Annotated in this window: 53 protein-coding genes and 4 tRNA genes (2 of these 57 only partly in view); 9 read left to right on the forward strand and 48 right to left on the reverse strand. The window is 71.1% G+C overall.

Annotated features, from left to right (window positions below):
• The 29 genes from fmt to K8F61_RS04465 form a co-directional block, all read right to left on the reverse strand.
• Positions 1-134, reverse strand: the 5' portion of a protein-coding gene (gene fmt / locus K8F61_RS04325; protein WP_231820798.1) for a methionyl-tRNA formyltransferase. 781 nt of this gene lie to the left of the window's left edge; 134 of the gene's 915 nt are visible here — the first part of the coding sequence; the start codon lies at positions 132-134; its stop codon lies beyond the left edge, outside the window.
• Between the two features lie 61 nt (positions 135-195).
• A complete protein-coding gene (locus K8F61_RS04330; protein WP_231820799.1) occupies positions 196-2,163 on the reverse strand; it encodes a primosomal protein N' family DNA-binding protein in 1,968 nt (655 codons plus the stop codon).
• An 81-nt stretch (positions 2,164-2,244) separates the two neighbouring features.
• Positions 2,245-3,438 (reverse strand): methionine adenosyltransferase, encoded by a 1,194-nt coding sequence (gene metK, locus K8F61_RS04335; RefSeq protein WP_219084715.1) that lies wholly within the window; start codon positions 3,436-3,438, stop codon positions 2,245-2,247.
• A 131-nt stretch (positions 3,439-3,569) separates the two neighbouring features.
• Positions 3,570-3,824 (reverse strand): DNA-directed RNA polymerase subunit omega, encoded by a 255-nt coding sequence (gene rpoZ, locus K8F61_RS04340; protein ID WP_067246927.1) that lies wholly within the window; start codon positions 3,822-3,824, stop codon positions 3,570-3,572.
• Positions 3,825-3,905: 81 nt separating this feature from the next.
• The gene (gene gmk / locus K8F61_RS04345; protein ID WP_231820800.1) at positions 3,906-4,820 is read right to left on the reverse strand and encodes a guanylate kinase; all 915 of its coding nucleotides are present in this window, start codon (positions 4,818-4,820) and stop codon (positions 3,906-3,908) included.
• Positions 4,813-5,664, reverse strand: a complete 852-nt coding sequence (pyrF, locus tag K8F61_RS04350; protein ID WP_231820801.1) for an orotidine-5'-phosphate decarboxylase — start codon at positions 5,662-5,664, stop codon at positions 4,813-4,815. Before pyrF ends, gmk begins: the two co-directional genes overlap by 8 nt.
• Positions 5,661-8,960: a carbamoyl-phosphate synthase large subunit gene (carB, locus tag K8F61_RS04355; RefSeq protein WP_231820802.1), complete on the reverse strand. Its 3,300-nt coding sequence runs from the start codon at positions 8,958-8,960 to the stop codon at positions 5,661-5,663. Before carB ends, pyrF begins: the two co-directional genes overlap by 4 nt.
• Positions 8,960-10,138, reverse strand: coding sequence for a glutamine-hydrolyzing carbamoyl-phosphate synthase small subunit (carA, locus tag K8F61_RS04360; RefSeq protein ID WP_231820803.1), 1,179 nt, complete (start codon positions 10,136-10,138; stop codon positions 8,960-8,962). The genes carB and carA overlap by 1 nt, the downstream gene beginning before the upstream one ends.
• On the reverse strand, positions 10,135-10,638 hold the full coding sequence (locus K8F61_RS04365) for a PH-like domain-containing protein (RefSeq protein WP_067246942.1): 504 nt from the start codon (positions 10,636-10,638) through the stop codon (positions 10,135-10,137). Before K8F61_RS04365 ends, carA begins: the two co-directional genes overlap by 4 nt.
• Positions 10,635-11,939 carry a dihydroorotase gene (locus K8F61_RS04370; protein WP_231820804.1) on the reverse strand — a complete coding sequence of 435 codons (1,305 nt, stop codon included), beginning with the start codon at positions 11,937-11,939 and terminating at the stop codon, positions 10,635-10,637. The genes K8F61_RS04365 and K8F61_RS04370 overlap by 4 nt, the downstream gene beginning before the upstream one ends.
• Positions 11,936-12,919, reverse strand: coding sequence for an aspartate carbamoyltransferase catalytic subunit (locus tag K8F61_RS04375; protein ID WP_231820805.1), 984 nt, complete (start codon positions 12,917-12,919; stop codon positions 11,936-11,938). The genes K8F61_RS04370 and K8F61_RS04375 overlap by 4 nt, the downstream gene beginning before the upstream one ends.
• On the reverse strand, positions 12,916-13,461 hold the full coding sequence (pyrR, locus tag K8F61_RS04380; RefSeq protein WP_219084719.1) for a bifunctional pyr operon transcriptional regulator/uracil phosphoribosyltransferase PyrR: 546 nt from the start codon (positions 13,459-13,461) through the stop codon (positions 12,916-12,918). Before pyrR ends, K8F61_RS04375 begins: the two co-directional genes overlap by 4 nt.
• Positions 13,462-13,651: 190 nt before the next feature.
• On the reverse strand, positions 13,652-15,229 hold the full coding sequence (locus tag K8F61_RS04385) for a Rieske 2Fe-2S domain-containing protein (RefSeq protein ID WP_067246957.1): 1,578 nt from the start codon (positions 15,227-15,229) through the stop codon (positions 13,652-13,654).
• A 120-nt stretch (positions 15,230-15,349) separates the two neighbouring features.
• The gene (locus K8F61_RS04390; protein ID WP_231820806.1) at positions 15,350-18,334 is read right to left on the reverse strand and encodes a DEAD/DEAH box helicase; all 2,985 of its coding nucleotides are present in this window, start codon (positions 18,332-18,334) and stop codon (positions 15,350-15,352) included.
• Between the two features lie 62 nt (positions 18,335-18,396).
• Positions 18,397-18,807, reverse strand: coding sequence for a transcription antitermination factor NusB (nusB, locus tag K8F61_RS04395; RefSeq protein ID WP_067246965.1), 411 nt, complete (start codon positions 18,805-18,807; stop codon positions 18,397-18,399).
• A gap of 13 nt (positions 18,808-18,820) precedes the next feature.
• The gene (efp, locus tag K8F61_RS04400) at positions 18,821-19,384 is read right to left on the reverse strand and encodes an elongation factor P (protein ID WP_067246968.1); all 564 of its coding nucleotides are present in this window, start codon (positions 19,382-19,384) and stop codon (positions 18,821-18,823) included.
• A 169-nt stretch (positions 19,385-19,553) separates the two neighbouring features.
• Positions 19,554-19,994 carry a type II 3-dehydroquinate dehydratase gene (locus K8F61_RS04405; protein ID WP_067246973.1) on the reverse strand — a complete coding sequence of 147 codons (441 nt, stop codon included), beginning with the start codon at positions 19,992-19,994 and terminating at the stop codon, positions 19,554-19,556.
• A gap of 12 nt (positions 19,995-20,006) precedes the next feature.
• Positions 20,007-20,519, reverse strand: coding sequence for a GNAT family N-acetyltransferase (locus K8F61_RS04410; protein WP_231820807.1), 513 nt, complete (start codon positions 20,517-20,519; stop codon positions 20,007-20,009).
• The gene (gene aroB / locus K8F61_RS04415) at positions 20,516-21,607 is read right to left on the reverse strand and encodes a 3-dehydroquinate synthase (RefSeq protein ID WP_231820808.1); all 1,092 of its coding nucleotides are present in this window, start codon (positions 21,605-21,607) and stop codon (positions 20,516-20,518) included. Before aroB ends, K8F61_RS04410 begins: the two co-directional genes overlap by 4 nt.
• Entirely contained in the window at positions 21,604-22,173 is a 570-nt protein-coding gene (locus K8F61_RS04420; protein ID WP_231820809.1) for a shikimate kinase, read from the reverse strand. Before K8F61_RS04420 ends, aroB begins: the two co-directional genes overlap by 4 nt.
• Positions 22,166-23,389: a chorismate synthase gene (aroC, locus tag K8F61_RS04425; protein WP_219084724.1), complete on the reverse strand. Its 1,224-nt coding sequence runs from the start codon at positions 23,387-23,389 to the stop codon at positions 22,166-22,168. The genes K8F61_RS04420 and aroC overlap by 8 nt, the downstream gene beginning before the upstream one ends.
• Positions 23,390-23,393: 4 nt before the next feature.
• A complete protein-coding gene (locus K8F61_RS04430) occupies positions 23,394-24,248 on the reverse strand; it encodes a shikimate dehydrogenase family protein (protein ID WP_231820810.1) in 855 nt (284 codons plus the stop codon).
• On the reverse strand, positions 24,242-25,696 hold the full coding sequence (gene mltG / locus K8F61_RS04435) for an endolytic transglycosylase MltG (RefSeq protein ID WP_231820811.1): 1,455 nt from the start codon (positions 25,694-25,696) through the stop codon (positions 24,242-24,244). The genes K8F61_RS04430 and mltG overlap by 7 nt, the downstream gene beginning before the upstream one ends.
• Before the next feature lie 2 nt (positions 25,697-25,698).
• Entirely contained in the window at positions 25,699-26,172 is a 474-nt protein-coding gene (gene ruvX / locus K8F61_RS04440) for a Holliday junction resolvase RuvX (protein ID WP_231820812.1), read from the reverse strand.
• Positions 26,169-28,829: an alanine--tRNA ligase gene (gene alaS, locus K8F61_RS04445; RefSeq protein ID WP_231820813.1), complete on the reverse strand. Its 2,661-nt coding sequence runs from the start codon at positions 28,827-28,829 to the stop codon at positions 26,169-26,171. Before alaS ends, ruvX begins: the two co-directional genes overlap by 4 nt.
• Positions 28,830-28,896: 67 nt before the next feature.
• A complete protein-coding gene (locus K8F61_RS04450; RefSeq protein WP_067246992.1) occupies positions 28,897-29,094 on the reverse strand; it encodes a hypothetical protein in 198 nt (65 codons plus the stop codon).
• Between the two features lie 133 nt (positions 29,095-29,227).
• A complete protein-coding gene (gene rpsD / locus K8F61_RS04455; protein ID WP_219084729.1) occupies positions 29,228-29,857 on the reverse strand; it encodes a 30S ribosomal protein S4 in 630 nt (209 codons plus the stop codon).
• A 179-nt stretch (positions 29,858-30,036) separates the two neighbouring features.
• Entirely contained in the window at positions 30,037-31,335 is a 1,299-nt protein-coding gene (locus tag K8F61_RS04460; RefSeq protein WP_231820814.1) for an acyltransferase family protein, read from the reverse strand.
• Between the two features lie 21 nt (positions 31,336-31,356).
• Complete coding sequence (locus tag K8F61_RS04465) at positions 31,357-32,712, reverse strand: replication-associated recombination protein A (protein ID WP_231820815.1); 1,356 nt, start codon at positions 32,710-32,712, stop codon at positions 31,357-31,359.
• A gap of 111 nt (positions 32,713-32,823) precedes the next feature.
• On the opposite strand from K8F61_RS04465, the gene K8F61_RS04470 reads away from it, so the two are divergent.
• From K8F61_RS04470 to K8F61_RS04480, 3 genes are all read left to right on the forward strand, one after another.
• Positions 32,824-33,225: a hypothetical protein gene (locus tag K8F61_RS04470; protein WP_231820816.1), complete on the forward strand. Its 402-nt coding sequence runs from the start codon at positions 32,824-32,826 to the stop codon at positions 33,223-33,225.
• A gap of 99 nt (positions 33,226-33,324) precedes the next feature.
• Positions 33,325-34,683 carry a DUF349 domain-containing protein gene (locus tag K8F61_RS04475; protein WP_418888072.1) on the forward strand — a complete coding sequence of 453 codons (1,359 nt, stop codon included), beginning with the start codon at positions 33,325-33,327 and terminating at the stop codon, positions 34,681-34,683.
• 77 nt (positions 34,684-34,760) lie between these two features.
• On the forward strand, positions 34,761-35,351 hold the full coding sequence (locus tag K8F61_RS04480; protein ID WP_231820817.1) for a hypothetical protein: 591 nt from the start codon (positions 34,761-34,763) through the stop codon (positions 35,349-35,351).
• Here the strand turns inward: K8F61_RS04480 and K8F61_RS04485 are convergent.
• The 8 genes from K8F61_RS04485 to K8F61_RS04520 form a co-directional block, all read right to left on the reverse strand.
• On the reverse strand, positions 35,330-37,579 hold the full coding sequence (locus tag K8F61_RS04485) for a RelA/SpoT family protein (protein ID WP_067242974.1): 2,250 nt from the start codon (positions 37,577-37,579) through the stop codon (positions 35,330-35,332). The genes K8F61_RS04480 and K8F61_RS04485 overlap by 22 nt on opposite strands.
• A 65-nt stretch (positions 37,580-37,644) precedes the next feature.
• A complete protein-coding gene (secF, locus tag K8F61_RS04490; protein WP_231820818.1) occupies positions 37,645-38,640 on the reverse strand; it encodes a protein translocase subunit SecF in 996 nt (331 codons plus the stop codon).
• Positions 38,640-40,370 (reverse strand): protein translocase subunit SecD, encoded by a 1,731-nt coding sequence (gene secD, locus K8F61_RS04495; protein ID WP_231820819.1) that lies wholly within the window; start codon positions 40,368-40,370, stop codon positions 38,640-38,642. The genes secF and secD overlap by 1 nt, the downstream gene beginning before the upstream one ends.
• A 38-nt stretch (positions 40,371-40,408) precedes the next feature.
• Positions 40,409-40,822, reverse strand: a complete 414-nt coding sequence (locus K8F61_RS04500; protein ID WP_067243043.1) for a preprotein translocase subunit YajC — start codon at positions 40,820-40,822, stop codon at positions 40,409-40,411.
• A 91-nt stretch (positions 40,823-40,913) separates the two neighbouring features.
• Positions 40,914-41,942 (reverse strand): Holliday junction branch migration DNA helicase RuvB, encoded by a 1,029-nt coding sequence (gene ruvB, locus K8F61_RS04505; RefSeq protein ID WP_231820820.1) that lies wholly within the window; start codon positions 41,940-41,942, stop codon positions 40,914-40,916.
• Positions 41,935-42,561 (reverse strand): Holliday junction branch migration protein RuvA, encoded by a 627-nt coding sequence (ruvA, locus tag K8F61_RS04510; RefSeq protein ID WP_231820821.1) that lies wholly within the window; start codon positions 42,559-42,561, stop codon positions 41,935-41,937. The genes ruvB and ruvA overlap by 8 nt, the downstream gene beginning before the upstream one ends.
• A gap of 9 nt (positions 42,562-42,570) precedes the next feature.
• On the reverse strand, positions 42,571-43,143 hold the full coding sequence (ruvC, locus tag K8F61_RS04515) for a crossover junction endodeoxyribonuclease RuvC (RefSeq protein WP_067242983.1): 573 nt from the start codon (positions 43,141-43,143) through the stop codon (positions 42,571-42,573).
• Between the two features lie 115 nt (positions 43,144-43,258).
• Positions 43,259-44,017, reverse strand: a complete 759-nt coding sequence (locus K8F61_RS04520; RefSeq protein ID WP_231821514.1) for a YebC/PmpR family DNA-binding transcriptional regulator — start codon at positions 44,015-44,017, stop codon at positions 43,259-43,261.
• Between the two features lie 136 nt (positions 44,018-44,153).
• On the opposite strand from K8F61_RS04520, the gene K8F61_RS04525 reads away from it, so the two are divergent.
• Positions 44,154-45,077, forward strand: coding sequence for a phosphotransferase (locus K8F61_RS04525; protein ID WP_231820822.1), 924 nt, complete (start codon positions 44,154-44,156; stop codon positions 45,075-45,077).
• Positions 45,078-45,096: 19 nt separating this feature from the next.
• Here K8F61_RS04525 and pdxT read toward each other — a convergent pair whose 3' ends face one another.
• Both pdxT and pdxS read right to left on the reverse strand, forming a co-directional pair.
• The gene (gene pdxT / locus K8F61_RS04530) at positions 45,097-45,687 is read right to left on the reverse strand and encodes a pyridoxal 5'-phosphate synthase glutaminase subunit PdxT (RefSeq protein WP_231820823.1); all 591 of its coding nucleotides are present in this window, start codon (positions 45,685-45,687) and stop codon (positions 45,097-45,099) included.
• 4 nt (positions 45,688-45,691) lie between these two features.
• Entirely contained in the window at positions 45,692-46,597 is a 906-nt protein-coding gene (pdxS, locus tag K8F61_RS04535) for a pyridoxal 5'-phosphate synthase lyase subunit PdxS (protein ID WP_231820824.1), read from the reverse strand.
• Positions 46,598-46,694: 97 nt separating this feature from the next.
• Between pdxS and pdxY the strand changes: the two genes are divergently transcribed.
• Entirely contained in the window at positions 46,695-47,546 is an 852-nt protein-coding gene (pdxY, locus tag K8F61_RS04540) for a pyridoxal kinase PdxY (RefSeq protein ID WP_231820825.1), read from the forward strand.
• Between the two features lie 25 nt (positions 47,547-47,571).
• On the opposite strand, the gene K8F61_RS04545 is transcribed toward pdxY, so the two are convergent.
• The gene (locus K8F61_RS04545) at positions 47,572-48,147 is read right to left on the reverse strand and encodes an HIT family protein (protein ID WP_231820826.1); all 576 of its coding nucleotides are present in this window, start codon (positions 48,145-48,147) and stop codon (positions 47,572-47,574) included.
• Complete coding sequence (gene thrS / locus K8F61_RS04550; RefSeq protein WP_231820827.1) at positions 48,144-50,153, reverse strand: threonine--tRNA ligase; 2,010 nt, start codon at positions 50,151-50,153, stop codon at positions 48,144-48,146. Before thrS ends, K8F61_RS04545 begins: the two co-directional genes overlap by 4 nt.
• A 38-nt stretch (positions 50,154-50,191) precedes the next feature.
• Here thrS and K8F61_RS04555 point away from each other — a divergent pair, with 38 nt between their 5' ends.
• Together K8F61_RS04555 and K8F61_RS04560 are read left to right on the forward strand one after the other, a co-directional pair.
• Positions 50,192-51,457, forward strand: coding sequence for a low temperature requirement protein A (locus K8F61_RS04555; RefSeq protein ID WP_231820828.1), 1,266 nt, complete (start codon positions 50,192-50,194; stop codon positions 51,455-51,457).
• Between the two features lie 93 nt (positions 51,458-51,550).
• The gene (locus tag K8F61_RS04560; RefSeq protein ID WP_067242998.1) at positions 51,551-51,724 is read left to right on the forward strand and encodes a CsbD family protein; all 174 of its coding nucleotides are present in this window, start codon (positions 51,551-51,553) and stop codon (positions 51,722-51,724) included.
• A gap of 97 nt (positions 51,725-51,821) precedes the next feature.
• Here the strand turns inward: K8F61_RS04560 and K8F61_RS04565 are convergent, their stop codons facing one another.
• The 5 genes from K8F61_RS04565 to K8F61_RS04585 all read right to left on the reverse strand — a co-directional run bounded on the left by K8F61_RS04565 (position 51,822) and on the right by K8F61_RS04585 (position 53,664).
• A complete protein-coding gene (locus tag K8F61_RS04565; protein ID WP_169797637.1) occupies positions 51,822-51,986 on the reverse strand; it encodes a hypothetical protein in 165 nt (54 codons plus the stop codon).
• Between the two features lie 123 nt (positions 51,987-52,109).
• Complete coding sequence (locus K8F61_RS04570; RefSeq protein ID WP_231820829.1) at positions 52,110-53,255, reverse strand: calcium:cation antiporter; 1,146 nt, start codon at positions 53,253-53,255, stop codon at positions 52,110-52,112.
• Between the two features lie 114 nt (positions 53,256-53,369).
• A tRNA-Val gene (locus tag K8F61_RS04575) sits at positions 53,370-53,441 on the reverse strand.
• Positions 53,442-53,466: 25 nt separating this feature from the next.
• A tRNA-Cys gene (locus tag K8F61_RS04580) sits at positions 53,467-53,537 on the reverse strand.
• A 54-nt stretch (positions 53,538-53,591) separates the two neighbouring features.
• Positions 53,592-53,664: transfer RNA gene (locus K8F61_RS04585), tRNA-Gly, on the reverse strand.
• Positions 53,665-53,899: 235 nt separating this feature from the next.
• Here K8F61_RS04585 and K8F61_RS04590 point away from each other — a divergent pair.
• Positions 53,900-53,975 (forward strand) — tRNA-Val (locus K8F61_RS04590).
• A 44-nt stretch (positions 53,976-54,019) separates the two neighbouring features.
• Here the strand turns inward: K8F61_RS04590 and K8F61_RS04595 are convergent.
• Positions 54,020-54,322 carry a hypothetical protein gene (locus tag K8F61_RS04595; RefSeq protein WP_231820830.1) on the reverse strand — a complete coding sequence of 101 codons (303 nt, stop codon included), beginning with the start codon at positions 54,320-54,322 and terminating at the stop codon, positions 54,020-54,022.
• Positions 54,323-54,474: 152 nt separating this feature from the next.
• Here K8F61_RS04595 and K8F61_RS04600 point away from each other — a divergent pair, with 152 nt between their 5' ends.
• Complete coding sequence (locus K8F61_RS04600; protein WP_231820831.1) at positions 54,475-55,590, forward strand: FUSC family protein; 1,116 nt, start codon at positions 54,475-54,477, stop codon at positions 55,588-55,590.
• Positions 55,591-55,596: 6 nt separating this feature from the next.
• Here the strand turns inward: K8F61_RS04600 and K8F61_RS04605 are convergent, their stop codons facing one another.
• A protein-coding gene (locus tag K8F61_RS04605) for an SDR family oxidoreductase (RefSeq protein WP_231820832.1) crosses the window boundary here: on the reverse strand, positions 55,597-56,319 show its 3' portion. Its footprint extends 93 nt past the window's final position; only the last 723 of its 816 coding nucleotides appear in the window; its start codon lies beyond the right edge, outside the window — the gene reads right to left on this strand; its stop codon occupies positions 55,597-55,599.

A 56,319-nucleotide genomic window follows, 5' to 3' on the forward strand; every position in this document is an offset into this window, starting at 1 on the left:
GACGGCGTGAGGACGCGCTTGCGCCCGAGCGGGGCGTCCGGCCGCGTGACGACCGCGACCACCTCGTGCTCGCCCGCCAGGCGTCGCAGGGTCGGCACGGCCGCTTCGGGTGTTCCGGCGAAGACGAGACGCATCAGAGGTTCCTTCCGGAAGGGACGAGGGGATCCGGCGAGCGGACGACGGCGGAGGCGGCGCTCACAGGTCGGGCTCCGTGACGTCGAGCCTGATCGAGAGCGTAGTCCGCGGCGTCCGCCCTCGCCCGCGGCGTCGCCCGGTCGCCTCGGCGACCACCGCGGCCCGCAGGGTCGTCGCGACCCGACTGCCGTCGGCGTACGGGAAACGCACGAGGGCGCGCTCGCGGTCCGTCTCGCCGTCCTCCTCGACGGGAACGGGGCCGAGGACCGCGTCGGGCGGGAGCCCGAGCGTCGCGATCTCCTCGAGCGCCCGGCGCATGCCCGCCGGCGACCCCTCGACCTGGGCGACGCGCACCGTCGGCGGCATCCGCAGCGGCGCCCGCTCGCGCAGCTCGGCGCGTGCGTACCCGGCGTGGCTCCAGGTCGCCAGCGCCCGCGCGACCGGCCCGTCGACGCCCACGAGGTGCACCGGCGCCCCGGGGGCCGCCAGCGCCGCGGCGTTCGACCACCACCGCAGACACGACTCGCCGATGCGCAGCTCCGGGGCCTGGAGCATCCGGCTTCCGTCGAGGAGCACGACCGCTCGGTACCCGCCCTCCGCGATCGGCTCGGCGCCCCGGGTGGCGACGACGAGGGCAGGGCGGTCGTCCACACGGGCCACCGGATGCGCGCCGTCCGCGACGATCACCCGGACCCCGGGGAAGGCACGCCCCAGCTCCTCGGCGGTCCTCTCGCTCCCCGAGGCCGCGAGGCGGACCGACTCGTTGCCGCACGAGCCGCACGACCAGGACCGCGCCCCGCGCCCGCACCACCCGCAGACCGGCAGCGCGCCGCGGTGCGCGGCGCCGAGGGGACCGCCGCAGTGCGTGCATCGCGCCGGCGCCCGGCACCCGGCGCACACGAGACTGGGCGAGAATCCGGGACGCGCCACCTGGATCAGCACGGGTCCCGACGCCGTCGCCTCCCGGGCGGTCAGGAAGGCCCGGGACGGCAGCCGGTGCCCCCGCCGATCCAGGTCCTCGACCGAGTCCAGCACCACGCGCGGGGTGATCCGCCGGGTGGCCGTGATCGCCCGAACCCATCCGGACTCCACCAGGCGCTCGACGTCCGTCGTCCGGGTGTGCCCCACGAACAGCAGCGCGCTCTCCTCGCGCTCCTGCCGCTGCAGCGCCGCGTCCCGCGCGTGCACGTAGGGCGCCAGCGGCTCGGCGAGGAGCGGGTCGCCATCGTCCCAGAGCGCGACGAGCCCCGCCCGTACCGGCGCGTAGACGGCCGAGCGGTTGCCGAGCACGATGCACGGCGCCTCCTGCAGGGTGCGCAGATACGCCCGGTAGCGCTCCGGTCCGCTCTGCCGCGCGTCGAGCCGCGCGACCGCATCTCCCGGGACGCGATCCCGGAGGGCCAGCGCGACCAGATCCAGGTCCCGATGGTCGGGGACCACGAGGACCGCCGACGAGCCGCGGACGACCGTGCGGACCGCCGCGGCCGCGAGGAGCCGGGCCCATTCGGGCACGCCGTCCTCATGCACCCGCGGAATCGCCTCGACGGCGGCCCGCCCGCCGTCCTCCAGCAGGGCGGTGAGGCCGTCGTAGTCCGCGAGGACCTCCGTCGCAGCATCGGCGGACCCGGGCGCGAACTCCTCCCCGCCTGGCGCCGCCTCGGCCCCCGCGGCCAGCCACGCCTTTTCGACGCGGACCTGGCGCTTGGGCACGACCAGGCGCAGGACGTCCGAGGCGCTCCCCGCGGCGCGGTCGGCGACCCGGCGGGCGAGGGCGTAGAGCCGCTCGGGAAGCACCGCGGCCGCCGACACGACGGCGTCCACCTCGGCGAGGGTCCGCGCATCGTCCTCTTCGACGTCGACCTCCACGACATAAGCGTCGAGGAGCCGCCCTGCGGACCGCAGAGGCACGCGCACGCGGACCCCGGGAGCGACCTCGTCGCGCAGCTCCGGCGGGACCGCATAGTCGAACAGGCGATCCAGCTGCGGCAGGGGCGAGTCCAGCACGACCCGGACGATCGGGCGCGTCAACGCCGTCTCCCCCGGTCACCCGCCGAGCGGCGGCGGCCGACCGGGCCCCTGGCGTGCGTCAGCCGGTGCACCACCCCGCGCTCACAGCCCGGCCGCGCGGCGGAGCTCCTCGGCCCGCGTCGTCTGCTCCCAGGTGAAGTCCGGGAGCTCTCGGCCGAAGTGCCCGTACGCCGCGGTCTGGGCGTAGATCGGGCGGAGCAGGTCGAGGTCCTCGATGATCGCCTGCGGCCGCAGATCGAACACGGACTCGATCGCCCGGGTGATGACGTCGTCCGCCACCCGGCCCGTGCCGAACGTCTCCACGTACAGCCCGACCGGCTGGGCGACGCCGATGGCGTAGGCCACCTGGACCTCGAGACGGTCCGCGAGTCCCGCCGCGACCGCGTTCTTGGCCACCCAGCGCATCGCGTAGGCCCCGGAGCGGTCGACCTTCGACGGATCCTTGCCGCTGAACGCCCCGCCGCCGTGACGGGCGGCGCCGCCGTACGTGTCGATGATGATCTTGCGGCCGGTGAGGCCGGCGTCGCCCTTCGGGCCGCCCGTGACGAACGGGCCCGCCGGGTTGATGTAGTAGGTGACGTCGTCGAGGTCCAGCCCGGTCGTGGCGAGCACCGGGTCGATGACGTGCTCGCGCACCTGCGCCTTGAGCTCGTCCTGGGAGACGTCCGGGTTGTGCTGCGTCGAGAGCACGACCGCGTCCACCGTCTTCGGCGCGAAGCCGTCGTAGCCGAGCGTCACCTGGGTCTTCCCGTCCGGACGGAGGAACGGGAGCACGCCCGAGCGGCGCACCTCTGTGAGCCGTTCGGCGATGCGGTGGGCGGTCCAGGCGGCCATGGGCATGAGCTGCGGGGTCTCGGTGGTCGCGAACCCGAACATGATGCCCTGGTCGCCGGCGCCGAGCAGGTCCCGCGGGTCCGCCGAACCGCCTTCGCGATGCTCGTGCGCCTTGTCCACGCCGTGCGCGATGTCTCCGGACTGCTCCCCCACCGACACGCTCACCCCGCACGACGAGCCGTCGAAGCCCGTGTCGCTCGACGTGTAGCCGATGCCGTTCACGACGTCGCGCACGATCGTCGGGATGTCCGCGTACGCCTCGGTCCGGATCTCGCCGGCGACGTGCACGAGACCGGTCGTGACCAGGGTCTCCACCGCGACGCGCGATCCGGTGTCCTGGGCGATGAGACCGTCCAGGATGCTGTCCGAGATCTGGTCGCAGATCTTGTCGGGGTGGCCCTCGGTGACGGACTCGGACGTGAAAAGGCGCAGTGCGCTCATCGATGCTCCATCGGTAGCGGGCGAGAGGGCTCAGACCGGGCGCCGGTGGGCGCGATCCGGACGGGCTCCTCCCAGTATGACCGGAGCCGTCGACATCCGCTGCGGGATGACGACGGCTCCGGGACGGACGATCACTCCGCGTGACGGATGCGGAGCTTGTCCTCGTTGATCTCGTGCAGCGCGATCGTCAGGGGCTTGTCCTCGACCGACGAGTCGACCAGCGGCCCGACGTTGTCGAAGAGGTTCCCCTCGTGCAGGTCGGAGTAGTAGTCGTTGATCTGACGCGCGCGCTTGGCCGCGTAGATCACCAGCTCGTACTTCGACTCGACGCGCTCGAGCAGGTTGTCGATGGGCGGATCGATGATGCCCTGGTTGTGGCCGGCCATGGAGGACCTCCTGGTTCAGGCGGCGGGTCGCCGCGGAGAAGACGGTGGGGCGCGCACCCCCTCACAAGCTCGGGGGACGGTTCAGCGCGCAGAGTCCGAGGTCAATTCTACGACCTCTCGGGCGGCGGAGGCGACGTCCTCGTTCACGACACGGTGATCGAACTCGCCCTGTGCCGCCAGCTCGACCTTCGCGGTGCGCAGTCGCCGGGTCCGCTCCGCCTCGTCCTCGGTTCCGCGTCCGATGAGGCGGTGGACCAGCTCGTCCCACGACGGCGGCAGCAGGAACACGAGGGTGGCGGAGGGGTCGGCGGCGCGCACCTGGCGCGCGCCCTGCAGATCGATCTCGAGGAGCACGGTCTTCCCCTCGGCCAGGGCGCGCTCGATCGGCGCCCGCGGCGTGCCGTAGCGGAACCGGTTGTGCACGGTCGCGTGCTCGAGCAGTTCCCCCTCCGCGATCATCCGGTCGAACTCGGCGTCGTCCACGAAGTAGTAGTGCACGCCGTCCTGCTCACCGGGGCGCGGTGCCCGCGTCGTGGCGGAGACGGACAGGTGGATCTCCGGGTGGTGGTCACGGATGTGGGCCGCGACCGTGCCCTTGCCGACCGCCGTCGGGCCCGCGAGCACGAGCAGGCGGCTGCGGTTCGCACGGGGACGGGGCACGGGGAAGCGGGCGTCGAGCCAGTCCTGCAGCGCTCGACGCTGGCGGACGCCGAGGCCGCCCAGGCGCTTGACCGGGGAGATCTGGAGCTCCGTCATCACGCGGTCGCGCTTGCCGGCCCCGATCGCCGGGAGCGCGGTCAAGAAGTCCGGCACCCGGAGCGTTCCCGCGGTCGAGTCCGGATCCTCGAACGCGCGGGCGACGACGTCCTGCGGGGACACCACGCGCATGGCCAGATCGCGCTTCAGAGACGCCCGCGCCCGACGGCGCTCCACCGCACGCCGCGCGGCGGCCGCGCGGTCGACCTCCGGCACCTCTCGTCTGACGACCTCACTCACCCTGTGCCTCCCGGTACTGTGCGACGCGTTCCTCGATCCTCTTCGCGATCCCCGTGGGCCCTGCCGACAGGATGCTGCGGCTCTCGCTGGCGAGCACGTTCCGCGCCAGCGCTCCGAAGCGGCGTCGGAGATCGGCGGGCTCCGCCCCCTGCGCCCCGAACCCCGGCGCCAGCAGCGGTGCACCGGACAGCAGCGCGTCGTCGAGCCCGAAGCGCGCTCGGTCGACCGTGGCGCCGACGACCAGACCGATGGCGCCGAGACCGCCCGAGCGGTCATCGATCGCCGCGGTCTCCTGCGCCACCCGCGCGGCCACGGAGACGTCCGAACCTGCGGCGGACGCCGTGCGGGCCCGCTGCACCACCTCGCCGTCCGGATTGCTGGTGGCGGCGAGCACGAAGACGCCCTTGCCGGCGACCACCGCGTGCGTCATCAGATCCCGCAGGGAGTCCGGGCCGAGATAGGGGCTCACGGTCACCGCGTCCGCCTCCAGGGGCGACCCCGCACCGAGCCAGGCATCCGCATAGCCGTCCATCGTCGATCCGATGTCTCCGCGTTTGGCGTCGGCCACCACGAGGAGCCCGGCCGCACGCGCCTGGGACATGACGTCCTCCAGCGCCGCGAAGCCCCGCGCGCCGAAGCGCTCGAAGAACGAGACCTGCGGTTTCACCGCCCCGACCCGTCCGGCCGCGGCCTCCACGACGGCGCGCCCGAAGGCGCGCACGCCGTCCGCGTCCTGCGGGAGGCCCCACGCGTCCAGGAGCGCCGCATGCGGGTCGATGCCCACGCACAGCGGTCCCTTCGCGTCGAGGGCCGCGCGCAGCCGCGTGCCGAAGGCCTCCGTCATCGGGCCGCCGCCATCCGCGCCGCACGGTCGTCGGCGTACTCCTGGAGGCTCCGGACCCGGAACCCGTCGTCGATCGCGTCCATCCCGCTCACCGCGGCGCCGAGCGTCGCGATGGTGGTGAACAGCGCCTTGTCGGCGGCGACCGCAGCGGCACGGATCTCGTACCCGTCCGCACGCGCGGCTCCCCCGCTCGGCGTGTTCACGACGATGTCGATCGATCCGGCGTTGATGAGGTCGACGATGTTCTCGGCCCCGGACTCCTGGGTCTCGCTGTACTTGTCGACGACCGTGACGGCGATGCCGTTGCGAGAGAGGATCTCCGCGGTCCCCTCGGTCGCCACGATCGTGAAGCCGAGCTGCTGGAGCCGATGGGCGGGCAGGATCACCGCACGCTTGTCCGCGTCCGCGACCGAGATGAACACCGTGCCGGAGGTCGGCATCCCGCCGTACGCGGCGGCCTGGCTCTTGGCGAAGGCCGTCGGGAAGTCGCGGTCGATTCCCATGACCTCGCCCGTCGATCGCATCTCGGGGCCCAGCACGGAGTCGACGATCTTGCCGGAGTGGGTCCGGAACCGCTTGAACGGCAGGACCGCCTCCTTCACCGAGACCGGGGAGTCCAGCGGCACACGCGAGCCGTCCTGGGCGGGCAGCAGCCCCTCCGCACGGAGCTCGGCGACGGTGGAGCCGGTCATGATGCGGCTGGCGGCCTTGGCCATCGGGATCCCCAGCGCCTTCGAGACGAACGGCACGGTCCGGCTGGCACGCGGGTTGGCCTCGATCACATAGAGGACGCCGGCGCTGATGGCGAACTGCACGTTGAGCAGCCCGCGCACGCCCACGCCCTCGGCGATCGCCAGGGTCGCCTCACGGACGCGGTCCACGTCGGTGCGTCCGAGCGAGACCGGCGGAAGGGTGCAGCTGGAGTCGCCGGAGTGGATGCCCGCTTCCTCCAGGTGCTCCATCACGCCCCCGATGTACAGCTCGGTGCCGTCGAACAGCGCGTCCACGTCGAGCTCGATGGCGTCGTCCAGGAACCGGTCCACCAGGAGCGGCTTGCCCTCCTCGATGACGACCTCGTCGGCGGTGCGCACGAAGTAGTCGCGCAGCGCCGCGGTGTCGTAGACGATCTCCATCCCGCGCCCGCCGAGGACGAAGCTCGGCCGCACCAGGACCGGGTAGCCGATCTCCTCGGCGATGCGCACGGCGCCCTCGACGTCGATCGCGGTGCCGTTGCGCGGCGCGACGAGTCCGGCGTCGTCGAGCAGCCGGGAGAAGAGCTCCCGCTCCTCGGCGAGGTCGATCGCGGCGGGGCTGGTGCCGAGCACGCGGTAGCCCGCCGCCTCGATGCCCTTGGCGAGGCCGAGCGGCGTCTGGCCGCCGAGCTGGCACACCACTCCGAGGATCTCGCCGCTGGCCGATTCGGCGTGCAGCACCTCGAGGACGTCCTCGAGCGTCAGCGGCTCGAAGTACAGACGGTCCGAGGTGTCGTAGTCGGTCGACACGGTCTCCGGGTTGCAGTTCACCATGACGGTCTCGAACCCTGCGTCCGACAGCGCGAAGGAGGCGTGAACGCAGGAGTAGTCGAACTCCACGCCCTGTCCGATGCGGTTCGGGCCGGATCCGATGATCACGACCTTGGTGCGGTCCGAGGGCGCGACCTCGGTCTCCAGGTCGTAGCTGGAGTAGTGGTACGGGGTGAGCGCCGGGAACTCCCCCGCGCAGGTGTCGACGGTCTTGTAGACCGGGCGGATGTCCATGCTGTGACGGACGCCGCGAACCTCCTCCTCGGTGAGCCCGCGCAGCTGGGCGATCTGCGCGTCCGAGAAGCCGTGCTCCTTCGCCTCCCGCAGCACATCGGCGTCGAGCTCGCCCGCGGTCCGCACGAGCTCGGCGACCTCGTTGATGAGCACGATCTGGTCCAGGAACCACGGGTCGATCGCCGTGGCGTCGAAGGCCTGCGCGATCGTCGCGCCCTTGCGCAGCGCCTGCTGCAGCGTCACGATCCGGCCGTCGGTCGGCGTCTTCGCGATCTCGAGGAGCTCCTCGACGGAACGCGGCTCGTCGCCCCAGTGGAAGCTCGATCCCCGCTTCTCGAGGGAGCGCAGCGCCTTCTGCAGCGCCGTCGCGTAGTTGCGTCCGATGGCCATGGCCTCGCCGACGGACTTCATGGTCGTCGTGAGCGTGGCGTCGGCGGCGGGGAACTTCTCGAACGCGAACCGCGGCACCTTCACCACCACGTAGTCGAGGGTGGGCTCGAAGCTCGCCGGGGTGACGCCGGTGATGTCGTTCGGGATCTCGTCCAGCCGGTAGCCGAGGGCCAGCTTCGCGGCGAGCTTCGCGATCGGGAACCCGGTGGCCTTCGAGGCCAGGGCCGATGAGCGCGATACCCGCGGGTTCATCTCGATGACGATGATGCGCCCGTTCTCCGGATTGACGGCGAACTGGATGTTGCAGCCGCCCGTGTCGACCCCCACCGCACGGATGATGTCGATGCCGATGTCGCGGAGCCGCTGGTACTCGCGGTCCGTCAGGGTCAGGGCCGGCGCGACCGTGATCGAGTCGCCGGTGTGCACGCCGACCGGGTCCACGTTCTCGATCGAGCAGACCACGACCGTGTTGTCGGCGGTGTCGCGCATGAGCTCCAGCTCGTACTCCTTCCAGCCGAGGATCGACTCCTCCAGGAGCACCTCGTTGGTGGGCGAGTCGTGCAGGCCCGCCCCGGCGATCCTGCGCAGGTCCTCCTCGTCGTACGCGAAGCCGGAGCCGAGGCCGCCCATCGTGAACGAGGGCCGCACCACGAGCGGGTAGCCGAGCTCCTCCGCCGCCGCGAGCACCTCGTCCATCGAGTGCGCGATGCGGCTGGCGGCCACGTCGGCGCCGGCCTCGATGACGAGCTCCTTGAAGATCTGGCGGTCCTCACCCTTCTGGATCGCCTCGACCTTGGCGCCGATCAGCTCCACGCCGTACTTGTCGAGAATCCCCTGCTCGTGCAGCGCCATGGCGGCGTTGAGCGCCGTCTGGCCGCCCAGGGTCGGGAGGATCGCGTCGGGCTTCTCCTTGGCGATGATCGTCTCGATCACGGCCGGTGTGATCGGCTCGATGTAGGTGGCGTCCGCGAAGTCCGGGTCGGTCATGATCGTCGCCGGGTTCGAGTTGACGAGGATGACGCGCACGCCCTCCTCGCGCAGCACCCGGCAGGCCTGCGTGCCCGAGTAGTCGAACTCGCACGCCTGCCCGATGACGATCGGGCCGGAGCCGATGACGAGGACCGAGGTGATGTCGTCGCGCTTGGGCATTACTGGGCGTCCTTCTCAGAGATGGTCGCGACGACGAGATCGCGGAAGCGGTCGAAGAGGTAGTTGGCGTCGTGCGGTCCCGCGGCGGCCTCCGGGTGGTACTGCACCGAGAACGCGGGGATGTCGAGGGCGCGCAGCCCCTCCACCACGCGGTCGTTGAGACCGACGTGGCTCACCTCCACACGGCCGTAGCCGTTCGGGCTGTCGAACGCGCCGTCCAGCGGCGCCTCCACGGCGAACCCGTGGTTGTGCGCGGTGATCTCGACGCGGCCGGTGGCCTTGTCCAGGACGGGCTGATTGATCCCGCGGTGCCCGAAGGGGAGCTTGTACGTCCCCAGGCCCAGAGCGCGCCCCAGAAGCTGGTTGCCGAAGCAGATCCCGAAGAAGGGCAGCCCCTCGTCGAGCACCTCGCGCAGCACGGCCACGTGGCCGTCCGACGCGGCGGGGTCCCCGGGGCCGTTCGAGTAGAACACCGCGACCGGGTCGACCGCGCGGATGTCGTCGATCGTCGCCGTCTGCGGCAGGACGTGGACGTCGAACCCGCGTGCGGCGAGGTTGTCCAGCGTCGCCTGCTTCACCCCGAGGTCGAGGACCGCGAGGTTCCCGATCCGTGCCACGCCCTCCGCGGCCGGGGTGACCTGGGTCTCGGCGACCGAGACCTCGGCAGACAGGTTGCGTCCGGACATCTCCGGGGCCTCGGTGACGAGGCGCAGCTGCTCCTCGGGGTCGCGCTCGGCGTCCGCGCCGGAGAAGATCCCGCCGCGCATCGAGCCGGCGGCACGGATGTGCCGGGTGACGGCACGCGTGTCGATGCCGCGGATGCCGACGATCCCGTCACGCACCAGCAGGTCGTCGAGCGAGCTGTTCGCCCGCCAGTTCGAGACGACGCGCGAGGGGTCGCGCACGATGTACCCGGACACCCAGATGCGCCGGGACTCCGGGTCCTCCTCGTTCATGCCCGTGTTGCCGATGTGCGGGGCGGTCTGCAGGACGATCTGCCCGGCGTAGGACGGGTCGGTGAGGGTCTCCTGGTAGCCGGACATCCCGGTGGAGAACACCACCTCGCCGAGGGTGATGCCTTCGGCGCCGTAGGGGCGGCCGACGTGACGGGTGCCGTCCTCCAGGACGAGCACGGCGCGGGCCGGGCCGGGGGTGGTCGGTGCGGGTGTGAGGGTCATTCGTTCGCTCCCTGGTCGGGTGCAGCGCTCAGGCGCTGAAGTTCGGTGATCACGGCGGCCGGGTCGCCGATGAATCGGAGATAGCTGTCCACGATCGTCTCGTCGTCGATACGCCAGGCGACGCGGACGAGGCCTCCCGGTTCGACGACGCGGTCGATCGTGACGGTCGCGCGGTCGACCGCGACGAGGCGGCGAGACGCGAGGAACACGGTCGGGGCGCCGTCGAGGCTGAGCGCGAGACCGCGGTCTGTGACGACCGCCTCGCCGCGCGCCCGATAGACGAGGGGCTTCACCGCCAGACGCTCGAGCGGCTCGTCGTGCCGTGTCGTGGCCACGTAGAGGACCTCGTGGCGACTCGTCACCTCGGCGTGCTCGGGGACGCCGAGCGGCGCCGTCAGCCCGGCGTCACGTCGGAGCCGTGCCCGCCATGCGACCACCATGCTCACGAGGATCAGGGCGGTGACGGCGAGGGTGATGATGAGCGCGAGCTCCCGCGTCATGCGTCCAGCTCCTCGACCACCGCGCCGTCCGACAGGGTCTCGTAGCCGCGGTGCACCGTCCAGCGCACCGACCCGGGAAGGTCGCGGCCGAGGTACGGCGAGTTGACACTCTGCCCGCGCAGGTCCGCGGTCGTGAACTCTCCCCCGGCGTCGGCGTCGTACAGGGTGAACTCCGCGGGTTCCCCGGCCGCGATCGGGGTGCCGTGCCCGGCGAGGGACCCGATCCGCGCGGGGGCCGCGCTCAGCACGCGCGCGACGTCGGCCCAGTCCAGCAGGCCCGTGGCGACCATCGACTGGTGCACGACGCGCAGGGCGCTCTCCAGGCCCACCATCCCGTTCGCGGCCGCCTGCCACTCGCAGGCCTTGCTCTCGTCCGGGTGCGGCGCGTGATCGGTGGCGACGATGTCGATCGTCCCGTCGGCGAGCCCCTCGCGGACGGCGCGCACGTCCTCTTCGCGGCGAAGCGGCGGGTTCACCTTGAAACGCGCGTCGTAGCCGCGCACGAGCTCGTCGGTCAGCAGCAGGTGGTGCGGCGTGACCTCCGCCGTGACGGCGATGCCGCGCTTCTTGGCCCACCGGATGATGTCGACCGACCCCGCGGTGGAGAGGTGGCAGACATGCAGCCGGGAGCCGACGTGCTCGGCGAGGAGCACGTCGCGGGCGATGATGGACTCCTCGGCCACCGCCGGCCAGCCGGCGAGCCCCAGCTCCGCGGAGACCACGCCCTCGTTCATCTGCGCGCCCTCGGTGAGCCGCGGATCCTGCGCGTGCTGGGCGATCACCCCGCCGAACGCCTTCACGTACTCGAGCGCGCGGCGCATGATGAGCGGGTCCCAGACGCAGAAGCCGTCGTCGCTGAACACACGGACGTTCGCGCGCGAGGAGGCCATCGCCCCGAGCTCCGCGAGGCGCTCGCCCTTCTGGCCGACCGTGACGGCGCCGATGGGCTGGACCGTGGCGTAGCCGGCGGCTTCGCCGAGCGCGAGCTCCTGCTCGACGACGCCCGCGGAATCGGCCACCGGCGAGGTGTTGGGCATGGCGAAGACCGCGGTGAACCCGCCCGCCGCCGCGGCGCGCGTGCCGGACAGGACCGTCTCCGACGCCTCGTACCCGGGCTCGCGCAGATGCGTGTGCAGATCGACGAGGCCGGGAAGGGCGATGAGGCCCGCCGCGTCCACGATGCGCGCGCCCGCACTGCTCACCCCGGCGCCCACCTCGGCGATGAGACCGTCCCGGACGAGGATGTCCGCGCTCTCGCCTCCGGTGATGCGTGCGCCGCGGTAGATGACATCCGCGCTCATCGGGTCCGCTCCGTCCCGGCCTCGACCATCGCGTCTTCCATCCGTTCTCCCGCCAGCAGCAGGTACAGCACCGCCATTCGCACCGACACTCCGTTCGCGACCTGCTCGAGCACGGTGGATCGCGGGGAATCCGCCGCGGCGGAGGAGATCTCCAGGCCTCGGTTCATCGGGCCCGGGTGCAGCACAATGCTATCGCCCGCGAGTCGCTCCAGCCGCGCCGGGTCCAGTCCCCACCGTCGCGAATACTCCCGCTCACTCGGGAAAAAGGCGGCACTCATCCGTTCCAGCTGGATGCGCAGCATCATCACGGCGTCCGGCTCGTCCGCCAGCGCGACGTCCAGGTCGTAGACGACGCGCACGGGCCACGCGGAGACGTCCTGCGGGATGAGCGTCGGCGGGGTCACCAGGGTCACGTCCGCGCCGAGGGCGGCGAGGAGCCAGACGTTCGACCGGGCGACGCGCGAGTGCAGCACGTCGCCCACGATCACGACGCGGACTCCGGAGAGGTCGCGCCCCCGACTGTCCGCACCGAAGCGGCGCTTGCGGATCGTGAAGGCGTCCAGCAGTGCCTGGGTGGGGTGCTCGTGCGTGCCGTCTCCGGCGTTGACGACGCCGGCCGAGATCCAACCGCTCGTCGCGAGCGTCTGCGGCGCTCCGGAGGCGGAGTGCCGGACGACGACGGCGTCGGCGCCCATCGCCTGGAGGGTCTGGGCGGTGTCCTTCAGGCTCTCGCCCTTGGACACGCTCGAGCCCTTCGCCGCGAAGTTGATGACGTCGGCGGACAGGCGCTTCGCCGCCGCCTCGAAGGAGATGCGCGTGCGGGTGGAGTCTTCGAAGAAGAGGTTGACGACCGTCTTGCCGCGCAGCGTCGGGAGCTTCTTGACCTCGCGGGACTGGGTGTCGGCCATGTCCTCCGCGACGTCGAGGATCCGCAGGGCGTCCGTGCGCGCGAGCGAGCGCGTGTCCAGGAGGTGCCTCATGCGCGTGCCGCCGGGTCGTCGATGCTCACGTACTCCTCGCCGTCGTCCTCGCGCAGCCGCACGTTCACCCGTTCGGTGCGCGCGGACGGGATGTTCTTCCCGATGAAGTCGGGGCGGATCGGGAGTTCCCGGTGCCCGCGGTCCACGAGGATCGCCAGCCGGACGATCGCCGGGCGACCGATCGACTGCAGCGCGTCGAGAGCGGCGCGGATACTGCGGCCCGAGAACAGGACGTCGTCGACGAGGACGACGGTGCGTCCGTCGATCCCTCCGGCGGGGATCTCCGTCCGCTGCGGGGACCGCGTCGGGTGCTTCGCCAGATCGTCGCGGTAGAGCGTCACGTCGAGGGATCCCACCGGCACGTCCGTCTGGGCGATGCTGCTGATGAGCTGGCCCAGACGCTCGGCGAGGGCGACACCGCGGGTCGGGATCCCCAGGAGGACGAGGTTCTCGGCACCCCGGTTCGACTCGAGGATCTCGTGGGCGATACGGGTCAGAGCCCGGCGTATGTCGGCTTCCTGCAGCACGATGCGTGCGCTCATCCGCCACTCCCTTCTCCGCCTCACAGGACGGTGTTAAAGGTTGCTGATGCCTCCAGTCTAGCGTCCCGCCCCGGCGCGACCCGCCGCGCCGGCTCAGGCAATCGCGCGAGTTCAGGCCGCCGCGGCGGCGGGGTGCCTGAACTCGCGTGTTCGCCTGTTCTCGCGCGCGGGCTCGCGGACGCTTCGGCGATCAGGCGCCGATGCGGAGCGCTTCCTCGGTGACCTCGTCCACCTTCGCGGCGCGGATCGGGTGGCCGCTCGTGGAGAGGCAGCGGCCGGTCTTCAGGTCCCACTTCCAGTCGTGCATGGAGCAGGTGAGCACGCCGTCCTCGTCGATCTTCCCGGTGCGGGTCAGGTCGGCGCGCAGGTGCGGGCAGCGCCGCTGCACGACCCAGTCGCCGATCTCGGCGTCCTCGGTCTGGTCCGTCTGCTCCTGGTACCAGTTCTCCACGTACTCGATCCGGTCGGTGGAGAGGCACTTGAGGAACGTGGTCAGGAACTCGTTGAACTTGCCGCTGCGCCCGACGGAGAACTGCATCGACAGGAAGATGGAGTTCGACCAGTCGATCTCGTGATCGCGGATGTTCGTGGAGACGAGGTCTGCGGGGATCGTGTACCAGTAGATGCACTCCTCCCCCGCGTATTCCCGGACCTTCGCCCGCGGGAAGTCCACCACCATGTCCAGTTCGCCGATGCGGAATCGGACGTTGCCCCCGACCCCGAGCCGGATCGTCCGGGACTTCTTCAGCAGCGGCTCCCACCACTCCTTGATGGCTTGGAGCATCTCGGCCGGCGGGATCACGTCGGCGCGCGTCGCCTCCTCGTCGCGCAGCTCCTGCTGACGCGACGCCCGCTGCTCCTCCAGGTAATCCCACTTCTCGTCGAAGATGTGCCGGATCTCCTCCTCGGAATACAGCGTCTGCGTCACCGTGAGTTCGCCGCGGTCCATCTCGACGAGCGTGCCGGGGAGGAAGAGGTGCCCGTCGTACTGCGGCGCGAGCTCCTTCATGTGGGCGAGGAACTCCTTCTGATCGGTGAAGATCGCCTCGCCGTTGCGACCGGTGCCGTTGAACTCGAAGAGGTCGTCACGCAGGAACATGGGCGGGCCGGCCATCGGGAACACATGCGGCGCGTCCACCTTCTCGATGTAGTACATCGCGCGCTTGTTCTGCGCCTCCCGCTTCAGCCGGGCGAAGTTCTGCTTCGCGTCCATGGGGAGGTCGTAGACCATCGGCCACCAGATCGCGCCGGACACCTGGGTGAAGTAGGCCTCGGGCTTGCCGAACGCCATGAGCTTCTCGAGGTCGAGCGGGTGGGAGTCGTTCTGGTTCAGGATCGAGGCCGTGCCGTCGTCGACGCTCAGCGACGAGTCCCCGATGGGGCCGTCGCTGGGCGCCCGCAGCGGCGTGATCATGATCTTGAGGTCCCCGCGCTCGATGATCTCGCCGGCCGGTGCGTAGGTGATGTTCTCGTAGCCGAGGGCGCGGATGTCGCGCTCGAGGTCGTCGGTCGGGTACTCCGGCAGGAGCACCTCGATGTCCTTGCGGATGTACCGCTCGAGCAGGCGCGGGTCGAAGTGGTCGCGGTGCCGGTGCGAGATGTACAGGAAGTCCGCCTCGCGCCCGAGCCGCTCCCAGTCCAGGCCGCGGTTGTCCGGGAACGGGAACCAGGATCCGTAGAACGAGGGGCCGAGAACGGGGTCGCAGATGATGTTCCCGCCCACCGTCTCGATGAACATCCCGGCGTGGCCGAGTCCCGTGATCCGCATGCGTGTCCTCCTGAGCGCCCCGGTGAGGAAGGCGCCGGGGACGCGGACGATTCTACCGGCGCCCTCCTCGGAACCCGCCGAGGCGAGCCGTGACAAACCGGCCCGGCGGGGTCTGCGCGGTCAGTCCTCGAGCAGGCCGCGGATGTCCTCGGCCGTCAGCGCCCCCGCGAAGAGGTCCTCGTCGTCCATGACCGCCGCGAACAGGCGCGACTTGCGCTGCTGGAGCGCCAGGACCTTCTCCTCGATGGTGTCGGCGGCGATCATCCGGTACGCGAAGACCGGCCTGTCCTGGCCGATGCGGTGCGCGCGGTCGATCGCCTGCGACTCCGCCGCGGGGTTCCACCACGGGTCCAGCAGGAACACGTAGTCCGCCTCGACCAGGGTCAGGCCCACCCCGCCCGCCTTCAGGCTGAGCAGGAAGACGTCGTGATCGCCCTCGCGGAAGCCTTGCACGACACGATCGCGGTCCCGGGTCGCCCCGTCGAGATAGGCGACGCGCAGACCGGCGCGGCTCAGGCGCGTCTGCGCCAGCCCGAGGAACGACGTGAACTGGCTGAACACGAGGGCCCGGTGGCCTTCCGCGCGCAGCTCCAGGAGCCGTTCCACCAGCGTCTCGAGCTTGCGCGACGCGATCGGGGCGTCCTCAGGGTCGATGAGCCCGGGCGCCAGGCTCAGCATGCGCAGCAGCGTCAGCGATCGGAAGACGATGAAGCGGTTCCGGTCGAGATCCGGCAGGAGACCGAGGACCTTCTGGCGCTCGCGCTGCAGCACGGCGTCATAGCGGGCGCGATGCGCGGGAGCGAGCTCGACGCGCAGGACCTGCTCCTGCCGCTCCGGGAGGTCCGCGGCCACGAGTTCCTTGGTCCGGCGGATGACGAAGGGGCGGACGCGATGGCGAAGACGTTCGATCCGCGCCTGCCGGTACGGCGCGCCCTCCGCGTTCTCCGGGACCTTCCCCTGCTCGATCGGCTGGATGTACTCCTCGCGGAACCGCCGGGCGGACGGGAACAGGCCGGGACTCGTCAGGCTGAGGATCGCCCACAGCTCGGCGAGACCGTTCTCGATGGGAGTCCCCGTGACGGCGTACACCGCCCGTGCGGACAGCGCCGCCGCAGCCTGGTGGACGCGGGTGCCCGGGTTCTTCACGTGCTGGGCCTCATCGAGCACCACGCCGGACCACGGCAGCGGCGCACGGCCTTCGGTCGTGAACTCGTCCGCGTCGATGCGGAGGACGGCGTAGGAGGTCAGCACGACGTCGGCGCCGCGGCGGAGCTCGCTCAGAGGCACGCCGCGACGCGCGCGGGTCCGGTCCGCCACCGCGACGCGAAGACCCGGGGCGTACCGCTCCGCCTCCCGCGCCCAGACGGCGACGACCGAGGTGGGCGCCACGACGAGGAACGGCGGGTCGCTCTCGTGGCCGGGCCCGGCGGGAGCCTCCCGCGCGTGCGCGATGAGGGCGAGGATCTGCAGGGTCTTGCCGAGTCCCATGTCGTCGGCGAGCACCCCGCCGAGCCGATGCCGCCAGAGGAGGGCGAGCCGGCCGAACCCGTCTCGTTGATACGGGCGCAGCTCTGCACGGATGACGCTCGGGACCGGTGGCGGGTCGACGGAGTCGGTCGCCCGCAGCTCCGCGACCGCCGCGCGCCAGGTCCGTGCGGGCAGCGCCTCGTGCGCGAGGTCCTCGAAGTCCTCCCACAGCGCGAGGTGCGTCCGGGCGATCCGCGGACCGGTCTCCCACTCGGCGAGCTCCGCGGCCTCGTCCAGGAGCTCCTTCAGTCGGTCGAAGGCGGGGTGGCGCAACGAGAACCACGACCCGTCGACGAGCTTCAGCTTGCCGTGCCGCAGGCTCAGCGCCCGGAACAGGGGCTGGAACGGAATGCTGCGCCCGTCGATCCGGACCAGCACGCCGAGGTCGAACCAGTCCGGGTCCGTGGACTCGACCGTCGACACGGTGATCTCCGGCTCGCCCGTGAGCCGCGCGTAGGGGCGCCGGGGCCCGACGTGCTCGATCGCCACTCCGCGCGTCTCCAGTGCGGGCACCACGTCGGTGACGAACTCCGCCGCGTCTGCACCGCGTCTCACCCCCTCCGCGGCGAACGGGGGCGGCGTCACCGCCGTCCAGGCCTCGACCAGCTCGGCGAGCTCCAGCGCCTCGCGCTCCGGATCCCGCATGTCGCGTCCGCTGACCGGTTCGTCCAGCCCGACGCGTCCGTATCCGGCGTAGTCCCACCAGAACCGGAAGGCCACCGCGTCGTCGTCCCGGCGATGGTCGAGGACCAGCAGCGGCCGAGGGACGGGCGGCGCCGGAAGGGTCACGCCCCGCCCGGCGCGCAGATCGGTGCCGCGGCGCAGCAGCGGATAGGCCTCGCGGAAGAACGCCTCCTGCTCATCCGGTGGGACCACGAGCGGCTCCGCGGCGTTCAGCAGCGCGCCCAGGACGGGCGGCACGGCCACGGGGCCCAGCACCAGTTCGATCCGCGCGCCGACGACCCGGTGCGCGTATGCCCCCTCCTCCCCGACCGGATGGACCGTGCCGGCCGGGAAGGTCTCGCCGTCCGCCTCGCCCTCCGCCGCGAGCAGGAGGGCTCCCCCCTCGTCGCGCTCGACCGATGCGCGCACGACCAGGTCGTCGCGCCAGCGCAGGCTCGTCGAGCGCTCGGTCGCGACCAGCGGGATCCGCTCCGCGCGGGCGCGTGCGAGGTGGGACCACAGCACGCCCGAGGAGACCGGATCCAGCAGCAGCCAGTCGCCCGCCGTCCCGGACAGGAGCGAGTCGCGGCAGATGCTCAGGAGATCGGCGAACCACCGCGACTGAGCGGCGTCGAACCGGCTGCCCCGACGGCGGACCGCGTCCCAGCTCGCATCGCCCTGGATCCACGCGTCGTCGGCGGCGTTGCGGATCAGCGGACGCACGCCGAGGAACAGCTCCCCCGGGTCTTTGACGAGGTCCCGGGCCGTGGCCGTCCGCAGCGGCCGGGGCGCCCACTGCTGAGCGTCCGCACGAGCGCGCCGGCGCAGCTCCACCCCGAGGGCGAGCGGTGTCCGCGCCTCTCCGGGCGGCGGGATCAAGGATCGCCAGCCGTCGGTCGGTTCAGGAGGGGTCATCGCCGATCATCCTGCCGTTCGCCACCGACATCCCGGCCGCGCGACCGCCGGGTCGGAGCCGGTCAGACCGCGCGGGCCACCCGCGCCAGCACGCCATGGACGAATGCGCCGGACTCGTCCGTGGAGAACTCCTTGGCCAGCTCCACGGCCTCGTCGATCGCCACGGCGGTGGGGACCTCGTCGTTGTGCACGATCTCCCAGACGCCGATCCGCAGCAGCGCGCGGTCGACGGCGGGCATCCTGTCGAGCTTCCAGTCCCGGCTGTGCGTCGTGATCAGCTCGTCGATCTCCTCACGGTGATCGACGATGCCGTCGACGATCTCGCGCGCGTACAGCCACGACGCCTCACGGGCGGGCTCCGCCGCCGCGCGCTTCGCCTCGGCCGCCAGGGTGACGGCGAGCTCGTCGCCGCGGACGTCCGACGAGAAGAGGATGTCGAGGGCGCGCTTGCGCGCCTTGGTGCGTGCGCTCACTCAGATCCGCCGGTCAGTCGTTGACGCGGCCGAGGTAGTCGCCCGAGCGGGTGTCGACCTTGACCTTCGTGCCGGTCTCGAGGAACAGCGGGACCTGGATCTCGTACCCGGTCTCGAGCGTGGCGGGCTTGGTGCCGGCGGACGAGCGGTCACCCTGCAGACCCGGCTCGGTGTAGGTGACCTCGAGGACCACGGAGGCGGGCAGCTCGATGTACAGCGGGTTGCCGTTGTTCATCGCGATCTGGACCTGCTGGTTCTCCAGCATGAAGTTCTTCGCGTCGCCGACGGTGGCTGCCGGGACGTTGATCTGGTCGTAGTCCTCCTGGTCCATGAAGACGAAGCTGTCGCCGTCCGTGTACAGGTAGGTGAAGTCTCGCCGGTCGACGTTCTCGATGTCGACCTTCGCGCCCGCGTTGTAGGTGCGGTCGACGACCTTGCCGGTGACGACGTTCTTCAGCTTGGTCCGCACGAACGCGCCGCCCTTGCCAGGCTTGACGTGCTGGAACTCGATGACGGTCCAGAGCTGGCCGTCGATGGAGAGGACGACGCCGTTCTTGATGTCTGCGGTCGATGCCATGCGCTGAAGGTTCCGTTCGTGTCGAAGATCAGGGGCCGTCCCGGCGGTTCCGCGCGGTGCCGACAGTCGATTCTACGGGATGCCCGCGCCCCGCCTCGCCGGGGCGGTCCGCCGGGGTCCGGACGCGCTGCCCTGGCTCCTCGGCGCTGCCCGCAGAGCGCCCCGCTGCTCAGAGCAGAGGCACCAGGGCGCGGACCGCCTCGGCGTAGCCGTCCACGCCGCGCCCGATGATCCGGACCGCCGCGACGTCATGGAGGAAGGAGAAGCGACGGAACTCCTCCCGCTGTGAGACGTCCGTGATGTGCACCTCGGCGAACGGTAGTGCGACGCCGGTCAGCGCGTCCCGGAGCGACACGGACGTGTGGGTCAGGCCGCCAGGGTTGATCACGATGCCCGCGCAGTCGTCGCGGGCCGCCTGGATCGCGTCGATCAGGACGCCCTCGTGGTTGCTCTGCACCGTCCGGAGCGCGTATCCGCTCTCCGCCGCCGCCTCCATGGTCAGACGCTCGACGTCGGCGAGGGTGGCCGAGCCGTACAGATCCGGCTCGCGGGTCCCGAGGAGGTTCAGGTTCGGTCCGTTGACGAGCAGGAGACGTCGATGCGGGGTCACGCGTTCACGGTATCAGCGGCTCGGCTCCAGCTCGCGACGCATCACGTACTCCCGGCCGATCGACGCTTCGGCGATCTCCCCGGTGCGGACGAAGCCGTTGCGCGCGTAGGCCGCCTGCGCCCGCGCGTTGTCCACGTGGACGTCGAGAGTGAGCGCGATCGCTCCCGCGTCGGCCGCCCACCGGGCGGCCTCGTCGAAGAGCGCGTCGATCGTCCCGGTGCCGCGGCGCCCTTCGGCGACGTACACCCCGACGACGAGGCCGGTGCGCTCAGGCCCGTCGGCGTGGAGGACCGTCAGCGTCGCGCACCACTGCCCCGTGTTTTCCACGGCGATGAACTGCGCGGCCCCCGTCCCGACCGCCGCGTTGGCCGCGCGCAGTCGCCAGAAGTCGTCCGGCTGTGCGGATGCCCCGGCCACGGTGTCCAGGAAGGCGATGCCGGCGGCCGGGTCCGCGAGGGCCCGCAGGCGGAGGTCGCGCACCCGCTCCCACTCGTCCATGCGGATCCTGCGGACCTGGACCGTCATGCACCGACCTCCTGGTAGGCCGCGAACAGCAGCGTCTCGTCGGGCGCCTGCAGCACCGTGGCCTTGGCGAGGTCGTCCAGCACGATGAATCGGAGCATGCCTCCGCGGGTCTTCTTGTCGCGCTGCATGGTCGCCAGAAGCTGGGACCATGCTCCGGCGCGGTAGGTGCGCGGAAGGCCGAGGAGGTCGAGGACCGTGCGGTGCCGATCGGCCACGGCGTCCGAGAGGCGACCGGCCAGGCGTGACAGCTCGGCCGCGTACATCATCCCGACGGACACCGCCGCGCCGTGGCGCCACTGGTAGCGCTCGGAGTGCTCGATGGCGTGTCCGAGCGTGTGCCCGTAGTTGAGGATCTCGCGCTGGCCCGCCTCCCGGAAGTCCTCGGACACGACACGGGCCTTCATGTCGATGGCCAGCTCCACGGCGCGCCGGAACTCGTCCGTGGCGGGATCCACCGCACGCTGCGGATCCGCCTCGACGATGTCGAGGATCTCCGGTGCCCAGATGAAGCCGGCCTTGACCACCTCGGCGAATCCGGCGGTGGCCTCGTTGGGGCTGAGACTGGTGAGCTCGTCGAGGTCGCCGACCACGGCGCGCGGCGCCCAGAAGGCGCCGACGAGGTTCTTCCCCTCCGCGGTGTTCACACCGGTCTTCCCGCCCACTGCGGCGTCGACGAGTCCCAGCACCGTCGTCGGCACCTGGACGACCTGCACGCCCCGCAGCCACGTCGCGGCGACGAACCCGGCCAGGTCCGTGACGGCGCCGCCGCCGTATCCGACGACGGCGTCCGTCCGGGTGAAGTCCGCCTGCCCCATCACCTGCCAGCAGAAGGCCGCGACCTCGATGCGCTTGCCCTGCTCGGCGTCGGGGATCTCCGCCAGGAGCACCTCGCGCGGGCCGTCGGCGGTCTCGGCGAGCAGGCGGTCCCGCAGCTGCGCGGCCCGGCCGGAGAGGGTCGGCGGGTGGACCACCAGGACTTTTCGGACGCCGGGATCGAGGGCCCGCGAGACTTCGTCGAGGATGCCGCGCCCCACCGTGATGTCGTACGCGTCGCGTCCCGTGACCGGGATCACCGTGCTGTCGCTCATGCTCGTCCTCTCATCCATTCGACGATCTGATCCGCCACCCGCGTCATCGGGACACGGGACGTGTCGAAGACCGCATCCGCCACCTCGGCGTACCACGGGGCCCGCTCGTCGGCGATGCGCCGCCAGCGTTCCAGCGCCGACTCGGGCGACGCCTCCGTCTCACCGGCCGCTCCCGAGAGCAGCGGGCGGGATGACCCGGCGATCCGGTCCGCCACCGCTTCCGGCGACACGGTGAGCAGCACCACCGGCACGGGACGCAGGAGCTCGCGGACCGACGCCGTCACGACCGCGCCGCCGCCCAGCGAGACGACGCCGCCGCTCTTGAGCGCCTCCGCGACGGCGTCGCGCTCCCAGAGCCGGAACTGCTCCTCGCCATGCTCGGCGAAGATCGTCGGAATCGGGCCGTGTTGCCGGGCGATCGCCTTGTCGGTGTCCGTGAACCGGGTGCCGAGCCCGCGCGCGACGCGACGGCCGACGCTCGTCTTGCCCGCTCCCATCGGGCCCACCAGCACGACGACGTCGTCGGCCGTGCCGGCGCGGGCGTGCTCTCCAGGATCGTCAGTCATCGTGCAGCAGAAGCGCCGCCTCGGACGCCGGTGCGGTGCGCAACTCCTCGGGGATGGCGGCGAGGTACGACTCCAGGTTGCGGCGGGTCTCCCCGACGCTGTCGCCGCCGAACTTCTCGAGGACCGAGCGGGCCAGCTCGATGGCGACCATCGCCTCGGCCACCACGCCCGCCGCGGGGACGGCGCACACGTCCGAGCGCTGGTGGTGCGCCGTGGCCGGCTCGCCCTCCGCGACGTCGACCGTCCGCAGCGCGTGCGGGACCGTCGCGATCGGCTTCATCCCGGCGCGGACGCGCAGGACCGTCCCCGTGGACATGCCGCCCTCGGTGCCTCCCGCCCGATCCGACCCGCGCGTGATGCCGTCCTCGGCGAGGAAGAGCTCGTCGTGGGCGGCCGATCCGCGCCGCCGCGTGGTCTCGAACCCGTCACCGACCTCGACGCCCTTGATCGCCTGGATGCTCATCAGCGCCTGCGCGAGGCGGCCGTCCAGCCGTCGGTCCCAGTGCACGTGGGAGCCGAGCCCGGGCGGGAGCCCGTACGCCAGCACCTCCACGATCCCGCCGAGCGTGTCCCCGTCCTTGCGTGCCGCGTCGACCTCGGCGACCATGCGCGCGGACGTCTCCGCGTCGAAGCAGCGCAGCGGATCCGCATCGAGCGCCGCGACGTCCGTCGGCGACGGGAGCGGTGCGCCCTCGGGAACCTGCACCGGGCCGATCGAGAGGGTGTGGCTGACCAGCTCGATGCCCAGCTCGGACAGGAAGGATCGGGCGACCGCTCCGAGGGCGACGCGCGCGGCGGTCTCCCGGGCGCTCGCGCGTTCGAGGATCGGGCGGGCCTCGTCGAAGCCGTACTTCTGCATGCCGACGAGGTCCGCGTGGCCCGGACGCGGACGCGTCAACGGGGCGCTGCGGCCCCGGGACCGGTCGGTGATCTCGACCGGCTCGGGGTTCATGACCTCAACCCACTTGGGCCACTCGGTGTTGCCGATCCGCAGGGCGATGGGGCTGCCGAGCGTCTTCCCGTGGCGGACGCCGCCGGAGATCGTGAGCTCGTCCTGCTCGAACTTCATCCGCGACCCGCGCCCGTACCCGAGCTTGCGCCGTGCCAGATCCGCCTGGATGGCCTCGGAGGACAGCGGGACGCCGGCGGGAAGACCCTCCATGACGGCGATGAGTTCGGGGCCGTGCGATTCGCCGGCGGTCAGGACGCGGAGCATTGCTCTAGTCTCCCATGACGGCGCGGCGCATCTCCGCCACGATGACGTCCTCATTCGGCAGCGGCTCGTCGAGCTCGCCGGAGACGAACACGCGGACCTGGAGCACGGCCTGATGCAGGAGCATCCCGAGTCCCGGAAGCGCTGGCGCGTCGTCCCACGCGGAGGCCAGGGCGGACGGCCACGGCGCATAGGCGACGTCGAACAGCGCTCCCCCGGTCGCCGCGAGCCGGGCGGTGGTGCGCGGGTCCGGTGCCGCCCCTCCCGGCAGCGTGGCGATCGTGAGATCGACCGCGTGTTCCGCGGCGTCGAACGGGATGACCTCGGCCGGGAGATCCAGCTGCGCCGCGATGCGCCGAAGCGGACCGGCGGCCTCCGGGCGGCGTGCGGCGACCTCCACGCGCTCGACGCCGAGCTCGGACGCGGCGACGAGTGCCGACGCGGCTGTCGCTCCCGCACCGAGGATCCGCACCGAGCCCGCGCCGGAGACTCCCGCCTCGGTCAGCGCGCGGACCAGCCCGCCGACGTCGGTGTTCCAGACGTGTCCCCGCCGCGGTCCGTCGAGGACCACGGTGTTGGCGGCGCCGGTGAGGACGGCGTGCCGATCGCGGTGCCGAGCCCAGGCGAACGCCTCCTCCTTGAGCGGCATCGTCAGAGAGAGCCCGTGCCAGCGGCCGTCCAGACCGTCCACGGCCGCCCGGAAGCCCGCGGCGTCGACCCGACGGCGGCCGTAGTGCCAGTCGAGGCCCAGGGCCCGGTAGGCGGCGCCGTGCAGGGCCGGGGACCGGCTGTGGTCGATCGGATCCCCCCAGACCGCCAGCAGACGGGAGGCACGGGACGCGGCCTCCTCGTCGCTCAGCATCCGGAGTCGGGGTTCTCGGTGCACCACTGCCGCCACTTGTCGATGGCCGCCTGGTGCTCCTCGTAGGTCTGCGTGAACACGGTCTCGCCGGTGTCCAGGTTGACGGTCACGAAGTACAGCCACGGCCCCGCCACCGGGTGCATCGCCGCGTCGATCGCGAGATCTCCGGGGTTCGCGATCGGCGTGGCCGGCAGCCCCTGGACGACGTAGGTGTTCCACGGGTTGTCGTCGTGCTGGGCCTCCTCCGAGGTGCTCGCGGATCCCTTGTGCAGCTCGCCGTAGCCGTACTGCGCGGTCGAGTCCATCTGCAGCATCATGTCCTGATCCAGACGGTTCTGGATCACACGGGACACCTTGTAGAAGTCGTCCTGCGCGCGGGCCTCGCGCTCGATGATCGACGCGATCGTCAGCACCCGCTGTTCGTCGCCCGCCGGCACTCCGGCGGCCGCCAGCGACTCCCGGGTCCGCTCGACGAGCTTCGCAAGGATGTCGTGCGCGCTCGACTCCGGCGCGAACTCGTACAGGGCAGGGAACAGCCACCCCTCCAGCGACGGCGCGTTGACGCCGAACGACGCCGGATCGGCCGCCGCGGCCTGGAGCTGGTCGAGCGGGACCGCGAGGCTCTCCGCGATGGTCTGCAGCGTCGCCTCGACCGTGAGCCCCTCGCGGATCAGCGCCGAGTTCTCCATCTTGTTCTCGCCGGACTGCATGGCCTCGATGACGGCCTCGGCGGTCATCTTCTGCTGGAACTTGTAGACGCCGGGGAAGAACGTGAGGGAGGTGCCCTGGTCGACGAGGGTGTCGTAGAACACGTCCTCGGTCTTGGTCACCCCGGCGCGGTAGAGCGCGACGGAGACGTCGGCTCCCGAGTCGCCCTCGCTGATGGTGACGAGGGCCTCGCCCGTCGCCTCGCCGGGCTCGTAGTCCTTCGGCGGCCCCCAGCCCATGACCTCGTTGATCTTGTCGCCGTAGGTGTTCATCACCCAGACGCCGCCGGCGACGGCGCCTCCCACCAGGGCGAGGACGATGATGAGGGCGATCAGGCAGCCGGCACGTCGCTGTGGCTTGGCGGGCTTCGTCGTCTCCTCCTCCTGAGCGAACAGGTCGTCCAGGGTCGCACGCGGCTCGGCGGTCACGACGACCGGTGCAGCCTGCGTGGCGGTGTCCGCCGTCTCCGCTGCGCTCGTCGCCCTCGTCTCCGTGGCGCGCAATCCGCCGTCCCCCGCCGCGGCGGGCGCCGTCTCCGGAGGCAGCCCCTGCGCGACACGGGCCGCCTGGTCCTTCGCCTCGCGGGCTGCGGCAGCGCGCGCGGCCCGCCGCGATCCCGGGGTGGGACCCTCGTTCGCCGACGCCGGCTTCTCCGGCTGCTTCGGATCGGGCAGCGACCGGAACAGGTCATTCAGCGAATCCCCTCCGGACTCGGGGGACGGCTCGGGGCGATCAGGCATGTTCAGGGAGTCTCCTCGTCGAGCGTGATCAGGGTTCCGGTCGGGGTGCCGGTGCTCTTCTCGATGTCGACGGCCTGCTGCAGCAGCACCACGGCGGCGACCTGATCCACAATGCCACGAGAACCCCGTTGCGTGCGACCGGACGCCCGCAGGGCGGCGTGCGCCGTCACCGTGCTCAGCCGCTCGTCCACCAGCCGCACCGGCACTCTGGTCCGGCGGGCGACGGCGGCGGCGAAGTCGCGCGCGTCCTGGGTGGATGCGGTGTCCTCGCCGCGGAGGTTGATCGGCAGGCCCACCACGATCTCGACGGGCTCGTGCTCGACGGCGAGCTCGTGCAGGCGGACGACGGACGCATCGTCGCGCGGGACGGTCTCGACGGGCACTGCGAGAAGACCGTCCGGGTCGCAGCGGGACACACCGACGCGACTGCGTCCCACGTCGATGCCGAGCCGCACCCCGCGCCGGAACCCGCTCACGCGCGGCGCAGCTCCTGCTCGATCGCCGTGAAGGCCGCGGGCAGCTCGGTGCGGTGCTGACCGCCTCCCTGGGCGACATCGTCCCGACCGCCGCCCCCGCCGCCGAGCACGCCGGCGGCGAGCTTCGCGAGGGCCCCGGCCTTCGCGCCGGCCGATCGCGCCGTCTCCGTCGTCGCCACGACGACGAGCGGACGGCCGTTGGCGACGCCGGAGACCACGCTCACCCCGGCATCCGCAGACAGGGCGTCACGGACACCGATGGCGACCTCGCGGACCTCGTCCGCCGTCTCCACGTCACCGAGATCGTGCGTCACGAGACGGAACCGTCCGACCTCGACGGCGGACTGGGCGATCGCCGGCACGCGTCCGGCGCGTTCCTTCGCCTCGAACTGGGCGATCCGCTTCTCGGCGGCCTTGAGCTGGGCGGCGATCTCGGCGATGCGCGCCGGGAGCTGCTCCCGCGGCGTCTTGAGCGAGGACGTGAGCTGCGACACGATCGCGCGTTCGGCGGCGAGCTCGCGGAACGCGTCCGCTCCGACCAGCGCCTCGATGCGGCGGTTGGAGGCGCCGACCGACGACTCGCCGACGAGGTTGATGAGCCCGATCTCCGCGCTCGTGGAGACGTGGGTGCCCGCGCAGAGCTCCCGCGACCACGGCCCGCCGATGTCGACCATCCGGACCCGCTCGCCGTACTTCTCGCCGAACAGCGCCATGGCGCCCGCGGCCTTCGCCTCGTCCAGGGACAGCACGCGGGTGGTCACCTCGAGCGAGTCCTGCACCGCGCGGTTCGCGATGTCCTCGATCTCGCTCCGCGTCTCGGACGACAGCGCCTGCCCCCAGGAGAAGTCGAAGCGCAGATAGCCGGCGCGGTTGAGCGAGCCGGCCTGCGTCGCTGTCGACCCCAGCGTGTCGCGCAGGGCGGCGTGGACGAGATGGGTGGCGGAGTGGGCCTGGCGGGCGGCCCGCCGGTTCGCGGCGTCCACCACGGTGGTCGCGGCCGCGTCGACCGAGACCAGCCCCTGGCGCACCTCGACGGTGTGGCTGATCAGACCGGGAACGGGGCGCTGCACGTCGAGCACGTCCAGCACGAAGCCGGCCCCCGTGATCGTCCCCTTGTCGGCGACCTGCCCGCCGGATTCGGCGTACAGGGTGGTCTCGGCGAGCACGATCTCGGCCACCTGGCCCTCGCTCGCGCTCGGCGCCGGCTGGCCGTCGACGAGGATCCCCAGCACGCGGGACTCGGTCTCGAGCTGTTCGTAGCCGAGGAAGGCGGTCTCGCCCTGGGCGCGCAGGTCGCGGTAGACCGACACGTCCGCGAGCTGGCGCTTGCGGCTCTTGGCGTCCGCCTTCGCCCGGTCGCGCTGCTCCTGCATGAGGGTGTCGAAGGCCGTTCGGTCGACGCTGAGACCGGCCTCTTCGGCGATCTCCAGCGTCAGGTCGATGGGGAAGCCGTACGTGTCGTGCAGCAGGAAGGCCTCGGAGCCGCTGAGCGTCTGCCCGCCGCCCTTCTTGGTCTCGTCCAGGGCCAGATCCAGGATCGTGGAGCCCGACGCCAGCGTGCGCAGGAACGTCTCCTCCTCGGCGAAGGCGGCCGTGGACAGCTGGGCCCAGTCCGTCTCGAGCACCGGATACGCGCTCTTCATCGCGTCGCGGGAGACGGCGAACAGCTCCGGGAAGGTGGGCGCGTCCACGCCCAGGAGGCGCATCGAGCGGATCGTGCGGCGCATCAGCCGCCGGAGGATGTAGCCGCGTCCCTCGTTGGAGGGGCGCACGCCGTCCGAGAGCAGCATGAGCGAGGAACGGACGTGGTCGGCGATGACGCGGAACCGGACGTCGTCCTCGTGCGCGACGCCGTAGCGACGACCCGAGAGCTCGACGGCGCGGTCCAGGACCGGACGCACCTGGTCGGTCTCGTACATGTTCTCGACGCCCTGCTTCAGGAACGCGACGCGTTCGAGCCCCATGCCCGTGTCGATGTTCTTCTGCGGGAGCTCGCCGACGATGTCGAACTCGGTCTTGCCGCGGACGTTCTCGATGAAGTCCTGCATGAACACGAGGTTCCAGATCTCCAGGAAGCGCGAGTCGTCCACGGCCGGCCCGCCGTCCTTGCCGTACGCGGGACCCCGGTCGAAGAAGATCTCCGAGTCCGGGCCGCCCGGGCCCGGCTGCCCGGTGTTCCAGTAGTTGTCGGCGCGGCCGAGGCGCTGGATGCGCTCCGGCTTGAGCCCGATGACGTCCCGCCAGATGGACTCGGCCTCGTCGTCGGTCTCGAAGACGGTGACCCAGAGGTCCTTCTCGTCGAACCCGAGCCCGCCGTCCGCCTCGGAGGAGGTCAGCAGCTCCCAGGCGTAGCGGATCGCTCCCTCCTTGAAGTAGTCGCCGAACGACCAGTTGCCGAGCATCTGGAAGAAGGTTCCGTGCCGGGCGGTCTTCCCGACCTCCTCGATATCGTTCGTGCGGATGCACTTCTGGACGTCCGCGATCCGGGGGTGCGGTGCGGGCACGACGCCGGTCAGGTACGGGATGAAGGGAACCATGCCCGCCACCGTGAAGAGCAGGGTGGGGTCGTCACTGACCAGGGAGGCCGAGGGCACGATGGTGTGCCCGTTCTTCTCGAAATAGGTCAGATAGCGCTGGGCGATCTCCGCGGTCTTCATCGGTGTGTGCAGTGTCCTTCGATCGACGGACGCCCTGGGCGTTCGCGGGTGGGGGGAAGAGGGGCGGTCAGGCGTCTTCGGAGCGCTGCGCCTGGCCGAGACGCGCCTCCTGCTCACGGAACGCGTCCCCGAGGATGCCGGTGAACTCACTGATCCGTGCGTCGACCTCGGCGAGGATGTCGTGTCCTCGCGGGTCCTTGTTCATGAAGTGGGCCGCGACGAAGCCGCCGATCACGCCGATCAGCAGCCACAACAGGTTCTTCATCTCGTCACCTCCGGGAGCAGGCCGCGAAGCACGGCGTCCTCCATCGTATGCGGAAACGGCGGAAGGCGCCGGGTTCCCCCGGCGCCTTCCGTCTGTGCGCTGCTCTGCGAGCCGCACGACCCTTAAGAGTCGCTCAGCGAGCCGCGTAGTACTCGACGACGAGCTGCACGTCACAGGTCACGGGGACCTCTGCGCGCTTCGGGCGACGCACCAGGCGCGCCTCCAGCTTGTCGAGGGCCACCTCGAGGTAGGCCGGAACCGGGGGCAGGACCTCCGCGTGGCCGCCGGCCGCGGCGACCTGGAAGGGCTCCAGCGACTCCGACTTCGGCTTCACGTGGATGAGCTGGCCCGGCTTCACGCGGAACGACGGGCGGTCGACGAGCTGGCCGTCGACGAGGATGTGGCGGTGCACGACCAGCTGGCGGGCCTGGGCCGTGGTGCGGGCGAAGCCGGCGCGCACGACGAGGGCGTCCAGACGCATCTCGAGCAGCTCGACCAGGTTCTCACCGGTCAGGCCGTCCTTGCGGCGAGCCTCGTTGAACGCGATGCGCAGCTGCTTCTCGCGGATGCCGTACTGCTCGCGCAGACGCTGCTTCTCACGCAGACGGACGGCGTAGTCGCTGTCGGCCTTGCGCTTGGTGCGGCCGTGCTCGCCCGGAGCGTAGGGACGCTTCTCGAGGTAGCGGGCGGCCTTCGGGGTGAGGGCCACGCCGAGGGCGCGGGACAGGCGGACCTTGCGGCGGTCCTGGGACTTCGTGACCACGAAGCATTCCTTCCGATGACGCGGCCGTGTCTCTCACGGCTCGCGGACGTATCGTCTCGATTCCGCCCTTTCCAGGCGCACGCCGGGGCGCATGGAAAGGTGGTGCAGGAGTGGAGAGATGCCCGAAAACTCGGTTTCGAGCCGCTCAAGCCTATCAGAATGCGGGACGCGCCCGCGCCTCAGGCACCGGGCACCTGGATTCGGTCGGCGTCGGAACGGCGCGATGGCCTCGCACGACCGGCACCGGGGCCCCCGGCGGTCAGCCAGCCGAGGACGGTCGCCAGCAGGGCGAGCGCCCCGGCCGTGCCCGGGACGAGGTAGCCCTGGGTGAGCACCCAGCCGACGCTGACGACGACCCCGAAGGTCGCCGCGATCGCCGCCCACAGTGGCATCGCGCGGTCCCGCTCCGGCGGCCACCGCCGCTCCCACCGGGGCACGACGAGGCAGAGTCCGGCGATCACGAGCACGATCGCGAGGAACCAGGGGATCCTCGTGAGCCACCAGGGCGTGGACAGCACCGCGGGGAACGGCAGCCCCAGCGCGAGCTGGATGCCGACCACCACGGCCATCGCGGCCGTGTGCCAGAGATAGATCGTCATCCCGTGCATGCCGAGGGCGCCGACCGCCAGCAGGGCGGGGCGACGGCGCATGATCGCCCGGATGGCGGGCTGCAGCAGGGTGAAGAGGCACACCTGGGCGAGCCCGAGCAGGAGCAGCAGCACCGTCGGCGGATTGAGGTTGTCGATCATGTCGGCGGAATAGCCCAGCCCGAAGACCGCGACCGCCATCAGCGCGTAGGCTCCTCCGGCGAGGGCGAGGAGCACCGACCTCGGCCGCCGCGAGAACCACTGATCCCGCACACCGAATCCCAGCTGCTGGACGAACAGCCACACGAACAGCCAGTTGAGGGGCCCGGCCGGCACGCCCGCGGCGCGGTCGACGAGATCGACGATCACCGCCAGCCCCGCGAGGCACAGGTAGGTGGGCCACGCGGCGCGGTGGTGCAGCCACGCCATCAGGGGCACGAACGCGGTGCAGATCGCGTACACCGCGATGAACCACAGCGGCTCGGCGAGCCGGAACGCGAAGGTCCGGAGGAACTCGGCGTCCGCCCCGCACAGCGCCAAGACCCCCAGGGCCGCGAGGACTCCCAGCATCGCCGACAGCACCGGCCGGGCCAGTCGCAACGTCCGCACACGGATGTACTCCGCGGCGGACTGGCCGTGGTGGCGGAGCCGGCGCCAGGTCGTGATGCCCGCGAATCCCCCGGCGATGAAGAACGTGGGCATGATCATGCCCACCCAGGTGATCGCGGCCAGCGGCGGCCAGTCCGCCAGCGCGTTGAACGCCCGTGGCGGGTTCCCCTCGATGCCCATCTGCAGCGCATGCAGCACGACGACGACGGGGAGGCACACCGCGCGAACCGCGTCGATGGACAGGTCGCGGTCGGGCGGGATGCGCGGGATCGCTCTGGTCACGCGCCCACTCTAGGACCCCGGTCAGCCGGCGCCCGGACCCCACCGTTCGCCGAGAATCCGACGGATCTTCTCCAGCCGCGCGTGCACGTCCCGCTCGGCTCCGAGCTGCTTGGGCTCGTAGTACCGGCGGCCGCGGAGTTCGTCCGGCAGGTACTGCTGCGGCACGATGCCGGCCTCGGTGTTGTGGGGATAGGCGTACCCGCGACCGTGGCCCAGGCGCTTGGCGCCGGGATAGTGCGCATCGCGGAGATGAACCGGCACCCGCCCGAACCCGCCCGCCCGCACGTCGGCGATCGCGGCGTCGATCCCCACGTACGCCGCGTTCGACTTCGCCGTGGTCGCCAGGTAGATGGTCGCCTCCGCCAGAGGGATCCGTCCCTCCGGCATTCCGATGAACGCGACCGCGTCCGCGGCGGCCACCGCGATGCCGAGCGCCTGAGGGTCGGCGAGCCCGACGTCCTCCGCCGCCGAGATCACGATCCGTCGCGCGATGAAGCGCGGGTCCTCCCCCGCCTCGATCATGCGCGCGAGATAGTGCAGCGCGGCATCCACGTCGGAGCCGCGGATGGACTTGATGAAGGCGCTGATCACGTCGTAGTGCTCGTCGCCCTGGCGGTCGTACCGCAGCAGCGCACGGTCCACGGCCTGCGCGACGTCGTCCGCCGTGACCTCGGGCGTCGCGCCGCCCTGAAGGCGCTCCGGTGACGAGGCCACCGCCACCGCGGCCTCCAGCCCCGTGAGCGCGCGCCGCCCGTCCCCGGACGCGAGACGGATCAGCGCCGAGCGCGCCTCGTCCTGGAGGACCACGGCATCGTTGAAGCCGCGCGGGTCGGCGACGGCCCTGTCCACGAGCGTCCCGATGTCGTCGTCGGTCAGCGGCTGCAGCGTGAGCAGCAGCGAGCGCGACAGCAGCGGTGAGATCACGGAGAACGAGGGGTTCTCCGTGGTCGCGGCGATGAGGATGACCCAGCCGTTCTCGACGCCGGGCAGAAGGGCGTCCTGCTGCGCCTTCGTGAAGCGATGGATCTCGTCGAGGAACAGGATGGTGCTCTGCCCGTACAGGTCGCGCTGCGTGAGGGCGTCCTGCATCACCTCGCGGACGTCCTTGACGCCGGCCGTGATCGCGGACAGCTCGACGAATCGCCGTCCCGAGGACCGCGCGATGGCCTGCGCGAGGGTCGTCTTCCCCGTTCCCGGCGGACCCCACAGGATCATGGAGACCGACCCCGCGTTGGTCGCCGCGGGATCGGCGAGCGTCACGATCGGGGACCCCGGCCGGAGCAGATGCCCCTGGCCCGCCACCTCGTCCAAGGACACGGGGCGCATCCGTACGGCCAGGGGGGTCTGGCCGGACAGGAGGGGCGCGGGCGTGGTCATTCCCCCAGGCTAACGCGCGGCACCGACAGCGCCGCCGGCACGCATCGCGGTCCGTGCACGGTCCCGCCGACGCGTCGCGGTAGGCTCGATCCCCGACACCCAGGAGGATCCATGGCCGGACGCCGCCCCCGCAACGCCCGTGACCGACAGGCACGCGTGGACCAGGAGCGGGCACGACTGCACGCCGCACGGGCGCGGTGGCACGAGGGCGTCATCGCCCGCCGCCGTCGCGACAACCTGGTCGCCGTCGTCGCGGGCGCGGCCATCGTGATCGCGGCCGTGGCCAGCCAGGCCGTGCACGCCCAGGTCGCGTCCCCTGCCCCCACGCCGACGCCCACCACGTCCCCCGCGCCGACGACGTCGACGAGTCCGTCCCCGAGCCCGACCGACACCCCTTCCCCGGCGCCATCGGGCTCGCCGTCCCCGTCCGGGACCCCGACCCCCGCGGCCACGCCGTCCGCGACGCCGACGACGGCTCCTGCCCCGACGCCCACCCGCACGTCCGCCGACTGATCCCTCGTCACGGCGTCCTGTGCCGCGTCCGTCCGCCGTATTAGGCTGAGCCTTGTCCTTTCCGCCTCCCGCGGTCCTGCCGCGCAAGGAGTTCCCATCGTGTCTGCCGAAGAGTCCGCGAACAGCCCCGTCCCCGCCCCGCCGAGGATCCCGCGGCCGAGTCCGTCCGCACTGAAGCCCGCCGCTGCCGCGGTTCCGGCGGCGCCGGTCGTCCCGGCCGTGCCGTCCGTCGACGCCTCGGTGTGGGGCCGTGTCACCGACGACGGGACCGTCTCCGTCCGAGAGGGCGACGACTGGCGCGTGGTCGGCCAGTATCCGGACGGCACTCCGGCCGAGGCGCTGGCCTACTTCGCCCGCAAGTACGAGGACCTGGCCTTCAAGGTGCGCGCGCTGGAGCAGCGGCATCAGGCCGGGGGCGCCGCCGCCGGCGACCTCGCGAAGCAGGCCCGCCATCTCCTCGGCGAGGTCACCGACGCAGCGGCCGTGGGCGATCTGGCCGGCCTCCGGGCACGACTCGACGCCCTCGTCGCCTCGCTGGCCGACGCGTCGGCTGCGGAGGCCGAGGAGGCCAAGGCCGCGCTCGACCAGGCCATCGCGGACCGCACCGCCCTCGTGGAACGCGCCGAGGCCATCGCTGCGCAGGACCTCTCCTCCGTGCAGTGGAAGAAGGTCACCGCCGAGGTGACCGAGCTCTTCGACAGCTGGCAGGCTCAGCAGCAGTCGGGGCCCCGCCTTCCCAAGGGCGTGGCGAACCAGCTGTGGAAGCGCTTCCGTGACGCGCGCGCGACGGTCGACCGCCAGCGGCGGGCCTTCTACGCCGAGCTCGACGAGAACCACAAGGCGGCCCGCGACCGGAAGGCGCGCCTCGTCGAGCGCGCCGAGGCGCTCGCGCCCCGCGGCGTGGACGGCATCCCGGCGTACCGCGGTCTGCTCGACGAATGGAAGGCGGCGGGTCGGGCCGGACGCAAGGCCGACGACGCCCTCTGGGCGAAGTTCAAGGCCGCCGGCGACGCCCTCTACGCCGCCCGCGCCGAGCAGTCCGCTGCCGAGGAGGCCGAGTCCGCTCCGCGCATCGAGGCCCGCACGGCGCTGCTCGAACAGGCGAAGGCCGTGGCCGACGAGGCCGACCTCGGCAAGGCGCGGGCCCTGCTCACGCGCATCCAGCGCCAGTGGGACGAGGTCGGGCGCATCTTCCCGCGGGACAAGGAGCGCGCGCTCGACGACAAGCTGCGCGTCATCGAGCAGGCGCTGAAGACGCGCGAGGACGTGGACTGGAAGCGGAACAACCCCGAGACGAAGGCACGTGCCGGCGACATGAGCCGTCAGCTCGTCGAGGCGATCGAGAAGCTCGAGTCCGAGCGCGCCGCCGCGGAGGCGGCGGGCGATGCCAAGGCCGTCGCGGCCGCCGACGAGGCGCTGTCGGCCCGGCGTGCCTGGCTGCGGGCGCTCGAGGGCTGATCCCTCGCACGGTCGACTGTCCACAGGGCGGGGGTCTTCGGACCACCCGCCCTGTGCGTGTGCGGCACACTGAGCGGGTGCATCCCGCCTTCCTCTATCGTCCGGGCGACCGCCTCTCCGAGGCCGAGCTCTGTGCCGCCCGGCTGGACGGCGATGTCATCGACATCGACGACATGTTCGTGCCGGCGGACCTCGTCGACTCCCCGGCGCTGCGGGCGGCGGTCCTCGTCGCCCACCGGCAGGGACGAGAGCGACTCGCCTTCACCGGCGCCAGCGCGGCATGGGTCCACGGAGCCGGGGATCGGCCGCCGCACCGACACGAGGTGCAGCCGGTCGGCGACCGGCGGGTGCGGATGCCCCCGTCGCCACGGCTGCTCCTGCACGACCTGCGCCTGGATCCGGGCGACACGGTCCTGATCGGCGGAGCCCTCGTCGCCACGCCCGTACGGACCCTTCTGGACCTCGTCCGCGGAATCACGAGGCACCCCGGAAACGCGGTCTGGGCACGCGCGCTCATGTCGGTGCGGCCCGACATCCTGGACGAGACCGCCGACCGCCTCGACGCCTACCGCAGGACCCCCGGTCACCGCCAGGCGCGAGCGGTCCTCGACGACGCCCTCCGGGAGACCTCAGCGGCGCGAGTACCTCAGGACGACGTGACCCGGTAGACGTCGTAGACCGCGTCGATCCTCCGGACCGCGTTCAGCACGCGGTCGAGGTGCACGGTATCGCCCATCTCGAACACGAATCGGCTCAGAGCCAAGCGGTCGGACGTGGTCTGCACCGTCGCCGAGAGGATGTTCACGTGATGCTCGCTCAGCACACGGGTCACGTCGGAGAGCAGCCCGGAACGATCCAGCGCCTCGACCTGGATCTGGACGAGGAACACGCTGCGAGTGGTCGGGGCCCATTCCACGTCCACGAGCCGATCCTTGTCGGCGGACAGCGCCTTGACGTTGACGCAGTCCGCCCGGTGCACCGACACCCCGCTGCCCCGGGTGACGAAACCCACGATCTCGTCCCCGGGAACCGGGGTGCAGCACTTGGCCAGCTTGACCAGGATGTCGGCCGCACCGCGCACGAGGACGCCGGAGTCCGCCTCGCGGGGGATCCGAGCGCGCCCAGGCGCCGGGATGTCGATCGCACCGGTGTTCGTGTCCTCGTCGCCGCCGACGAGGGCCGTCACCTTCTCCAGAACGGACTGGGTGGAGACGTGCCCCTCCCCGACCGCGGCATACAGGGCCGAGACGTCCTCGTAGCGCAGCTGCTGCGCGACCTCGGCGAACGACTCCTGGCTCATGAGGCGCTGGAGCGGCATGTTCTGGCGACGCATCGCCCGGGCGATCGCCTCCTTGCCCTGCTCGATCGCCTCTTCGCGCCGCTCCTTCGTGAACCAGCCGCGGATCTTGTTGCGCGCGCGCGTGCTGCGGACGAACGTGAGCCAGTCCTGGCTCGGGCCGGCGTCGGGGTTCTTCGAGGTGAACACCTCCACCACGTCGCCGCTCTTGAGCACCGACTCCAGCGGCACCAGCCGCCCGTTCACCTTCGCGCCCATGGTCCGGTGGCCGATCTCGGTGTGCACGGCATACGCGAAGTCGACGGGTGTGGCGCCGGAGGGCAGGCCGATCACGCGGCCCTTCGGGGTGAAGACGTAGACCTCCTTCGCCCCGATCTCGAAGCGGAGGGAGTCCAGGAACTCGCTGGGATCGGCCGTCTCGGCCTGCCAGTCCGAGATGTGCGCCAGCCACGCCATGTCGGTGTCCGAGGCGCGCAGTTCGGTGCGTCCGCCGTTCATCCGCTCCTTGTACATCCAGTGCGCCGCGACGCCGAACTCCGCCTGCTGGTGCATCTCGTGCGTGCGGATCTGGATCTCGACGGTGCGTCCGCCCGGACCGATGACCGTCGTGTGCAGCGACTGGTAGAGATTGAACTTCGGCGTCGCGATGTAGTCCTTGAACCGGCCGGGCAGCGGCGTCCAGCGGGCGTGGATGGCGCCGAGGACGGCGTAGCAGTCGCGCACGGTGCCGACCAGGACCCGGATCCCGATGAGGTCATAGATGTCGTCGAACTCGCGCCCGCGCACGACCATCTTCTGGTAGACGGAGTAGAGCTGCTTCGGGCGGCCCGCGACCTTGCCGCGCACGCGGAGGTCGCGCAGGTCGCTCTCGACCGCCTCGACGACCTCGCCGATGTACTTCTCACGCTGCGGCGTGCGCTGCTTGATGAGACTGTCGATCTCCGCGTAGATCTTCGGATGCAGGACCGCGAAGGAGAGGTCCTCGAGCTCGGACTTGATCGCCTGGATACCGAGGCGGTGCGCGAGCGGGGCGTAGATCTCCAGCGTCTCGGTCGCCTTGCGCGCCGCCTTCTCGGGAGGCACGAAGCCCCACGTGCGGGCGTTGTGCAGCCGGTCGGCCAGCTTGATGAGCAGGACCCGGATGTCCTTGGACATCGCGACGATCATCTTGCGGACGGTCTCCGCCTGCGCACTGTCGCCGTACTTTACCTTGTCGAGCTTGGTGACGCCGTCGACCAGCATCGCGACCTCGTCGCCGAACGTCGCCGTCAGCTCCGTGAGGGCGTAGCCGGTGTCCTCCACCGTGTCATGCAGCAGCGCCGCTGCGATCGCGCGCGGCCCGAGGCCGAGCTCGGCCAGGATCTGCGCGACCGCCATCGGGTGCGTGATGTAGGGCTCGCCGCTCTGGCGCTTCTGTCCCGCGTGCTTCTCCGCCGCCACCGCGTAGGCGCGCTCGATGATCGCCAGATCTCCGCGGGGATGGTTCTGCCGGACCGTGCGGATCAGGTTGTCGAGGTCGTTGATCCGCGGGGCGCGCGAGAAGATGCGCGGAACCAGCCGGCGCAGGCTCGATCCCTGCGCGGTGCTCGCCTCGCTCATGCGCCCACCTCCCCGAGAGTGAACATCCTACGCGCGCGCGACACCGCGGGGACCGCCGGCACGGATCAGGCCTGCGCCGTCGCGACCGCGCGTTCCCGCGCCTCGGCCACCCGCCGGTCGTGCTCCGCGATCGACCCCTCCTTCTCACGGAACAGCGAGTACAGCGGCGCTGCCACGAACAGGGTCGAGTACGTCGCGACGAGGATGCCGACGAAGATCGACAGCGAGATGTCGGTGAGCGTCTCCGCACCGAGCCACACGGCGCCGATGAACAGGATCGCCCCGACCGGGAGGGCCGCCACGATCGACGTGTTGATGGAGCGGATGAGCGTCTGGTTCACGGCGAGGTTCACCGACTCCCCGAAGGTCCGACCGGATCTGATCCCCTCCTCGGACGTGTTCTCGCGGATCTTGTCGAACACGACCGTGGTGTCGTACAGGGAGTAGGCGAGGATCGTGAGGAAGCCGATGACGGCCGCCGGCGAGATCTCGAAGCCGAAGGCGGCGTAGACGCCGACCGTGATGACGAGCACGTCCAGCAGACCGATGATCGCCGCGGCGGACATCTTCCACGTCCGGAAGTAGATCGCCAGGATCAGGAAGGTCAGGGCCAGGAAGATGGCCAGGCCCCACAGCGACTGCCGTGTGACGCTCTCCCCCCAGCTGGGTCCGATGAACGACGAGTTGACGGCGTCCGGCTCGACCCCGTAGGCCGAGGCCAGCGCCTCGGCGACCTGGTGGGTCTCCGCGTCGGTCATCTGGTCGGTCTGGACGCGGATGTCCTTGCCGCCGACCGTGGTGACCTTCGTGGTCGCACCGGGCACGACCGTCCGCACGGCCTCGCCGGCCAGGGACTGGTCCGTGGTGGCCGGGGCCTCGACCGTGAACTGCGAGCCGCCCGTGAACTCGATCGAGAACTGGATCGGCCGGAACAGCGGCACGAGGGCCGATCCGACCACCAGGAGGATGGCGAGGACGAACCACAGCCGGCGCTTGCCGACGAACGGGAACGAGGTCTTGCCGCTGTAGAGGTCGTTTCCGAACTGATTCATGGACCGCATCAGGCGTTCTCCTCCGGGCCGCCCGCGGCGGGTCTGTCGTTCACGAGGGTCTCCGCGCGCTTGCGCTCCGCGATCGTCTGGCGACGCTCCGCCTCGCCGCGCGAGCGCCCTGCCCGCGCCGCCTTGCCCATCGAACCGGCGGCGACCGCGCGGTACTGGGTGCGTGTGCGGTACACGGCGCCGAGGGCCTCGGGGTCCATTCCGGAGAGCGGGTGGCCGTCGCCGAAGAACCGCGTTCGGGCCAGCAGCTGCATCACCGGGTGCGTGAAGATCACGAAGATGAACACGTCGATGACCGTCGTCAGGCCGAGGGCGAAGGCGAAGCCCTTCACCGTGGCGTCCGCGAGGATGTACAGGACCACGGCCGCGAGGATGTTGATCGACTTGGAGATATAGATCGTCCGCTTGGCACGACCCCAGCCGTCCTCCACCGCGCTCGTGATCGACTTGCCGTCGCGCAGCTCGTCCCTTATTCGCTCGAAGTACACGATGAACGAGTCGGCGACGAATCCGATGGAGACGATCAGACCGGCGACGCCGGCCAGCGAGAGGCGGAATCCGAGACGCCAGGCCAGGATGCAGACGATGATGTACGTCAGCACCGCCATCACGGCGATCGAGGCGATGATGACGAAGCCGAGAGCGCGGTAGCTCAGCAGCGAGTACACCGCGACCAGACCCAGGCCGATCAGGCCCGCGATCAGGCCGATCTGCAGCTGCTGGGATCCGAGCGTCGCCGAGACCGTCCCCGAGCTCTGCACCTCGAAGCTCAGCGGCAGGGCGCCGTAGCGCAGCTGATCCGCGAGCGTCTTCGACGTCTCCTGCGTGAACGACCCGCTGATCGACGGCTTTCCGTTGAGGATGATCCCGTTCATCTGCGGGGCGGAGATCACCTTGCCGTCGAGCACGAACGCGAACTGGTCACGGGGCGTGAGTCCCTGACCCTTGTAGCCGAACAGACGCTGGCTCACGTCCGCGAAGGCCTTTGTGCCCTTGTCGTCGAACGTCAGGTTGACGACCCAGCGGCCCGAGTCCTGCTCGCGGCCGTTGGTCGCATCGTCGATGGACGAGCCGTCGAGTGCCACCGGTCCGAGCAGGTACTTGACCTGACCCGCCGGGTCGCACGAGATCAGCGGCTGGTCCCCCGGTGCGCCCGCAGGGTCCTGGTCCGTGGCGGAGCAGGGCGTGGACAGGAACTCCGCCTGGAGCTTCTCGGTGATCCACGCGAGGTCGCTGCCGTCCGTCGGCTCCGGGGAGGGCGTCGACGGCATGGTCTCGCTCGGCGTCGGGTAGGCGGTCTCGTTGCCGTCCTCGCCCACGAACGACGTCGCCGGGCTGGTGGCGGCGAGCACCGGGCGCAGCTCGAGCTTCGCCGCGGACTGAATGCGGTTGCGTGTCTCCTCGTCCGCCGTGCCGGGGATCTGGACGACGATGTTGCGCCCGCCCTCGGTGGTGATGTCCGACTCGCCGACGCCCGCGGCGTCCACGCGCTGGCGGATGATCGCGGCGGCCTGGTCCAGCTGCTCCTGACTGGGGTCGGCGCCGTCCTCGGTCTGGGCGCCGAGGATGATCTGCGTCCCGCCCTGGAGGTCGAGCGCGAGCTCGGGAGTCCACGAGCTCTTTCCGAAGCCGTACACGCCGATGGCGTTGATGCCGAACAGCACGGCGGTGGCGATCAGGAGGCCGAGCAGGACCCGCCAGGCGTGCTTGACGGGAGAGGAAGATGCCACGGAGTCTCAGGGCTTTCTGTGCGGGGCGTGCGCGCGAGTCACTTGTCGTCGTCGGAGTCGCGCTCCAGGCGGGCGCGCGTCTCCTCCGGCGTCTCGACGCTCGGTTCGGCCGGAGCGTCGCCGGACGGCTCGCGCTCGTCGAGCGGCGTCACGGGCGTCTGCGGCGCCGGCTCGTCCGTGACGACGCGCAGGATCGCCTGGGAGTGGACGTCGATGACGACGCCCGGGGCGACCTCGATGCGCGCGGGCCGGTCCAGGTTCTCCGCGTCGAACTCGACGATGGTCCCGTAGAGCCCGCCCTGAAGGAGCACGCGGGCACCGGGGACGCTCTCGCGCTGCTTCTCCTCCTGTTCCGCCTTCATCTTCTGGTTCCGCTTGCGCGTCGAGAAGATCATGAAGACGAGGAGGAGGGCCAGTACGAAGAAGAGGCCGTACTGGGAGAGGAAGGTCATGAAGGCGTTGTCCATGCGAGTGCGTGGCCTTTCAGCGCGTGCGCGCCGCCCTTGGCGGGCATCGGGGAACGAGGGGTGAAGTCTTCAGCGATTATAGGTCATCGAACAACGCGGCCCCCTCGGGATGCGCCACGCCCAGGTGCGCATACGCCGCGGGCATCGCGATCCGGCCTCGCGGCGTGCGCCCCATGAAGCCGATCCGCACCAGGTACGGCTCGACCACGCTCTCGACGGTGTCCGCCTCCTCGCCGACGGAGACGGACAACGTGCTGAGCCCCACCGGCCCGCCGCGGAAGCGGCGCACCAGGGCGTCCAGCACCGCCCGGTCGAGACGGTCGAGCCCCAACGGGTCGACGTCGTACAGCTCGAGCGCGGCACGGACGTCCTCGATCGTGGCGGCGTCTCCCCCGCCGTGCACCAGGGCGTAGTCGCGCACGCGCCGCAGCAGTCGGTTCGCGATGCGCGGGGTGCCCCGGGAGCGGCGGGCGATCTCCGCACGCGCCGCCGACGGCACCTGCACGCCCATCACCACCGCCGACCGCTCGACGACCTGTTCCAGCTCATCGGCCTCGTAGTACTCCAGGTGGGCGGTGAAGCCGAACCGGTCGCGCAGCGGGTTGGGCAGGAGGCCCGAACGGGTCGTCGCGCCCACGAGCGTGAACGGCGCGAGCTCCAGGGGGATGCTCGTCGCGCCGGCGCCCTTGCCCACCATGATGTCGATCCGGAAGTCCTCCATCGCGAGGTACAGCATCTCCTCCGCGGAGCGCGCCATGCGATGGATCTCGTCGATGAAGAGCACCTCGCCCGGGGTCAGGCTGGACAGCAGCGCGGCGAGATCCCCCGCGTGCTGGATCGCCGGGCCGCTCGAGAGCCGGAGCGAACGCCCGCTCTCGTGCGCGACGATCATCGCGAGCGTGGTCTTGCCCAGTCCGGGAGGCCCCGAGAGCAGGATGTGATCCGCCGGCCGGCTCTGGATCCGGGCGGCCTCCAGCAGCAGCTTCATCTGCCCGCGCACCTTCTGCTGGCCGACGAACTCCTCGAGGCTGGTGGGCCGCAGCGCCCCCTCCATCGCCAGCTCGATCTCGTCGACGGCCTCGCCCACGTCGCGCGGATCAGCCACGGCCGCTCCCCGGTCCGGGCTGCTGGGCCGGCCCGAGCGTCGCCAGCGTCCGCCGGAGCAACAGCGAGACGGAACCGAGCTCGGTGGCGCTGGCGCCGTCGGTGCTCTGCGCGGCCGCCTCCGCGGCGACCTTCTCCGACCACCCCAGCCCCACGAGCGCCGCCACCAGCTGCTGCACGATCTCCGTGGGCGCGGACGAGGCGGCCGGCGCGGGAGCCGGTGGCGCGAGCTTGCCCGCCAGCTGGACGACGATCAGCTTCGCGGTTTTCGGCCCGATTCCGGACACGCGACGGAACGGCGCGTCGTCGTCGTCCGCCACGGCCGCGGCGATCTGGTCGACGGAGAGGTGCGAGAGCACGCCGAGCGCGGACTTCGGCCCCACGCCGGTGACGCTGAGGAGGTGCCCGAACACCTCTAGCTCGGTCGCCTCCGCGAAGCCGAACAGCGACAGGGAGTCCTCCCGAACGATGAGCGAGGTGTGCAGCAGGATCTGCTCGCCCACCCGCGCCGTGTGGGCGACGTCGCCGGGGACCGCGACCGAGAACCCGACGCCGCCGACCTCGACGACGACCGAATCGGAGGCGGTGGCCAGGACGGTGCCACGCAAGGAGGAGATCATCGTCCCAGTCTAGGCCCGGGCTCGTACGTATGTTCGAGCGACACGCTCCGCCTCGGCCCAGGCCTTCTGGGCGGGCGTCGCGGCGACGTCGGATCCGGTCGCCGCCCCCCGCCGCCACGCGTGGCAGAGGGCGATCGCGAGAGCGTCCGCCGCGTCGGCCGGCTGAGGCGGCGCGTCGAGGCGGAGGATGCGGGCGATCATCGCCTGCACCTGCTTCTTGTCCGCGGACCCGTATCCCGTCACCGCCGCCTTCACCTCGCTGGGTGTGTGCGTGGCCGCCGGGAGGCCCGCCTCGGCCGCCACGAGCAGCGCCACGCCGCTCGCCTGCGCCGTTCCCATCACCGTCTGCCGGTTCTGCTGGGCGAACACCCGCTCCACGGCCACCGCATCCGGACGATGCACGGCCACGACCTCGCGGATGCCGGCGGCGACGGCGGCCAGACGTTCGCCGATCGGGGCGTCCACCGGGGTTCGGATGACGCCGACGTGCACCAGCGTGCCGCGGCGCCGCGCATCGACGTCGACGATGCCCACACCGCAACGGGTGAGACCGGGGTCGATGCCGAGGACGCGTCTGCTCACCGTCCCAGGCTAGGCGCGCTGCCGCCCGTGGGGGCGACGGCGCGCCCGTAGCGGTCGTCCGGATCGCACGCCGCGCGGTCCCGACGGATCCGAGGTCCGCCGCGTCGCCTCCGCGTCAGTCGTCGTTCTCGAGCTCGGCCTGCACCTCGGGCGTGAGGTCGAAGTTGCTGAAGACGTTCTGCACGTCGTCGCTGTCCTCGAGCGCGTCGATGAGGCGGAACACCTTCCGGGCCGTCTCGGCGTCGACCTCGACCTTGAGGTTCGGCACGAACTCGACGTCGGCGGACTCGTATTCGATGCCCGCCTCCTGGAGCGCGGTGCGGACGGCGACCAGATCCGTCGCCTCGGTGATGACCTCGAACCCCTCGGCGTGCGGCTCGACCTCCTCGGCGCCGGCCTCCAGCACTGCCATCATCACATCGTCCTCGGTGGTCCCCTCGGAGCCCACGACGATGACGCCCTTGCGGGTGAAGTTGTAGGCGACGCTGCCGGGGTCGGCGAGCGTGCCGCCGTTGCGGGTGAGCGCCGTGCGCACCTCTGCGGCCGCGCGGTTCTTGTTGTCGGTCAGACACTCGATCATCAGCGCGACGCCGTTCGGGCCGTAGCCCTCGTACATGATCGAGGTGTACTCGACGGCCTCGCCGCCGATGCCCGCGCCGCGCTTGATGGCACGGTCGATGTTGTCCTTCGGGACCGAGGTCTTCTTCGCCTTCAGAACGGCGTCGAAGAGGGTCGGGTTGCCCTGGAGGTCGGGGCCGCCGAGCTTGGCCGCCACCTCGATGTTCTTGATGAGCTTCGCCCACGACTTCGCACGGCGCGCGTCGATGACCGCTTTCTTGTGCTTGGTCGTGGCCCACTTGGAATGCCCGGACATAGATCTCCGCTCGTCTTCGGCCTGCGGGTCCGCCCGCAGGGCGTCGTCCATTCTAAAACGTCCGGGCGCGCCGTGCGGGGATCCCGGGGTCATGACGGAAACCGAGCACTCGTCCGGTCCGTCATAGGATCGCGGGATGCGCATGGGTGCCGAACGTCTGCGACCGGAGTGGAGTGCTCTCCCGGAGGGGCTGCGTGCGCGGATCCTCGCGGCCCTCGGCGGGGCCTATGTCTCGGACGCACCCGCACACGGCGGATTCAGCGCCACCTACGCCGGCGTCGTCCGCACGACCGGGGGCGTCGGCTTCGTCAAGGCGACCGGCCATGGCGGCCACGCCGACTCCCGGGACTTCCTCCGGCAGGAGATCGCCGTCCTCACCCGGACGGAGGTGTCGACCGCTCCGGGCTTGCGAGCCGGGATCGACGACGACGTGGGGATCGCCCTCGTGACGGAGGCGACCGACGGCGTTCATCCGGGGTCCCCCTGGACGCCGGCCCAGCTCCACGCCGTCGCCGAGGCCCTGCGCACCGTGGCCGAGTCGCCCGCGCCGGCGGGGCTTCCCGAGGCCGCCGCGTCGATGGCTCCCCGCTTCCTCCGCTGGGACCGGATCTCGGCGGACGCAGAGGTGCGACAGGGTCTTCCGGACGCGGTGCGGCGACGCCTCCCGGACCTCGTCCGCATGGAGCAGCGGTTCCCGGAGGCCGTGACCGGGACACGCCTCGTGCACGGCGATCCGCGCGCCGACAACATCCTTCTCCAGGGCACACGCGCTCGCCTCCTCGACTGGCCGCATGCCCTGGCCGGCGCGCCGTGGCTCGACCTCCCCCTCCTTCTGCCTTCGGTGGAGGCGGGCGGCGGGCCGCGGTGCGAAGAGGCGTGGGAGATCTTCCGGCAGCACGGCGCACCGGCCCCGTCGGAGCTCCTGCCGATGATCTCCGCCTTCGCCTCGTTCCTGTGGTTCGAACAGGCGCAGGCGGAGATCCCCGACCTGCCCGGGCTGCGCGCGTTCCAGCGGGCGCAGGCGGTGCCCGCCCTGCGCTGGATCGGCGACCTGCTCTGACCCCGGTCCGGAACGCTCGTCAGGCGGCCGCGCGGACCTGATCGAGGAAGCGCCGGTGGAACCAGGTCTCGCCATTCATCTCGGGATGGAAGCTCGTGCCCAGGAGGGCTCCCTGCGCGACCGCGACGACCCGGCCGCCGGGGAGCGCGGCGAGGACGTGCGCGCGGGACCCGACATCCGTGACGAGCGGGGCGCGGATGAAGGTCGCCGGCACCGGTGCCGGCGCGCCGTCGACCTCCAGCAGCGTCTCGAAGGACTCGACCTGCGCGCCGAACGCGTTGCGGGCCACCGTGACGTCGAGGCCCCCGAAGGTGCGTTGACCGTCGCTCCCTCCGGTGATCCTGTCGGCGAGCAGGATGAGCCCGGCGCACGTCCCGTACATCGGCATCCCCGCCCGGACGGCGGCGCGGATCGGGCCGTCCAGGCCGAACGTGCGCGACAGCTTGTCGATGACGCTGGATTCGCCGCCAGGGAGCACCAGCCCCTGCACCAGGGCGAGATCGGCGGGACGCCGCACGAGGACGACCTCCGCGCCGAGCGCGCGCAGCACCGCCGCGTGCTCGCGGACGTCGCCCTGGAGCGCGAGGACTCCGACGACCGGTGCGGTCACCGCGTCACCAGCCGCGCTCGGCCAGCCGGTGCGGCGCCGGCAGGTCGGACACGTTGATGCCGACCATCGCCTCGCCGAGGCCCCGGGACGCGGCGGCGATCGCTGCGGCGTCGTCGTACGCGGCGGTGGCCGTGACGATGGCGGCGGCGCGCGCTGCAGGATCTCCCGATTTGAAGATCCCGGACCCGACGAAGACGCCGTCCGCTCCGAGCTGCATCATCATCGCGGCGTCGGCGGGCGTCGCCACTCCCCCGGCGACGAACATCACGACGGGCAGCCGCCCGGCGGCCGCGACCTCGGCGACGAGCTCATAGGGCGCCTGGAGCTCTTTGGCAGCGACGAAGAGCTCGTCCTCGGCGAGCGATCCGAGACGGGCGATCTCGCTGCGGATCGTGCGGATGTGCTTCATCGCCTCGGAGACGTCGCCCGTGCCGGCCTCGCCCTTGGAGCGGATCATCGCCGCCCCCTCCGTGATCCGCCGCAGCGCCTCGCCCAGATTCGTGGCACCGCAGACGAACGGCACTTCGAAGCGCCACTTGTCGATGTGGTTGACGTAGTCCGCCGGCGAGAGCACCTCCGACTCGTCGATGTAGTCGACGCCCAGCTCCTGGAGCACCTGGGCCTCGACGAAGTGGCCGATCCGCGCCTTCGCCATGACCGGAATCGAGACCGCGTCGATGATGCCGTCGATGAGGTCCGGGTCGCTCATCCGTGCCACGCCGCCCTGCGCGCGGATGTCCGCGGGGACCCGCTCCAGGGCCATGACGGCGACGGCGCCCGCGTCCTCCGCGATCTTCGCCTGGTCCGCGGTGACCACGTCCATGATCACCCCACCCTTGAGCATCTCCGCGAGCCCCCGCTTCACACGAGAGGTCCCGGTCGTCGTCTGATCTGCGCTCTCATTTGTCATAGGCCAAAGCATAGCTTGACTGCAGCGCACCATGCCACGCGACAGACAGATCACGGAATGTGCGGCGACGACGCTCACGAGATGCGAGGATCGGAGGATGAGCATCCTCTCGATCCAGTCCGCGGTCGCGTACGGCCACGTCGGCAACTCCGCCGCGGTCTTCCCTCTCCAGCGCATCGGCGTGGAGGTGCTGCCGGTCTACACGGTGAACTTCTCCAACCACACCGGGTACGGAGCGTGGCGCGGCCCCCTGATCTCCCCCGAGGACGTGCACGAAGTCATCCTCGGGATCGAGGAACGCGGCGCGTTCGCGGGCGTGGACGCCGTACTCTCCGGCTATCAGGGCGGCGAGGGCATCGGGGACGTGATCATCGACGCGGTCGCCAGGGTGAAGGCCGCCAACCCGTCGGCGGTGTACGCGTGCGACCCGGTGATGGGCAACGCCAAGTCCGGCTGCTTCGTCGCCCCGGCGATCCCGGATCTGCTGCGCGACCGGGTCGTCCCGGTCGCGGACATCATCACGCCGAATCAGTTCGAGCTCGGATACCTCACCGGCACGCAGCCGGACACGCTGGAGTCCACGCTGGCCTCCGTGGACGCGGCGAGGGCCATGGGGCCGCGCACCGTGCTCGTCACGAGCGTGGAGCGCCCCGACCGCCCCGAGGGGACGATCGAGATGCTCGCGGCGGACGACGACGGCGCCTGGCTCGTGCGCACCCCGCACCTGCCGATGAAGGCGAACGGCTCCGGCGACGTCACCGCCGCGCTGTTCACCGCGCACTATGTGCGCAGCGCCTCCGCGGCCGAGGCGCTCCGCAAGACGGTGTCGAGCGTCTTCGACCTCCTGAGGACGACCCTGGACGCCGGCGCCCGCGAGCTGCAGCTCATCGAGGCGCAGGACTTCTACGCGAACCCCCGCGAGCAGTTCGAGGTCGTCAAGGTCCGCTGACCCCCGCCCCGGCGACGCGCGCGGGTCAGCGGGGCCAGGCGGCGGCCAGCGTGTGCCGGACCTCGCCGAGCAGCTGCGGCAACGCCTTCGTCTTGGCGATGATCGGGAAGAAGTTCGCGTCCGACGTCCACCGCGGCACGACGTGCTGGTGCAGGTGGGCGTCGACGCCTGCGCCGGCGACCGCGCCCTGGTTCATGCCGATGTTGAACCCGTCGCAGCGGGAGACCTCGCGGAGCACGCGCATCGCCGTCTGGGTCAGGTCGCCGATCTCCGCGACCTCCTCCTCGGTCGCCTGGTCGTACGTCGCGATGTGCCGGTACGGACAGACCAGGACGTGGCCGGAGTTGTACGGGAACAGGTTCAGCAGCACGTACGCGGTCTCGCCGCGGGCCACGATCAGACGCTCGGCGTCCTCGTGCTTCGGCGCCTCGCAGAACGGGCACTCCTCGCGCAGCGGCTCGGGCCCGGCCTGGATGTACGCCATGCGGTGCGGGGTCCACAGTCGCTGGAACTCGTCCGGGACCCCCGCGAGGTGCGCGGCGTCCTCCGCGGGCGCCGCGGCCGGACCGTACGGCCCCTGGTCGGTCGCCCGGTCGGTCACGCCGAAGCCCCCTCCGGCCGCAGATCAGCGGCGGAGGAGACCAGCGCGTGGGCCTCGATCGCCCCGCGGACGAGCTCCACGGCGTCCGACAGCGGGACGCCGTTCTCCTGCGAGCCGTCGCGGAAGCGGAACGACACCGTGCCGGCCGCACGGTCCTGTTCTCCGGCGATGAGGATGAGCGGGACCTTGCCCGTGGTGTGCGTGCGGATCTTCTTCTGCATGCGGTCGTCGGAGTGGTCGACCTCGGCGCGGACGCCCGCAGCGCGGAGAGCCGCCACCGCGTCGTCCAGGTAGTCCGCGTACTCGTCGGCCACCGGCACGCCGACGACCTGGACGGGGGCGAGCCAGAGCGGGAAGTCACCGGCGTAGTGCTCCAGCAGGATCGCGAAGAACCGCTCGATCGAGCCGAACAGCGCGCGGTGGATCATGATCGGACGCTTCTTCTCGCCGTCCCGGTCCGTGAACTCCAGTTCGAACCGCTCCGGAAGGTTGAAGTCGAGCTGCACGGTCGACAGCTGCCACGAGCGGCCGATGGCGTCCGTGACCTTGAGGTCGATCTTCGGGCCGTAGAACGCGGCCTCGCCCGGCTCCTCGATGAGTTCGAGGCCGGTGGCGAGGGCGACCCGACGCAGTGCGTCGGTCGCCGTCTCCCAGACGTCCTCCTCGCCGATCCACTTCGACTTCTCGTCGTCGCGCATCGACAGCTCCAGGCGGAAGTCGCTCAGCCCGAAGTCCTTCAGCAGCGACAGGACGAACTCGAGGACCTTCGTCGTCTCCGCCTCGAGCTGGTCGGGAGTGACGAACAGGTGCGCGTCGTCCTGCGTGAAGCCGCGGACGCGCGTGAGCCCGTGCAGGGCTCCCGAGAGCTCGTTGCGATAGACGGTCCCGTTCTCCGCCAGCCGGAGCGGGAGGTCGCGGTAGCTCCGCGCGCGCTCCTTGTAGATGAGGATGTGCATGGGGCAGTTCATCGGCTTCAGGTAATAGTCGACGCCCTGCTTGGTGACGTTGCCCTCGTCGTCGCGCTCCTCGTCCATGCGGATCGGCGGCCAGATGCCGTCCGCGTACGTGACGAGGTGGTTGGAGGTGACGAAGAGGTCCTTCTTCGTGATGTGCGGGGTGTAGACGTAGCTGTACCCTTCGGCGATGTGCCGACGACGGGCGTGCTGCTCCATCTCGCCGCGGACGATGCCTCCGCGCGGATGCCACACGGACAGGCCGGATCCGATCTCGTCGGGGAAGGAGAACAGGTCGAGCTCACGGCCCAGGCGCCGGTGGTCGCGCTTGGCCGCCTCCTCGAGGCGGTGCTGATACGCGCGCAGCTCGTCCTTGCTCGGCCACGCGGTGCCGTAGATGCGCTGCAGCTGCGGGTTCTTCTCGCTGCCCCGCCAGTACGCCGCCGCGATCCGCGTCAGATCCCAGCCGTTGCCGATCATGCGGGTGTTCGGCAGGTGCGGGCCGCGGCACAGGTCCTTCCAGACGACCTCGCCGTCCTTCGTGACGTTGTCGTAGATCGTGAGCTCCCCCTCGCCGACCTCGACCGAGGCGCCTTCCGCGGCGGACGGGCTCTTCAGCCCGATGAGCTCCAGCTTGAACGGCTCGTCGGCGAGCTCGGCATGCGCCTCCTCGTCGGACACGACACGGCGGACGAACCGCTGCCCCTCCCGGACGATCCGCTGCATCTCCTTGGAGATCGCCTTGACGTCCTCAGGGGTGAAAGGCGTGTCCACGCCGAAGTCGTAGTAGAACCCGTCGGTGATCGGCGGACCGATCCCGAGGTTCGCCTGGGGCTTGATCCGCTGGACGGCCTGCGCCAGGACGTGCGCGGTGGAATGGCGCAGGATGTTCAGTCCGTCCGGGCTGTCGATCGTGACGGGTTCGACCGCGTCCGTGTCCGCGACCGTCGTGGCGAGGTCCTTGAGCTCGCCGTTGACGCGCAGGGCGACGACGGAACGATCGGGGAACAGGGCGAAGCCGTCGCGGGTGCTCGGCTGGGCGTTCTCAGGCACAGACACTCTCCATCCAGGGTCGCCTCTAGGCTACTCGCATGAGCAGCACCACCCCGACGGGACGCGAGCACCGCCTGCGCCGGATGATCGGCCGTGATCCGGAAGAGGCGCACCGCGCCGCGAGCCCCCTGGAGCTCCTCTACGACCTCACCCTGGTCGTCGCCTTCAGCCAGGCCGGCACCCAGATGGCGCACCTCCTGGAGGTCGGGCACTTCGGCGCGGCCGTCGGTGCCTTCGCCTTCGCCATGTTCGCCATCTGCTGGGCGTGGATCAACTACACGTGGCTCTCGTCGGCGTTCGACAACGACGACGTCTTCTTCCGGCTCGCCACGATGGTCCAGATGATGGGCGTGCTCATCATGGCGCTCGGCATGCCCGCGCTGTTCCACTCCATCGACGAGGGGGTGCACGTGGACAACGCGATCGTGGTCGCCGGCTACGTCGTCATGCGCCTGTCCACCCTCGCGCTGTGGCTGCGGGCTGCCGCGCACAATCCGGGGCTCCGCCGCACGGCGCTGACGTACTCCGCTCTGATCGCGGTGGCGCAGGTGTACTGGATCGTCCTCATCTTCATCAACCCGCCCATGGGCGTGACCATCGCGCTCACCCTCGTGGTGGCGGTGTTCGAGATGGCGATCCCGGTGATCGCCGAACGCCTCAAAGGCGCCACCCCGTGGCACCCGCACCACATCGCGGAGCGGTACAGCCTGCTCGTCATCATCGCGCTCGGCGAGGTCGTGCTCGGCACCATCCTTGCCATCTCGGCCGTCGTCGAGGACCAGGGCTGGACCGTGGAGGCGGCTCTGGTGGCGTTCGGCGGGACGGCGCTCGCCTTCGCCCTGTGGTGGGTCTACTTCACCATGCCCTCCGGTGAGGTCCTCGCCCGGCATCGCGAGCGCGGCTTCGCGTGGGGCTACGGCCACATCGTGCTGTTCGGCGCCATCGCGGCCGCGGGCGCCGGCCTCCACGTGGCGGCCTTCGTGATCGAGGACAAGGCCCACATCGACCACGCCGCAGCGATCCTCACCCTCGTCATCCCCGTCGCCGTCTTCACGACCGCGCTGTTCGTCCTCTACTCGGTGCTGCTGCGGCAGGTGGACACGCTTCACCTGTGGCTCTTCGTCGGGGCGCTGGCCGCACTCGCCGTCGCCGTCGCCGCGGTGGCCGGCGGGGCGAGCTTCGGCACCGGCATCCTGCTCACGGTCCTCGCGCCCGTCGTCGTTATCGTCGGCTACGAGACCGTGGGGCACCGCCACCAGGCGGAGGCCGTCGCCCGGATCGTCGAGGCGCCGCGGGCCTCATAACGCCTCCCCCGGATCGAGTCAATCCCTTCGACGCCGACGGTCCGCCCCGGCATCGTGGGCTGCGACCACCGAAGGACGGATGAGGAGGCTCCCATGAGTGCCGGCGACAAGATGAAGCACACCGCTGAGAAGGTCGGCGGGAAGGTGAAGGAAGGCGTCGGGAAGGTCACCGACAACGAGGACCTCGAGCGCGAGGGCCAGGCCGACCAGGCGAAGGCGAACCTGAAGAAGGCCGGAGACGACCTCAAGGACGTCGTCGACGAGTAAGACGGACCGAGGGGCGGGGAGGCGGGCTCAGGTCCGCCTCCCCGCCCCTCGGGGTCTGTGCGCGGGTGCGGGGTCGACGACCTCGCGCCCGTGGTTCTCAGGTGCTGTTCCGTCCGGACATCGCGCGGATCAGCCAGGCGATGACCGTCAGGGCGAGCAGCACCAGCCCCACCCACAGCAGGAAGTTCAGCGACTGCACGAACCCGCCGGTGAAAGCCAGGATCACGGCGATGATCGCGATGACGATGAGAAGGATGTTCATGTCGTCGGCTCCTCTCGGCGAACGCGTCTGCGTCACCGGTCCCCACGCTAGAAGGCCCCGATCCGCTCATGGAGGGGCTTGACGACCGGGCCGCTCCCCCGCTAGCGCTCGTCCGCCCGCGGATCAGGAGAAGACCGTGATGCCGTACAGCGCGAACACGAGCAGATGCGCGGCGCCGTGGAGGGCGGTGAGGCGGCGTCCCGCCACCGTGGCGACGGACAGCAGCAGCGTGACGCCGAGCAGGGCGAGATTGACCGGCGTCTCCGCCAGAACGACCTGCTGGCCGGTGAGGAGACCGATCGCCAGCACGGCCGGGATCGTGAGCCCGACCGTCGAGACGAGGGCACCGTGGCAGAGGTTGCTGACGCGCTGCATCTCGCCCGTGACCGCCGCACGGATCGTGGTGATCGTCTCCGGGAGGAAGACGATCATCGCGATGAGGATCCCCGACAGAGCCACCGGCGCGCCCGCTCTGTCCAGGCCGTCGTCGAGCAGAGCCGCCATGTCGTGGGACAGCAGGACGATCGGGATCACGGTGATGATCAGGACGAGGGCGCGCGCCACGAGCTCCCCCCGGTGCGCGGAGACGACGGCGGCGAGCGTCTGCGGCCGACCGGGGACGGCTGCGACCGCCGCTGACCCCACCTCCTGGAAGTCCCCGCTCTGCGCGCCGGTCTGGCGCGCGAGGAAGAAGGCGTAGAGCAGGACCGTCATCACGAGGACGGGCACGGCCTGAGCGGGTGCGTACGCTCCCCCTTCGCCGATGAGTCCGGGGACGGCGAAGGCGGCCGCCAACAGCACGATGAGCACGGCGAGATAGGCGGAGGCGCCGGTGCGATTGAGTCGGAGGTCGCCGCGACGAAGGCCGCCCACGACGAGCGCCGCGCCGAAGACGAGGTTCAGGATGATCATCGACACGGCCATCACGGAGTCGCGGGCGATCGTGGTGTGCTCGCCAGGGCCGAGCATGACGGCTGAGATCAGGATGACCTCGATCAGCACGATCGACAGCGTGAGGACCAGCGTCCCGTAGGGATCGCCGAGACGGTGCGCGAGATGCTCGGCCTCCGTGACCACGCCGAACGCACAGACGACGATGATGCCGACGATCGCGGCGAGGACTGTCCAGAGCACAAGTGTGGGCAGCCCCTCGGCGAGCACCGGGGCCAGCAGCGTGACGACGAGATAGCCTCCCCAGCCGACCGCGAGTCTGAGGATCGCGGTCGGCGTGAGGACGGTGCGGAGAGAGGACGCAGACGTGGTGGACACGGGTGATCAGCCGATCTGCGAGGCCGTCCCCGCTTCGGACCACTCCGCCGGGTCGTCCCGTCGGTGTCTTTCACAGTGCACGAAAACCCCCGGGAGACCGGGGGTTTTCTTCTGTGCGCGATACTGGGATCGAACCAGTGACCTCTTCCGTGTCAGGGAAGCGCGCTACCGCTGCGCCAATCGCGCCCATGGGCTATTCAGTTGTGCGGAGAGGTGGCGACGGGATTCGAACCCGTGTAAACGGCTTTGCAGGCCGGTGCCTAGCCTCTCGGCCACGCCACCGCGAGGTGGATTCGAACCCACATGCCGAAACCCCCGAAGGGGCTCCTGCACTCGAGCGGATGACGAGACTCGAACTCGCGACCCTCACCTTGGCAAGGTGATGCGCTACCAACTGCGCTACATCCGCATTTCGTTCCCGGCGTCCCGGGCACTTCAAATACATTAGCCGAGGATCGGCGCTTCGCCAAACCGGCCCGGGTCGTCGGGCGTGTCCCGCAGCCTCCTGCACTGTCGGCGCTCACCGCCGCCGTCCTCCCCTCCCCGAGCGCGCGGCGGCACGCCCGGGACGCGGGCCTGGTCGGCGCACCGCCCGGGATCGGGTATGCTCAATACCTGTGCCGCACGGCACCACAACTCCACACGGGCGATTGGCGCAGTTGGTAGCGCGCTTCCTTCACACGGAAGAGGTCATCAGTTCGAGTCTGGTATCGCCCACCACGCAGAAAGCCCGCTCGGCACATGCCGAGCGGGCTTCGTCGTCCTCAGTCCGGCTCACGCCCGTCGACCGGCGCGCCGGGCAGGTCGAGTTCGTCGGGATCGACGTCGACGTCACCGGTGTCGTCCGGCCCGCCCGTACCCGGGACGGCGCGGACGTCCTCCTCCGGGATGTCCGGATCGACGGTGCCGGGAAGCGGATCCCGCTGCTTCTGGGCGGTCTCCGTCTCACTCCCCGGGCTGTAGCTCATGTCCTTCCGGAGCGCCTCGTCCTCGGTGAGCGGTCGCGATCGCGCCGTCTCCGCCCGCGTCGAGTCCGCAGCGTCCGGGTTCTCACGTTCGGCCTCCATGCGCTCGACGCTAGGCGTCACAGCGGGCGGGGTCCGCCCCCTTGACAGCGAGGAGATCGGCCGGTGTCTGTCAACCCCCGTCCTCCGGTGCCCGCACGGCCGTATCGTCCCGGACGCGCGGGCCTTCCCCATCCGCGCAGGAGAACGACACGATGCGCCCATTCCGAGCCCTGCACCACGCCGTCACGGCCGCGAGCGGAGGACTCCACCGGGCGATCCGTCCCGCACGTCTGCTCCTCGCGGCGAAGGCGGCGGTGGCCGTCGCCATCGCCTGGTCCATCGCTCCCCTGGTCCCGGGGTCAGCCGACGACTATCCGTATTACGCCCCTCTGGGTGCGCTCATCAGCATGTACCCCACGTTGATGGGGTCGCTGCGATCCGGTGTGCAGACGCTCCTCGGACTCGCGGTCGGCATCGGGCTCTCTGTCGTGATGGTCCTCACCATCGGCCCCAGCGTCTGGACGATCGGACTCGCCGTCGGTCTCGGCGTCCTTCTCTCGGGCACCGGGTGGTTCGGCTCGGGGAGCGAGTACCTGCCGATCGCCGCCCTGTTCGTGCTGCTTCTCGGCCGGGGAGACCCCGACGGCTACTCCCTCGGCAATGTCACGCAGACCGCACTCGGCATCGCGGTGGGCCTCGTGATCAACCTCGTCATCCCGCCTGCGCCGCTCGTCGCGCAAGCCGAGGGACGCGTGCAGCACTTCCAACGGGATCTCGCCCAGCACCTCGACGACATCGCCGACGCGGTGGCGGGATCCTGGCCGCCGGAGCAGGCCGGATGGGCGCGGGACTCCCGGGCCCTCGCCGAGACCGGACGCTCGTTGCACGACGCGCTCGCCGAGGCCGACGACAGCCGACGAGCCAACCCCCGCGCCTGGCTCCGTCACCACGACAGCCGCGCCGTCCACGAGCGTCTCGCCCTGCTCGACGAGGTCGCGCACCAGATCCGGGACATCGCCGGCTGCCTCGGGGACACCGTTCTGGGCCGTGGAGCCGCCCTGCCGCTCAATCCGTCCCTCGTCCCGCCGTTGTCCGGCGCCTGCCGCGCCGTCGCGGAGGTCGTGCGCGAGGCGGACCCCGGTAGCCCTTCCGCGGACACGGACGCACGCCGCGCCGCTGAAGACGCCGTCCTGCGCCTGCGCCGCATCGTGGCCACGGAGAGCATCGCGGCGGCCGAGGTGTCCGGCCCGGGCGTGCTGTCGGCGATGCACCTCGAGCGCATCCTGCAGCTCACGGCGGCTCGGGACGCCGACGAGGAGGAACCGTGACCGCGCTCAGATCCGTCGCCATCGGTCGTCGGCGATGCTGGCGCCCGCCTGCGGTCCCATCTGCAGCATCCCGCCGTCCACGACGACGGAGGTGCCGCTCACGTACCCGCCCTGCGAGGACGCCAGGAAGGCGATGAGGGCGGCGACCTCCCGTGCGTCGCCCGGTCGCCCGAGCGGTATCCCCGGACGCTCCTCGGTCCAGGGATCCCCGTCCGCCTGGTCCGTCATCGGGGTCGCGATCTCCCCGGGCGCGACGCTGACGGACGTGATGCCGTGCTCCCCCAGTTCCAGCGCGAGGTTCTTCATCAGGCCGTCCAGACCGTGCTTGGCCGCGTCGTACGCGCTCGATCCGACCATCGGCTGATGGGCGTGCACGCTCGTCACCGCGATGAGCCGGCCTCCGCGCCCGGCGGAGACCATCGCGCGGGCGGCGCGCTGCAGGCACACGAACGCGCCCGTGAGGTCCGTGTCGACGACGCGGTTCCACTCGTCGAGGGTGAGCTCCAGAACCGGCGTCCGGGTCCCCGCGCCGGCGTTGTTCACGAAGACGTCGATCCCGCCGAGCTCGTCGATCATCCCGTCCACCACCTCTCCGCATCGGGAGAGGTCGCTCACGTCGAGGTGCGCGACTACGGCGCGGGCGCCATGACCGCGCACCTCCGCCGCCGTGCGCTCGGCGCCCTCGCGATCCGAGCGCCAGGTGACGCCGACGTCCATTCCCGCCGCCGC

The sequence above is a fragment of the Microbacterium resistens genome (assembly GCF_021172025.1).
In the GTDB taxonomy this organism is placed as follows: domain Bacteria; phylum Actinomycetota; class Actinomycetes; order Actinomycetales; family Microbacteriaceae; genus Microbacterium; species Microbacterium resistens.

Coding starts and splice junctions, on each gene's coding strand:
- rpoZ (WP_067246927.1), bottom strand. CDS start 3,824: ATGGCCGGCCACAACCAGGGCATCATCGATCCGCCCATCGACAACCTG.
- K8F61_RS04485 (WP_067242974.1), bottom strand. CDS start 37,579: ATGAGCGAGGCGAGCACCGCGCAGGGATCGAGCCTGCGCCGGCTGGTT.
- pdxY (WP_231820825.1), top strand. CDS start 46,695: ATGAGCATCCTCTCGATCCAGTCCGCGGTCGCGTACGGCCACGTCGGC.
- K8F61_RS04365 (WP_067246942.1), bottom strand. CDS start 10,638: ATGACGCGGGAGCTCGCGCTCATCATCACCCTCGCCGTCACCGCCCTG.
- aroB (WP_231820808.1), bottom strand. CDS start 21,607: ATGAGCGACAGCACGGTGATCCCGGTCACGGGACGCGACGCGTACGAC.
- K8F61_RS04375 (WP_231820805.1), bottom strand. CDS start 12,919: ATGAGGCACCTCCTGGACACGCGCTCGCTCGCGCGCACGGACGCCCTG.
- K8F61_RS04420 (WP_231820809.1), bottom strand. CDS start 22,173: ATGACTGACGATCCTGGAGAGCACGCCCGCGCCGGCACGGCCGACGAC.
- aroC (WP_219084724.1), bottom strand. CDS start 23,389: ATGCTCCGCGTCCTGACCGCCGGCGAATCGCACGGCCCCGAACTCATC.
- K8F61_RS04390 (WP_231820806.1), bottom strand. CDS start 18,334: ATGACCCCTCCTGAACCGACCGACGGCTGGCGATCCTTGATCCCGCCG.
- K8F61_RS04595 (WP_231820830.1), bottom strand. CDS start 54,322: ATGGAGGCCGAACGTGAGAACCCGGACGCTGCGGACTCGACGCGGGCG.
- metK (WP_219084715.1), bottom strand. CDS start 3,438: ATGAGCGCACTGCGCCTTTTCACGTCCGAGTCCGTCACCGAGGGCCAC.
- K8F61_RS04525 (WP_231820822.1), top strand. CDS start 44,154: ATGCGCATGGGTGCCGAACGTCTGCGACCGGAGTGGAGTGCTCTCCCG.
- K8F61_RS04520 (WP_231821514.1), bottom strand. CDS start 44,017: ATGTCCGGGCATTCCAAGTGGGCCACGACCAAGCACAAGAAAGCGGTC.
- pyrF (WP_231820801.1), bottom strand. CDS start 5,664: ATGACGGAGGCCTTCGGCACGCGGCTGCGCGCGGCCCTCGACGCGAAG.
- K8F61_RS04560 (WP_067242998.1), top strand. CDS start 51,551: ATGAGTGCCGGCGACAAGATGAAGCACACCGCTGAGAAGGTCGGCGGG.
- K8F61_RS04385 (WP_067246957.1), bottom strand. CDS start 15,229: ATGCGGATCACGGGACTCGGCCACGCCGGGATGTTCATCGAGACGGTG.
- pdxS (WP_231820824.1), bottom strand. CDS start 46,597: ATGACAAATGAGAGCGCAGATCAGACGACGACCGGGACCTCTCGTGTG.
- secF (WP_231820818.1), bottom strand. CDS start 38,640: ATGCGGTCCATGAATCAGTTCGGAAACGACCTCTACAGCGGCAAGACC.
- K8F61_RS04470 (WP_231820816.1), top strand. CDS start 32,824: ATGGCCGGACGCCGCCCCCGCAACGCCCGTGACCGACAGGCACGCGTG.
- efp (WP_067246968.1), bottom strand. CDS start 19,384: ATGGCATCGACCGCAGACATCAAGAACGGCGTCGTCCTCTCCATCGAC.
- carA (WP_231820803.1), bottom strand. CDS start 10,138: ATGACCCTCACACCCGCACCGACCACCCCCGGCCCGGCCCGCGCCGTG.
- pyrR (WP_219084719.1), bottom strand. CDS start 13,461: ATGAGCGCACGCATCGTGCTGCAGGAAGCCGACATACGCCGGGCTCTG.
- K8F61_RS04410 (WP_231820807.1), bottom strand. CDS start 20,519: ATGACGGTCCAGGTCCGCAGGATCCGCATGGACGAGTGGGAGCGGGTG.
- K8F61_RS04450 (WP_067246992.1), bottom strand. CDS start 29,094: ATGAAGAACCTGTTGTGGCTGCTGATCGGCGTGATCGGCGGCTTCGTC.
- K8F61_RS04500 (WP_067243043.1), bottom strand. CDS start 40,822: ATGACCTTCCTCTCCCAGTACGGCCTCTTCTTCGTACTGGCCCTCCTC.
- K8F61_RS04370 (WP_231820804.1), bottom strand. CDS start 11,939: ATGAGCGCGGATGTCATCTACCGCGGCGCACGCATCACCGGAGGCGAG.
- K8F61_RS04465 (WP_231820815.1), bottom strand. CDS start 32,712: ATGACCACGCCCGCGCCCCTCCTGTCCGGCCAGACCCCCCTGGCCGTA.
- K8F61_RS04600 (WP_231820831.1), top strand. CDS start 54,475: ATGCGCCCATTCCGAGCCCTGCACCACGCCGTCACGGCCGCGAGCGGA.
- carB (WP_231820802.1), bottom strand. CDS start 8,960: ATGCCCAAGCGCGACGACATCACCTCGGTCCTCGTCATCGGCTCCGGC.
- K8F61_RS04565 (WP_169797637.1), bottom strand. CDS start 51,986: ATGAACATCCTTCTCATCGTCATCGCGATCATCGCCGTGATCCTGGCT.
- K8F61_RS04555 (WP_231820828.1), top strand. CDS start 50,192: ATGAGCAGCACCACCCCGACGGGACGCGAGCACCGCCTGCGCCGGATG.
- mltG (WP_231820811.1), bottom strand. CDS start 25,696: ATGCCTGATCGCCCCGAGCCGTCCCCCGAGTCCGGAGGGGATTCGCTG.
- K8F61_RS04430 (WP_231820810.1), bottom strand. CDS start 24,248: ATGCTGAGCGACGAGGAGGCCGCGTCCCGTGCCTCCCGTCTGCTGGCG.
- alaS (WP_231820813.1), bottom strand. CDS start 28,829: ATGAAGACCGCGGAGATCGCCCAGCGCTATCTGACCTATTTCGAGAAG.
- ruvA (WP_231820821.1), bottom strand. CDS start 42,561: ATGATCTCCTCCTTGCGTGGCACCGTCCTGGCCACCGCCTCCGATTCG.